We start from the raw sequence: 57671 nt of genomic DNA on the forward strand, positions 1-57671 counted from the left end.
ACCCACCCCGAAACCTCATCCCCCAAACAAACCACAAAAAACGGGAAAAAGGAGGTGTGGGGGGCGCCCCAAAAAAAAAAAGAGGGGGGCGCCCCCCCCCCCCCCCCCCCCCGATGCTCCCAGGCCCTTCCCGGCCGGTGTGGCAGAGATGACCCGTCACGACCTTCGGACCGACCGGAGGGAGACTGGCTGTCCCCGTCAGGCCGTTGTCTACTGGCCGTGCACGTCGTCCTGCCCTTACACCGGTAACCGCGGCCGGTTCGCGCCGCCCCGCCGACCCCCGCCCGCTGGACCTGGCCGCTGCGACATCGAAAACAGTCGCTCGGCCAGCGGACGAAGGGACGAAGCGAACAACAGCCGCTTCCCGTAGTAGGACTCAAAGACGGTACGTGGTGCACCCCCGGCCCTGTCAACCGCCAGCGGCCAAGTCGGCCCGATCAATTCGGCGTGTCGAACCCCGCGAGTCGCCGGTCACCGCGCCCCGAGCAGATGCCGGCGCAGCAGCGCGACCGCCGCCACCGGATGATCCGCGGCGAGCAACCCTGCGGCGGCCAGCACATACTGATCATCGACGACCGGTGTCGCCGCCCGGGGCAACGCCCACCCACCGCCGTGGTCGGCCAGCACCGCATCGAGCACCGCCACCGCCTCTCCGGCACCGGCGTGGCGAAGGACACCCCCCGACCCGATGATCAGACGGACGTCGCGCAGATCCCGGCCCCCGCCGTCACCGACCGCCGCCCCGCGCGCGTGCCGCCGCAACGCGACCGTCGCCGCCAACCCGGCGATCCGCCGATCCACCGCCCACGCCCCCGCGTCGACGGCCAGGAACCCCGGATCCGCGGCCCGGTCCGCCGCCGCCACCGCCAACGCCTCCCACTCACCCTCGGCCAGCATCCGCTCCGCCCGAGCCGCCGCCACCACCCCCGGAGCACTCCACCGCATACCGAGGTCACCCTCGACCGTCCGGGCCCGCCACAACATCCCCGCCGCCGCCCGCGCCGGCCCCGAACCCCGCTCGTCCGGTGTCAACACCGAATACACGTCCGTGGTCGCCCCACCCACGTCGACGACCACCAGATCACCGGGCAGCTGATCGGCGAGAACCTCCACCCCGGTCAGCACCGCCTCCGGGGTCGCCGCCCGCACCAACCGGGCGAACCGCGTACCCCGCGACAACCGCTTGCCGCCGATCACATGCCGCAGGAACACCTCCCGGATCGCCAACCGCGCCGACAACGGCGCCAACACCCCGATCCGGGGCAACACGTTCTCCGCCACCGTCACCGGCACCCCCCGACCGGCCAACACCCCCGCCACCTCCGACCGGACCTCCACGTTCCCGGCCACCACCACCGGCACCCGCCACCGGGCCGCCGCCAACCGGGCCGCGTTGTGCACCAGCACCTCGCCGTCACCGCCGTCGGTCCCGCCGACCAGCAGCACCACGTCCGGCCGCGCCGCCCGCAACCCGGCCAGCCCCGCCCGGTCCAGCCGACCCGCGCCGACATGCACCACCCGCGCCCCGGCCGACAACCCCACCTGATGCCCGGCCCGCGCCGTCACCAACTCCTCGTAACCGACCACCGCCAGGCGCAACCCGCCACCGGCCGACGAACACACGTACCACGGGGCGCCGGCCGCGTCCGGGACGTCCGCCGTCGCCCGCGCGACCGCCGCGTCGAGGCCGTGCAACACGTCGGAACCGACCGTCGTCGGCCCGGCCGCCGCCCCGACCAGGGCACCGGTGGCCAACTCCACCACCGCGACCTTCGTGAACGTCGACCCCACATCGGCGCAGACCGCGTACCCGCTCACAGCGGCCGGGGCACCGCGCCCGGCGCCCCACCCGGAGGCGGCGCCGGCACCACCACCGTCCCGGTCGCCGTCACCGCCACCACCGGGGGATCCAGCACCACCGCCGCCGACTCCCCCCACTCCGGCCGCCCCCGGCACACCACCCGGCACTCGAAGTCGATCGTCCGGCTCCGGGTACCGACCCGGGTCACCGTCGCCACCACCTCCAGCACGTCACCGGCGCGCACCGGCGCCCGGAACTGCACCGACGAGTACGACGCGAACAACCCCTCGTCGGAGTCGGTACGGATACACACCTCCGTCGCCACATCCCCGAACAACCCCAACGCGTACGCCCCGTCGACCAGCGCCCCGGCATAGTGCGCGTGCCCGTACGGCACATACCGCCGGTGGACCACCGTCAACCCGACCCGCTCGTCAGTCACCGACCCGACCCCTTCCCCGCACCGACCCGGACCGCCCGGTTGACCACCAGCTCGTGCACCAGGTAACTGGCCACCTCCCGCGGTGTCGTCCCCCGCCCGAAGATCCGATCCACCCCCAGCTCACCGGTCATCAACTCGTCGAACCGGGGCCCACCGACGATCAGCAACGGCCGCCGCCCCGCCGGCATCGCCTCCCGGAACGCCGCCGACATCTCCCGGGTGTTGTGCAGATGGGCGTCCCGCTGCGTCACCACCTGCGACACCAGCACCGCGTCCGCCCGCTCCACCCGCGCCGCCTCGACCAACTCCGGCACACTCACCTGCGCGCCCAGGTTCGTCACCTTCAACTCCCGGTAGTACTCCAGGCCCTTCTCACCCGCCACACCCTTGACGTTCAGGATCGCGTCGATCCCCACCGTGTGCGCGTCCGAGCCGATACACGCCCCCACCACCGACAACTTGCGCCGCAGCCGGGACTTCACCAACGCGTTGACCTCCTTCGCCGACAGCAACGGAAAGTCCCGCTCCACCACCCGTACGGCATCGGTGTCGACCAGATGGTTCACCCGCCCGTAGACGACGAAGAACGTGAACCCGTCACCCATCTGCTTCGCGTGCACCAGCATCGCCGGCTCCAGGCCCATCTTCCCGGCCAACTGCAACGCCGCACCCTCGGCCCGCTTGTCGTGCGCCAACGGCAACGTGAACGACACCTGCACCATGCCGTCACCGGTCGTGTCCCCGTACGGCCGCACCACCGGCCCGCTCACGCCGCCACCGCACCGGACTTGGCGGCAGCGGCGACCTGGTCGCGCTCCAGCAACTCCGTCGCCGGGTTGTAGTAACCCGCCGCGTGCGCCGCGACCCCGTCGAGGCCCTTACCCCGGTTCGCCGGACGCTTCATGATCCCGAACGTGCCCTCGGCGATCGCGTTCAACAACGTGTCGTCGGCGATCCGGGACAACAACCCCACCGCCTCGTCCAACACCCGCGCCGCCCGCTGCTGGATGAACCCACCCGGCGCCGGCACGAAATCCTCGTGCAACCCACCGGCGGCACCCAACACGTACCGCACGTTCTGCAACGCGATGTCCCGGTCGGACAACCACGGCGTCACCACCGCCTCGGTCATCATCCCGACCAGCAGGATCCCCTGCCCGGTCATCGCACCCACCAGGTTGAAGAACCCGTCCAACAGGTTGCCCCGGAACACGTCCCCGGTCATGTGCTTCGTCGGCGGCATCCACTTCAACGGCGCGTCCGGGAACAACTCCCGCGCCAGCAACGCGTGCGCCAACTCCAACCGGAACGACTCCGGCACATCCGGGTTGATCTCGAACGCGTGCCCCAACCCCAACTGCCAGTCGGCCAACCCCGCCTCGTGCGCGAAGAACTCGTTGAGCAACTGCGACACCGTCACCGTGTGCGCCTCGTCCACCGCATCCGCCGTGGTCAGGTAGTTGTCCTCACCGGTGTTGATGATGATCCCCGCCCGCGCGTGGACCTGCCGGGAGAACCGCTGGTCGACGAACGTACGGATCGGGTTGATGTCCCGGAACAGGATCCCGTACATCGAATCGTTCAACATCATGTCCAGCCGCTCCAGGCCGGCCAACGCCGCCATCTCCGGCATGCACAACCCAGACGCGTAATTCGTCAACCGCACATACCGGCCCAACTCCCGCGACGACTCGTCCAGCGCCGCCCGCATCAACCGGAAATTCTCCTGCGTCGCGTACGTACCCGCGAAACCCTCCCGGGTCGCCCCCTCCGGCACGTAGTCCAACAACGACTGCCCCGTCGACCGGATCACCGCGATCACGTCCGCACCCGCCCGCGCCGCCGCCTGCGCCTGCGGAATGTCCTCGTAGATGTCACCCGTCGCCACGATCAGATAGATCCACGGCCGCCGCACCGGATCCCCGTACCGCCGCACCAACCGCTCCCGCTCCACCCGCCGCCGGTCGACCAGGCGCAACCCCGCACCCGTCGCCCGCCGCGCCGCCGACCGGGCCGCCGTCGCCGCCCTCCCCGACGGCAACCCGAAACCCACCGACCCGGCCGCCGCCTTCTGCGCCAGCAACGTCAACCCCGCACCGACATCACCACCGGCCAGACCCTCCCGCGCCAACGCGTCGAACACCGGCAACGCCACCCCGTGCGCCAACCCGACCTCGGCGACCACCGCGTCGACCAACCGGTTCACCCACGGAATCCCATCCGGATCCGCACCCGTCACCCCGGCCAGCCGCAACACGGCCCGCTCCACCGACACCGTCGTGTGCCCACGGGCCAGATCCACCACCGGCTGCCCGGCCCGGCGCGCCAACTCCCGCGCCCGGGCCACCACCGCCGCGTCCAACGCGAGCTTGTCCGTCACGACGTTCCTTCCTCGAAACCCGCCGGGGCGGCTCAGTCGAGCGCCTCGTAGATCACCTGACCGCGCAGCACCGTACGCCGACACACCGGCAACGGCGTCGGATCATCCGGCCCCCGCAACTCCATCTCCGGGGCCACCAACACCGGCAAACCCCGGTCCACCCCGGCCGGCGCCGACCACACCGCGAACGTCGCCGGCGCACCCGGCGCCAACACCCCCTCGTCGTCGCGGAACACCGCCCGCCACCCGCCCCGGGTGTGCGCCGCGAACGCCGCCCGCGCACTCATCCGCTGCGCCGGGTTGAAATGCGCCACCGCCGCCCGCACCGAACCCCACGGATCCAACGGCGTCACCGGCGAATCCGACCCGAACGCCAACGTCACACCCACCCCGTGCATGGCACCCATCGGATTCGAATCCAACGACCGGGCCACCCCCAACCGCTGGGCGTACATCCGGTCCTCGCCACCCCACAACCGGTCGAACGCCGGCTGCATGCTCGCCACGATCCCGTACTCGACGAAACCGGCGATCAACCGCTTGCTCATGATCTCCGCGTGCTCCACCCGGTGCCGGGCCGCCCGCAACCGATCCACCCCCAACGTCCGCGCCGCCAACGCGAACCCGTCCAGCACCGTCGAGATCGCCGCGTCCCCGATCGCGTGGAACCCGCCCTGCATCCGGTGCACCGCACAGTCCAACAGGTGGTCGCGGACCTGCTCCGCCGACACGTACCCGTGCCCGCACGCGCCCTCACCACCATCGGCGTACGCCGACGACAGATGCGCCGTACGCGAACCCAACGCCCCGTCGGCGAACAGGTCCCCACCGGCACCGACCGCGCCCAGATCCCGCGCCCGCGCCGCCCCCGTCAACTCACCCCAGTAGCCGAACACCTCCGGGCAGGCGTCACCGGACAGCGCCAACACACCGGCGAAGTCCACCTCATCGGAGATGTCCGGACCGCCGCACTCGTGCACTGCGGCGATCCCCAACGACGCCGCCCGCGCCAACGCCGCCCGCTGCGCCGCCGCCCGCTGCTCCCGGGTCACCGACCCGAACGCCAACGCCCGCACCACATGGTGCGCGTCCCGCCGCAACCACCCCGACGCGTCGTATCCCGCCGCGGCCACCACCTCCGGCGCCGCCGCCAGCAAAGCCGACGAACACAACGCCGAATGGATCGACGCCTGCGACAGGTACACCCGCCGCCCGGACGCCGCCCGGTCCAACTCCACCGCCGACGGCGGCGACTGGTCGACCCAGTTCGACTCGTCCCAACCGTGCCCCAACACCACCGCGTCCGCCGGCAACCCCGCCGCGAACCCGGTCACCGCCGCCAGCAGCTGCGCCGCCGACCGGGCCGACGACAGATCCAACCCGGACAACGCCAACCCGGTATCCGTCGCGTGCACGTGCGCGTCGACGAACGCCGGTGTCACCAGCGCACCCGCCAGATCCATCACCACATCGGCGGACGGCGCGTCCGCGTCCGCACCGATCCAGACAATCCGGTCATCCCGGATCAACAACGCGGTCGCCCGAGGGTCACCGGGGCAGTAGAGGTGGCCGCCGCGGTACAGAGTCGAGGGGGAAGTCATGTGATCAGTCTGCCGCGATCCGGGCCTCGAACAACCCACGCACCCCGGCGTCGTCACGTACCAGATTCACCGCCAACTCCGCGTGCCCCGGCACGTACCCGTTCCCGACCAGCATCGTCACGTCGGCGGCCAACCCCTCCGCCCCCAACGCCGCCGCCGCGAAACTCGTCGCCATCGAGAAGAAGATCACCGTGCCACCGTCGGCCGTCGCCAGGATCGCCCCGTGCTCGCACCCCGGCACGTCCACGCAGACCACCGTGACGTCCGCCGGGCCACCCAGCGCCCCGGTCACCGCCGCCGCCAACGCCACCGGATCACGGGCGTCGGCCAACGCGACCTCCGTCGCCAGTCCGGCCGCGACCAGCCGGTCCCGCTCCGCCGCCACCGGCACCACCCCCACCGTACGACCGGCGCCCGCCCGCCGCGCCGCAGCCAACGCCAACGCCCCGCTCTTGCCCGCCCCGCCGAGCACCGCCACCGACGGCGACGCATACCCGGCCACCACCCGCGCGGTCAACGCCGGCGCCCCACACACGTCCAGTACGGCCAGCGCCAGCCGCGGATCGAGATCGTCCGGCAGCACCGCCACCACCGACCGGGCGAACAGCACCGCGAACCCGGCACACGGCACCTGCTCACCGCGCCCGTCCCAGTCGGCCAGCCCGTCGGTGACGACCAGTGGGGTCAGGGTCAGCGACACCAGGGTCGCCACCCGGTCTCCGGGGGACACCTTCAGCGGCGAGGACGGGCCGACCTCGTCCACCACACCGATCAGCATTCCACCCGAACCAGTGACCGGATTATGCATCTTGCCCCGATTGGCAATGATATCTAGCACCTCGGCCCGGACCGCCGCCCCGTCACCACCGTGCTTCTCCGACAACTGCCGGAAACTCGCCGCGTCCAGGTTCAACCGCTCCACCCGGATCCGCACCTCGTCCGCGCCCACCGGAGCACCCGGATCCAACCGCCACGCCGCCTGAGGCAACACCCCGACCGGTTCGAGCACACGGTGCAGCCCCACGGGTGAGGTCATCGGAACGCCCCCTTCAAGTCAGTCACGTTGCCAACAGAACGCGTTGCGGGAAAACTTACGGCAGAATAATTCCTCTACAGGATATTTTCCAGTAGCCTTCGGACCGTCACCGGTACCGCGCAGCCCGAGGAGGGTCCGTGACGCAGACACAACCAATAGAGGCCATCCCTGCGCCCCGACCGACCGACACCACGACACCCCACGCCACCCAGCCCTACGAATACCGCCGCCGACCCCTGGTCGAACCCGACTGGACCCGCTTCCCCGGCTGGCGCCACGTCACCCGCGAACAGTGGGAATCCGCCCAGTGGCAACGCGTCAACTGCGTCAAGAACGCCAAACAACTGCGCGCCCTGCTCGGCGACCTCGTCGATGACAGCTTCTACACCGACCTCGCCGCCGACCAGGCCACGCTCGCCACCATGTCGATGCTGGTCCCACCACAGATGATCAACACGATGGTGCCGGACGCCCCGATGACCACCGAGGCATTCCTCGCCGACCCGATCCGGCGCTACATGATCCCGGTCGCCTCCGACCGGCGCACCGACTGGCCGTCACACCCGTACGCGACCCGCGACTCACTCCACGAACACGACATGTGGGTCGCCGAAGGGCTCACCCACCGCTACCCCACCAAGGTCCTCGCCGAACTGCTCTCCACCTGCCCCCAGTACTGCGGGCACTGCACCCGGATGGACCTCGTCGGCAACTCCACCCCGACCGTCGACAAACTCAAACTCAGCCTCAAGCCGGTCGAGCGGTACGACGCGCACATCGACTACCTGCGCGCCCACCCCGGCGTACGCGACGTCGTGGTCTCCGGCGGCGACGTCGCCAACGTCCCCTGGCGCAACCTTGAGTCGTACCTGATGCGACTGCTCGAAATCGAGACGATCCGCGACATCCGGCTCGCCACCAAGGCGCTGATGGGACTACCCCAGCACTGGTTGCAGCCCGACGTCGTCGAGGGCCTGGAACGGGTCGCCCGCACCGCCGCCCGGCGCGGCGTCAACCTGGCCATCCACACCCACGTCAACCACGCCCAGTCGCTGACCCCACTGGTCGCCCGAGCCGCACAGACCGCACTGGAGGTCGGCGTACGCGACGTCCGCAACCAGGGCGTGCTGATGCGCGGGGTGAACGCCACCGCACCGGACCTGCTCGACCTCTGCTTCGCGCTCCAGGGCGAGGCCGGCATCCTGCCGTACTACTTCTACATGTGCGACATGATCCCCAACGCCGAGCACTGGCGGGTGCCGGTCTGGCAGGCCCAACAGCTCCAGCACGACATGATGGGCTACCTGCCGGGTTACGCCACCCCCCGGATCGTCTGCGACGTACCGTTCGTCGGCAAGCGCTGGGTGCACATGCTCACCGAGTACGACCGCGAGCGCGGCATCTCCTACTGGACCAAGAACTACCGGACCTCCATCGAGTCGGCCGACCTGACCGCTCTCGGCCGCCGGTACGCCTACTACGACCCGATCGACACGCTGCCCGAGTCGGGCCGGGCCTGGTGGTCCGCCCACGAGCCGAGCGACCTGGCCTGATCCGCCCGTACGCCCAGTGGGGCCACCGGTGTCACACCGGTGGCCCCACTGTCGTTCACGCGCTTACCTGTTGAACGATTCCTTCATGTTCTTGCCGGCGTCCTTGACGTTCTCGCCGGCCTGCTTGGTCTTGGAGCCGGCCTGCTGCCGCGAGCCCTCGGCCCGCATCTGCTCGTTGTCGGTCGCGTCGCCGAACTTCTCCTTGGCGGCGCCCGTCATCTGTTCGGCCTTCTGCTTGGCCTTATCGGTGAGGCTCATCTCGACTCCTCGTGACTAGTCCGGTGTTCGGCCTTCTGTTGAGTCCCCGGTCGGGCGTCGGTGAAAACCTTGGTGGTTCCGTTGGATCGGGCGCACATCCCGTACAGCATCCTAGGAAGCTAGACATGTTGGACGTGCTTAACTAGCCGGGTGACAGAGATCGTTCTCATCCGGCACGGCGAGACCGAATGGAGTGCCGCGCACCGGCACACCTCGTACACCGACCTGGCGCTGAGCCCCGACGGCGAGCGCGAGGCCCGCGCCGCCCGCGACCAACTCGCCGGCCGGACCTTCGCCGCCGTCATCTCCAGCCCCCGGACCCGGGCGCTGCGCACCGCCGAACTCGCCGGCCTGACCGTCACCTCCGTCGACGACGACCTCGCCGAGTGGAACTACGGCAGCTACGAGGGCCGCACCACCAAGGACATCCAGCGGGAACGCCCGGACTGGAACCTGTGGACCGACGGCTGCCCGGAAGGCGAATCCCCCGACCAGGTCGGCGCCCGCCTCGACCGGATCCTGGACCGGGCCGCCGCGCTGCTCACCGACGGCGACGTCGCCCTGGTCGCCCACGGACACAGCCTCCGGGTGGCCGGCGCCCGCTGGATCGGCCTACCCGCCAGCGGCGGCGGCCTGCTCCGGCTGGACACCGCCACCATCTCCGCCCTCGGTCACGAGCACGGACGCCGGGTGATCCAACGCTGGAACACCGGCGGCGCGGCCGGCGTGCCGGTCACTGCGGAGCGCGGCTGACCCTCGGCGGACGACTCTCGTAGGGGGTGGAGAGGACCACCGTCGTCCGGGTGGTCACGCTCGCCGAGGTGCGGATCTCCTGCAGCACCCGCTCCAGATCCGCCGGACCGGCCACCCGCACCAGCAGCAGGTAGTTGTCGTCCCCCGCCACCGAATAGCAGGACTCGATCTCCGGCAGGTGGGCCAACCGCTCCGGCGCGTCGTCCGGCTGCGAGGGGTCGAACGGGCGGACCGCCACGAAGGCCGTCAGCGGCAACTCCAGCGCGTCGAACGACACCCGCGCGGTGTAACCGGTGACGACACCGCGCTGCTCCAGCCGGCGTACCCGCTGGTGCACCGCGGACACCGACAGCCCCACCTTCTCGGCCAGGTCGGTGTACGACAAGCGGCCGTCGGCGGTCAGCGCGGCGATGATGGCACGGTCGACTTCCTCCACGGCGAAGAACCTACCGGCAAACACCCTCATCCGACGAAGCCGATCCCACGGACGCGCCGCCGGGCGACCCGCGTTCTCGCCGGGAGGGCCGCCGGTCACCGCGCGGGTTGACCATGCTCGGCGCCCGTCAGCCGCCAGGTCCCCCGCCGGACGGCCTGTTGCTCCGGGTCGGCGATCGGCGCCGCGGCCAGGAGCCGCCGGGTGTACGGATGGACCGGTGCGTGCAGTACGTCGGCCGTCGTCCCCTGTTCGACCACCCGGCCGCGATGCATCACGGCGACCCGGTGGGCCAGCTGCCGCACCACGGCAAGGTCGTGGCTGATGAACAGGCAGGCGAAGCCGAACCGGCTCTGCAACGATCGGAACAGTTCCAGGATCCGGGCCTGCACCGAGACGTCCAGGGCGCTGGTGGGTTCGTCGGCGATCAGCAGGGCCGGATCGAGGGCGATGGCGCGGGCGATCGCTACTCGCTGGCGCTGGCCGCCGGACATCTCGAAGGGGTAGCGGTCGCGCATCGCCGTTGCCAGTTGCACCGCTTCGAGCAGTTCGTCCACCCGTCGCCGCAGCTGGGCCGGGGTGAGGTCGCAGTGCAGCAGGAGCGGTTCGGCGATGCTGTCGGCGATGGTCCGCCTCGGGTTCAGCGAGGACGCCGGATCCTGGAACACGAACCCGGTGCCGGATCGGACAGCACGCAGCGACCGGGCGTTGCGCCACGGACGGCGGGCGATCCGGCCGAGGTCCGTACCACCGACCAGGACGGTGCCGGCGGCCACCGGGACCAGACCGGCCAGCACCCGACCGATGGTCGACTTGCCGGAGCCGGACTCACCGACCAGGCCCAGCACCTCCGCCCGGTCGACCCGCAGGGACACCCGGTCCACGGCACGCACCCGGCCGCCGCCGCGACGTCCCGGATACTCGACGACGACGTCACGCAACCGGACCACACCCGGCCGTGACGCGTCGTCGTCAGCGGGCGCACGTCGATCCGTCACAGCGGCACCGTCGGCCGGCGGCGATTCGGCCACCGTGGTCGCGGCGTCCGGCAGCCGCAGTTCGGCGAGGGCGGGCACCGCCCGCAGCAGCGACCGCGTGTACGCGTGCACCGGTGCGGTGAACAGCCGCGACACCGGGGCGTGCTCCACCAGCCGGCCCCGGCTCAGTACCGCCGCTTCGTCGGCGATGTCGGCGACCACCCCCATGTCGTGGGTGATCAGCAGGATCGACATCTCGATCCGGTCGCGCAGGTCACGGAGCAGTTCGAGAATGCCCGCCTGGACGGTCACGTCGAGTGCGGTGGTCGGCTCGTCGGCGATCAGCAGCATCGGGTCCGAACTGATCGCCATGGCGATCATCGCCCGCTGCAACTGCCCGCCGGACAGTTCGTGCGGGTACGACCCCGCCACCCGGACCGGGGCGTCCAGTCCGACGATGTCGAGCAGTTCCCGGATGCGTCGGGTGACCGCCACGCGGCCGAGCCGGCGGTGGGCGCGGATCGCCTCGCCGATCTGGTCGCCGATGGTGAAGACCGGGTTCAGCGCGGTCATCGGCTCCTGGAAGACGGTGCCGATCCGCCCACCGCGCAGTTCGCGCAGCCGGTCCGGTGCGGCACCCAACAGTTGCTCACCGTCGAGCCGGATGCTGCCACTGACCCTGGCGTTGTGGGGCAGCAGTCCCAGCGTGGACAGGGCGATGACGCTCTTTCCCGAACCGGACTCGCCGACGAGGGCCAGGACGTGCCCGCGGCGCAGCTCGAAAGCCACGCCACGGGTCGCCTCGTGCGACTCGCCATCCACGTCGAACGAGATGGAGAGGTCTTCCACCGCCAGCAGCGGCGAGATGGTGGAAGCGGTCATCCCTGCTTCAGCGATACCTTCAGGTAGTTCGGGTACGCCGGGAACGCCGCGACGAAGAAGTTCTGCACGTTCGAACCGTGCAGGAACGAGTTCTTCGTGTAGATCAGCGGTACGACCGGCGAGTCCTGCAGGATGCGCTTGTCCGCCTGCGCCCAGAGCGCCTGCGCCCTGGTCGGGTCGGTCTCGGTGGTGGCCTGCTCGATCAGCGCGTCCACCTCGGGCTGCGAGAACCGGGAGATGTTGTAGCCCCCGCCGCCGATCTCGCTGCTGCTGAAGAGCGGCTGGATGTTGCCGTTCGCGCTGGGGAAGTCCGGTTGCCAGCTACTGATCGTCAGGTCGAAATCGCCCCTGTCCCCGGTGACCTCGTCGATCACCGCGGTCGAGTCCGCCGGCTTGATGGTCACGGTGATCCCGGCCCGTTGCAGGCCCTGCTGGATGGCCTGCGCCTGGGCCAGGCTCACCTGATCGTTCCTGGACAGCAGGACGAGAGCCAGGGTGGCCTGGCCGGCCTCGGCCAGCAACTGCTTGGCCTTGGTGACGTCGCCCGACGGATCAGCCGGATAGAGGTCGTACGCCACGCGTCCGGCGATGCCCGGAGTGATCAGCGTGGTGGCCAGGTCCCCGCCGGTCGCACCGCCCGAGGCGATCTGGAACGCCTTCTTGTCCACGGCGTACCCGATGGCCTGCCGCACCTTGACGTCCTTCAGCGGGCCGCGCTGATTGTTGATCGCCAGGTAGGCGAGGGCGCCCGCGTCCGAGGTGACCAGACGCTGCTTCGCCGCCGCGTTCTGCTGGATCTGCACCAGTTGGGCCGGCGGGACGAACCCGGTGCCGAAGGCGTTGCGGTCATCGCCGGAGTCGGCGATCAGACGCTGGGCGGCAACCGTGGCCTCCTGGCCGAGTTGGAAGACGATCTGGTCGGGGCCGGCGGTGCGTACCTGGTCGGTCCTGGGGTCCCAGTTCGGGTTGCGCTTCAGCTTCACCGAGCTGCCCTGCTGGTAGGACTCGACCTGGTACGGACCGGAGGCGACCGGCTTCTGGCTGTACGTCTTCGGGTCGTCCTTCGCCTTCGGCACCGGGGTGAACGCCGGCATCGACGCGATCCACGGCCAGTCGCCGTACGCCGCCTTGAGCCGGAACACGACGGTCCTGGCGTCCGGGGTCTCGACGGAGGCGAGGCCGGCGCCGGCGTACGGGCCCTTGTAGTCGGCACCGCCGACCAGCAGGCCCTTGTGGTAGCCGAGGCCGCCGGAGAGTTCGGGCGCGAACGAACGCTCGACGCCGTACTTGACGTCGGCCGAGGTGATGGGGCTGCCGTCGGAGTAGACGAGTCCGTCCTTGAGCGTGTAGGTCCAGGTCTTGCCGCCGTCGCTGCTGCGCCCGGTGTCCGTGGCCAGATCCGGAACGACCACCGCCGGCTTGCCCGGTTGGACGTCCCAGGTGGTGAGCCGGCGCAGCACCAGGCCGAGCGTGGTGATGGCCAGGTTCTGACTCTTGGCCGGGTCGAAGTTGACGTCGGTGGAGGCGCTCAGGATGTTCAGCGTGCCGCCCCGTGTGGTGCCGGTCGACGAACCGCCGCCGGCCGGCTCCTCGTCCGGGTTCGCGTTGCAGCCCGCCAGGACGAGTAGCGTGGTCAGCGCCAGGGCGCCGAGAGCTCGGGGTCGTCTCATCAGGGATTCCTTTCCTTCTGGGGCACGCTGCCGGGCCCGTGTCGATCGGGGTAGCGCGGATGCGCCCCGACTGCCGTCGCGCCCACGTCGTCGGGCACCCGGCTCACTCGCGGGCGCTACCGCGACACCCTCGGGTCGAGAGCGCCGTAGGCCAGGTCCACGAGGAAGTTGGCGACGATCACCAGGAACGCGGAGAAGAGCGTCACGCCGACGATCAGGGGCAGGTCGACGGTGCCGACCGCGTCCAGCAGCAACGCGCCCAGGCCCGGCATGCTGAACACCCGTTCGCTGATCACGGCACCACCGAGCAGGGTGCCGAGGTCGAGACCGAAGACGGTGACGACCGGGATGAGGACGTTGCGCAGCCCGTGGCGACCGATCACCCGACGCTCCCGCAGCCCCTTGGCCCTGGCGGTGCGGATGTAGTCCTCGCCGAGCACCTCCAACATCTCTCCCCGGGTCAGCCGGGCGTAGACCGCGGCGGAGAGCAGGGCGAGCACGGACCACGGGAGGACCAGGTGCCAGGCCCATCCGACCGGGTCCTCGGTCAACGGCACGTACCCGCCGACCGGCACCATGTCGAGGGTGAAGCCGAAGAGCAGGATGCCCAGCAGCGCCACGAGGTAGCTCGGGGCGGAGACCCCGACGGTGGACAGCAGCATCGCCGTCCGGTCGACCATCGTGCCGCGTCGGATCGCGGCGAGCACCCCGGCGCCGACGCCGACGACCAGCCAGAGCAACGCCGCGCCGAGGGCGATGGAGAAGGTGACCGGCGCGCGTGCCACGATCAGCTGGGTGACCGGTTCGTTCAGCCGGAACGAGTAGCCGAAGCAGGGGGCGGCGCACTCGACCGCGGCCAGCCCCGAGCCGAAGTGCCGGCCGGCGACGATGCCACCGAGGAAGTCCGCGTACTGCTGGATCCAGGGCTTGTCGTATCCCATGAACGCGCTCGCCTCGGCGAGCCGTTGCGGAGTGCAGGGGCGGCCGCAGGACAGCAGCGCGGGGTCGGCCGGTAGCAGGTAGAAGACCGCGTACGTCAGCACGCTGATCACCAACAGCGTGCCGACCATGCCGAGCAGGCGCAGCGCGACGTACCGGAGTGTTCTCATCGGCGGGGCCCCCGGATGCGCGGGTCCAGTGCGTCGCGCAGGCCGTCGCCGAACAGGTTGAAGGCGAGCGTGGCGAGGAAGAGCGCCGCACCGGGAAAGACCAGGAACATCGGGTCGGTCTGCACCCAGGCGATGGCGTCGCCGATCGTCCGGCCCCAGGCCGGGGTCGGTGGCGGCACACCGACGCCGAGGAAGGACAGGGCCGCCTCCGCGCCGATCATGCCCGGGACCGTCATGGTGGCGTAGACGATGATGGTCGACCAGAGGTTCGGCAGGTACTGGTGCCGGAGCAGGTGGGCGGGGCCCGCGCCGAGCGCGGTGGCGGCGATGACGAACGTCCGACGCTTCAGGACGAGGGTCTGGCCCCGGATGACCCGGGCGATCGACGGCCAGCCGAACAGTCCGATGACCAGGATGACGAGGAGTTGCTTGGGGAACCGGGCGGGGGCGATCGCCCCGAGCGCGATGACGAAGACCAGCCAGGGAAAACCGAGGAGGACGTCGATGAGGCGGCTCGCCACCCGGTCGTACCAGCCACCGAAGTAGCCGGCGGTGATCCCGACGAGCACCCCGATCAGCACCGAGAGGGCGGTCGCGCCGAAGCCGACCAGGAACGACGTCCGGGCGCCGTGCACCACGATGGCGAAGAGGTCGCGCCCGGTCATCGGCTCCACACCGAACCAGTGCTCGGCGCTGATCCCTCCGCCGAAGCCGAGTGGCTCCCCCGCTTCGGAGACCGCGCCCAGGTCGTACGTGTAGGGGTCGTGGCCCGAGATCGCGGTGAGCAACGGCGCGGCGAGGGCAACCACCAGAAAGAGGAGGATGACGACCCCACCGGCTATCGCCCAGCGGTCGGTGGTCAGCCGACGCAGCGGGTGCCGCGCGGTCCGCGTCAGCGGAGAATCGGGCGGGGCTGGCGGGATGTCGACGGACACATTGCCCTCTTCGAGTGATGGAGCTGGATGCCGGCTAGCTGACGGTCCGCATGCCACAACACCGTTCGGGCACGCCCACTCCTTCGCGGTGGCGGGTCGGAGGCGTCGGGTCGTATGCCTCCCCGTCGATCCCGTCGTGCGATCGACGGCGCTGATCGTATGGCCTTTCCGACCCGATCGGGAGGGCCCGCCCGCCGCATTCCCATCGATGGATCGCGCGGTCGCCGCACCGGTCCGTCCATCGTGGATGATCGAAGTCCCGGACGTGTCCGCAGCTCAACCGCTACGGCGAGGGGCGCGTGACGGCAATGTGGGCGGTCACTCGCGCGACCGTGACAAACCCGAAGAGAGACCTATCACACATACCTGGTTAGTAGGAATTAACCAGCTGGCAGGTTTGCCGCAACAACTTCATTGCAAGCAGACCCGCCCCGCACGTCGGTTCGCACCCGTCAGCTGCCCGTGGCGGTCAGGCGCCGCCGACGAGGGCCCTTCCCCGGGCCGCGTCGTCGGCGGTGAGGGCGAGCTTCGCCAGCCGCTCGCAGTCGGCGAACGTGTGCTCGGCGAGCGCGGCCCGTACCCACGGCAGGGCGGGTCCGGACATGGAGAGGCTGGTGACGCCGAGGCCGACCAGAACGGGCGCGAGCAGCGGGTCGGCGGCGGCCTCCCCGCAGACACCGACCGGCTTGCCGGCCGACCGCCCGGCCGCCGCCGCGGTGGCGATCAGCGCCAGCAGCGCCGGTTGCCACGGGTCGAGCAGTTCGGCCAGGTCACCGCACTGCCGGTCGGCGGCGAACGTGTACTGACTCAGGTCGTTGGTGCCGATGCTGAGGAAGTCGACAACCTCGAGGAGTTGACCGGCGCGCAGCGCCGCCGCCGGCACCTCGATCATCACACCGGCCTTCGGCAGCCCGGCGTCGCGCACCGCCTCGGCGAAACCGGCCGCCTCGGCGCGGGTCGCCACCATCGGGGCCATCACCCACACGTCCGCGCCGGTGTCGGCCGCCGCGCGGGCGATCGCTTCGAGCTGCGTACGCAGCACCGCAGGCTGCCGCCGGGCCACCCGCAGTCCACGGATGCCCAGCGCGGGGTTCGGTTCCTCCGGCTGACGCAGGAACGGCACCGGCTTGTCCGCCCCGGCGTCGAGGGTACGGATCACCACCCGACGTCCGCCCATCCGGGCGAACACCTCCCGGTACGCCGCCGCCTGCTCGTCGACCCCCGGTTCGCGGCTCCGGTCGAGGAAGAGCAACTCGGTCCGGAACAGGCCGACCCCCTCCGCGTCGTCCTCGGCCGGCGCCTCCCGCGCGGAACCGACGTTGGCCAGCAGCGCGACCGGGTGTCCGTCCGAGGTGCGACCCGGTCCGGAGGCACTGGCACCGGTCGTCGTCAGGACGGATCGGCGGGCGGCCAGCGCGGCGGCGTCGAGACCGGTCTCGACCGTGCCGGTGCCGCCGTCGACGAGCACCGGGCTGCCGTCGGTCAGTGCCCGCAGGCCGGTGACGCCGACGACGGCCGGCAGCCCGAGCGCGCGGGCCAGGATCGCGGTGTGGCTGGTCGGGCCGCCGACCTCGGTCACCAGCGCGACGACCTGCTCCGGGTCCAGGTCGACCGTGTCGGCCGGGGCGAGGTCACGGGCGGCGAGCACGTACGGGTGACCGGGTGCCGGCACCCCGGGCATCGGCAGTCCCAGACAGACGGCGACCGCCCGGTCGCGCAGGTCGTCGAGGTCGGCGACCCGCTCGGCGAGGTACCCGCCGGCCGCCTCGAACGCCGCCCGGTAGCCGGCGAAGGCTCCGTCGATCGCATGCGGGGCGTCCAGGCCGACCGCGACCTGCTCGCGTACGGCGTCGGCCAGGACCGGGTCGTCGGCCATCATCGCCTGGGCCCGCAGCACCTCGGCGACGGTCCGCTCGCGGGCCCGGTCGGCGCGTCGGCCGAGTTCGGTGACCACCTCGGTGAGCGCGGCCACCGCCCGATCGGCCTCGGCCGACGGGTCGGCGACCGGTCCCGGCGCGGGCAGCGTGGGGACCGCGCCGACCCACAGCAGCGGGCCGCCGGCCACCCCGCGACTGACCCCGATGCCGTGCAGTGGTCGCCCGGTCGACGGCTCAGGCATCGGCCTGCTCCTCCGCGTCGAGGTCGCGGACCAGCAGGTCGGCGAGGAGGTCCAGGGCGGCCTCGGCCCCCTCCCCCTCGGCCTCGATGACCACCTCGGTACCGCGCCGGGCGCCGAGGGAGAGCACCGAGAGCATGCTGTTGGCCGGTACCGGCCGCTTGTCAGCGACCCGGATGGTGACCCGGACCGGCTGCGCCGCGGCGGCCGCGACGAACAGCGCCGCCGGGCGGGCGTGCAGGCCGCTGGCGGATCCAACGGCTACCGTACGCGTGGGCATGGTGCCTCCCCCTCCTGAACTCCGGCGGTCCGGGTCAGGGCTCGATGGTGACCTTGATGGCCTCGCCCCGGGCGACGATGCCGAACGCGTCGATCGCCCGGTCCAGCGGGAGCCGGTGCGTGATCAGGTCGGCGACCGGAACCGACCCGGTGGCGATCAGCCGCAGCGCCTCGGCGTTCTGCGCCGGGCTGGAGCCGTTGGCGCCGACGATGGTCAGCTCCCGGTAGTGCACGAGGTTGGAGTCGCAGGCGATGATCGGGTTGTCCTTCGGCAGGCCGCCGAAGAAGCTGATCCGGCCCTGCCGGGCGGCCATTCCGATCGCCTGTTCCTGGGCGGCGCCGGAGGCGGCGGCGGTGATGACGACGTCCGCGCCACGTCCGTCGGTGAGCTTGAGGATCTCGTCGACCGGGTCGACCTCGGCACCGCAGATCGCCGCGTCCGGGGCGACGAGGGCGGCGGCCAGGTCCAGCCGGGTCCGGTTGAGGTCGACCAGGAAGACGCGGGCGGCGCCACGGGCGCGGGCCAGCCGTACGTGTAGGCAGCCGATCGGGCCCGAGCCGATGACCACCACGTCGTCGCCGGTGCCGACGCGGGCGAGAACCTGTCCGTTGAGGACGCAGGCGAGCGGTTCGGCGACCGACGCCGAGGCGAAGTCGACCCCGTCCGGGATCCGGTTGAGCCCGTCGACCGCCAGCACCTTCGCCGGTACGACCAGGTACTGCGCGAACCCGCCCTCGTAGTGGTAGCCCATCGACTCCTGGTTCGGGCAGACGGTCATCCGGCCCCGCCGGCACTCGGCGCACCGCCCGCAGGGGATGGCGGCGATGACCTGGACCCGGTCACCGGGGGCCCAGCCGTCCACGTCCGCCCCGGTCTCGACCACCTCACCGGCGATCTCGTGTCCCATCACGCGGGGCGGGTGGATGTGGTGGTGCCCGAATTTCGAGATCTTGACGTCGGTGCCGCAGGTGGAGCAGGCGCGTACCCGGATCTTGACGTCGCCGGGACCCGGCGTGGGCTCGGGTACGTCCTCGATCCGTACGTCACCGGGGGCGTGGAAACGAACGACCTTCATCAGTTGCTGTCCTCCCGTGCCGCCGCGAACAGGCGCAGCACGTCGTCGGGGTTGGTGGCCTCGCGCAGTTCGCGGGCCTGGTCGGGGTCGAGCAGGATGTCGGCGAGGCGGGCCAGGATCTCGACGTGCCCGTCGCCTCGGGCGGCGATGGCGACGCAGACGCTGACCGGCTGGCCGTCCCAGTCCACCGGCTCGGAGAACCGGAGCACGGCCAGCGCGTCGCGGTGGACGAGGTCCTTGCCGGCGAGGGTGCCGTGCGGGATGGCCACCCCTTCACCGATGTAGGTGGGTACGGAGCGTTCGCGGGCGAGCATGGTCTCCACGTACGCGGGGTCGGCCGCGCCGATCTCGACCAGCACCCGGCCGCAGCGGCGGATGGCGTCGTCCCGGTCGGTCGCGCTCTCGTTCAGGCGCAGGGCCTCGGGGGTGAGCAGTTCGGCCAGGTTGTCAGCCACTGATCTCGTCGCCCTTCTCGATCGCCTTGACCACCCTGGTCACCGCCGGGTCGCCGAGGAACACCTGGAACGGCACGACGATCTTGTCCGGGGCGCTGGCCCGGGCCCGGGCGGCCAGTCCGGTGTGGGTGACCACCACGTCGGCGTCGGCCGGGATGGAGTTGACCGGCGTGTGCTCGACCGTGACCGAGAACTTCTTGAGCTGTCTGCGGAGCTGGCTGGCGAGCATCACGCTGCTGCCCATGCCGGCGTCGCAGGCCACCACGATCTTGCGGACGTCCTTGCCGTTGATGCTGCCCATGGCGGGCACCCCTCTCGTTCGTACGGTGGTGGGTCAGCCTTCCGCGTTCGCCGTACGGGCTCCGGCCGGGCTGTCGCCGTCGGCGGCCGGCTGGCGTGGTTCGGGCAACTGGCCCTCGGCGGCGGCCTCGTCGGTTTCCTCGGCCGCCTCCTGGTCGCTCTTGAGCCGGCCGAAGCCGAGCAGTGCCGAGGCGACCACGAAGGAGACGGCGGCGGCGAGCAGGATGCCGAGGAAGACGCCGAACCAGCCGCCCTTCGGGGTGACCGCCGCGTAGGCGAAGATGCTGCCCGGCGACGGGGTGGCGACCAGTCCCGCCCCGGTGACCATGAAGGTGCCGACGCCGGTCGCGCCACCGGCGATGGCGGCGAGGATCAGCCGGGGCTTCATCAGCACGTACGGGAAGTAGATCTCGTGGATGCCACCGAGGAACTGAATGATCATGGCGGCCGGCACGCTCGGCCGCAGGCTACGGGGGCCGAAGACGAGGAACGCCGCGAGCAGGCCGAGACCGGGACCGGGATTCGACTCGATCATGAACAGGATGGACCTGCCGGTCTCCTGCGCCTCGGCCACGGCCAGCGGGCCGAGCACGCCGTGGTTGATCGCGTTGTTGAGGAAGAGCACCTTGGCCGGCTCGACCAGGACCGAGGCCAGCGGCAGCAGGTTGTTGCCGACCAACCAGTCGACGGCGTCACCGGCCCAGGTGGTGAGCTGCTCGACCACCGGGCCGATCACCCAGACCCCGACCAGGGCGAGGCCACCGCCGACGATGCCGGCGGAGAAGTTGTCGACCAGCATCTCGAAACCCGGTCTGATCCGGTCCTGCACCAGCCCGTCGAAGAGCTTGAGCAGGTACGCGGCGAGCGGGCCGATGATCATCGCACCGAGGAACATCGGCACGTCACTACCGACGACGACACCCATCGTCGCGACCGCGCCGACCACCGCACCCCGCTGCCCGTGCACCAGCCGACCGCCGGTGTATCCGATCAGGACCGGCAGCAGCACCCCGATCATCGGATCGACGAGCTGGGCCAGGTGCTCGTTGGGCAACCAACCGGTGGGGATGAACAGCGCCGTGATCAAACCCCAGGCGATGAACGCACCGATGTTGGGCATGACCATGCCGGCCAGATGGCCACCGATCCGTTGGACCCGGGCCTTGAACCCGGCTCCCTGGACCTCGGGGGTGTATGAGACGGCCATGAGGGGGACTCCTTCTCAGCGGATGGCGCGCGCCGGGGCGCGGGTGTGTTCGTCTGTCATCCCGGAGGTTCCGGGTCTGTGGCCGTACCCCGTGGTCTGCGTGCCGGTGGGTGCGCGGGTGGCCATGGCCGCGTCATCCCCGGGCGATCAGCGGCCGCACCAGGTCCGGCCGGGGATGCAGCCGTACGGTGTGCCGGTGCAGGTCGTCCGGGCCGGGCATCCGGCTGCCGGGCAGGCTGACCGCCGCCGCACCCCAGGCCAGGCCCTCGGCCAGCGCCTCGGATCCGTGCGCCCCGGCGGCCAGGAAACCGGCCAGCAGCGCGTCTCCGGCGCCGACGGTGCTGCGCGGCAGCGCGACCGGTGACTCACCGGTGACCACTCCGTCGTCGTCGACCAGCACCGCGCCGTCGGCGCCGAGGCTGGCCAGGACCGTGCCGGCTCCCCAGCCGCGCAGCCGCTCGGCGGCCTCGACCACGTCGCCGAGCGACCGCAGCGGGGTGCCGACCGCTTCGGCGAGCTCGTCCCGGTTCGGCTTGACCAGGGCCGCGCCGGCCCGGGCGGCCGCCCGCAACGCCGGGCCGCTGGTGTCGACCGCGAGCCGGACCCCGGCGGCGACCAGCCGGGCGCAGAGCTCACCGAACGCCCGCGCCGGCAGGCCGGGCGGCACGCTGCCGCAGGCCACCACCCATCGGGCGGAGACGGCGGCGGCCAGCACCGCGTCGGTGACCGCCGCGAACTCGTCCGCCGCGAGCACCGGCCCGGACTCGTTGATCTTCGTCACGGTGCCGTCCGGCTCGGCGAGCGTGATGTTCGACCTGGTACGCCCGGCAATCGGCACCGTGACCAGGTCGACTCCCTCGGCCCGCAGCAGCGAGACGAGTTGCGCGCCCTCGTCGCCGCCGCACGGCACCACGGCCCGCGACGCCACCCCGTTGGCCAGCAGCGCCCGGGAGACGTTGACCCCCTTGCCACCGGGGTCGAGATGTGCGGACGCGGCCCGGATCACCTCGCCCCGGACCAGCGCGCCGATCTCCATCGCCCGGTCCAGGCTGGGGTTGAGGGTGACAGTGACGATCATGCCCGGACCACCCGTACGCCCACGGCCTCGACCTCGTCGGCCAACTCCTCGTCGAGCCGGCTGTCGGTGATCAGCAGGTCGAGGTCGGCGAGGGTACCGAACCGGGCCAGGTAGTCGTTGCCGATCTTCGTGTGGTCGGCGAGCAGCACCACCCGGCGGGCCGCAGCGATCATCGCCCGTTTCACCGCCGCCTCCGCCGGGTCCGGCGTGGTCATCCCCCGCTCGACCGAACAGCCGTTGGTACCCATGAAGGCCACGTCGACGTACATCTCGGCGAGCGGGCGCAACGCCCAGTCGTCGACCGTGGCCAGGGTCTTGCCCCGAACCCGGCCACCGAGCAGCAGCACGCTGATGTTCGGCCGTGGCCCGAGCGTCGCGGCGAGGACCGGCGAGTTCACCACCACGGTCAGTTCACGGTCGGTGGGCAGCAGTTGGGCCAGCCGGGCGGTGGTGGTCCCGGCGTCGAGGATGATCGCCCCCTCCTGCGGCACCTCGGCCAGGGCAGCCTTGGCGATCCGCTCCTTCTCGGCGATCAGTACGGCGTCCCGGGTGGCGAGCGCGGGCTCGAAACCGATCCGCTCCACCGGGATCGCCCCGCCGTGCACCCGGCGGAGCATGCCAGCCCGCTCCAGCACGGTCAGGTCCCGGCGGATCGTCTCGGCGGTCACGTTCATGCCCTCGGCCAGCGCCATCACGTCCACGCGCCCGTCCGCCCGGGCGGTGCGCAGGATCTCCTGCTGGCGTTCCTCGGCGTACATCTGTGTTCACCCGCTTGCTCGTGTTGGCTTTGCCTTTGTTTACGCCCGTATCTGTGGGCAGTCAACACGTGCCCGTAACTTTCTCGTCATTTCCAGGGCCCGATCCAGGTAATCCTGGACATATCACCCCACCGATGTGTTTGGTTGTGTGGGTTTCTAGCCGGGTCCGGAATGACAGAACGCGTCCACCGTCGACGGTGGACGACCCGGACGTACGCGGACGGCTACGGGCGGCGGGCCACCGCGAGCAGGTGACTGCTCGCTCCGAGCAGGCTCCGCTCCTGCTCGACCCGCCGCAGCATCTCCAACATCAGATCCGTCCGGTCCGGATCGGCGAGGATCTCGTCCAGCCGGGGGCCGGACTGCCAGAGCGGGCCCTCGACCGCGACCAGCCGATCGACCAGCAGACCGGACTCCGCCACCTCGCCGGCCACCTCGTCCGGATGGTGAAAGTACGCGCTGATGAAGAACGTCGACTCCGGGTCGACGTTGCCGTGCACCCCGTCCACCAGGACGCGCTCGACCAGGCCACGGAACCGCGGGTCGTCGTAGAAGCCGTGCACGAAACCGTCGAACATCGACGCCCAGCGCGAGATCATCGCCGCCACCACCACGCCACCGGGTCGGACCACCCGAGCCGCCTCACGCCACGCCGAGACCCGCTGGTCCCGGTCGAGCAGGTGGTACAGCGGCCCGAGGAGCAACACCGCGTCGGCGCTCCCGTCGGCGGCGGGCAACTCGCGCGCGTCACCGAGCACGGCCGTCACACCGGGACGGGACGCCGCCTCGGCGACGTGCTCCGGGACGGGGTCGACCACCAGCACCCGGTAACCCGCCTCGGCCAACGGCCCGGCGTACACGCCGGTCGCGCCGCCGACGTCCAGCACCTCGGCCGGTGCCCCGGGCAGCACCCTGGTCAGCACGTCCCAGGTACGCAGGTACTCCAGCCGGCCCCGCCCGTCAGCGAGGCGGTTCCGCTCGCCGCCGCGCCGGTAGTAATCCATGATCTCTGATCTGAGCATGGCACCGATCGTGGAACCGCTACCGGGGATCGGCAAGCCATTAACCCCCTGGCCACCGCGTCCCGTCCGGGGAAACCGGAGCCTCGCGGCCGGGCACGGACCGCCCGCCGGGATACGTGAAGGGCGCTTCCGTTCCCGCCGGAACCCGTCACCCGTACGAGTGGCCGAGGTTACGATCCGGAGTATGACCCGAGGGTTGCTGGTACTCGGAGTAACCAGTGCCGTACTGGCGCTGCCATCGGTGACAACAGTCGGAGCCCCTGCTGCGGGGCCGGCCGCGGCGGCGGGACGGAGCACAGCGGGGTCGCCGACCACGGCGGGAGCGGGTACAGCGGACCGCCCCTGCCCGGCACCGACGCCACCGGTGGCCCGGCCGGTCCGGCCCGCGCCGCCGCCGCTCGATCCGGCCCACGCAACGGTCGGTGGGGCCGGGCTGGCAACTCCGGGCCTGGTGACCCCGCCCGCCACGGCGGCGCCACCACGGGTCAGCGCGACCTCGTGGCTGGTGGCCGACCTGGACAGCGGCGCGGTGCTCGGCGGCTGCGGTCCGCACCAGTACGGCGTACCGGCCAGCGTGCAGAAACTGCTACTGGCGGCGGCGGTGATGCCGCAGCTCGATCCGGCCGGCATGATCGAGGTGACCGGGTCGGACCTCGACTTCGAACCGGGCAGCTCGGCGGTGGGGTTGGTCGAGCGCGGCCGGTACTCGGTCGAGACACTCTGGCTGGGGCTGTTGCTCAACTCGGGCAACGACGCCGCGAACGTACTGGCCCGACTCGGTGGCGGGCCGGGCGGGATGGCCGGCGGTGTCGCGGCGATGAACAGCGAGGCCAGGCAGCTCGGCGCGTACCAGACGCATGCCGCCACGCCGTCCGGCCTGGACGGACCCGGCCAGTACACCAGCGCGTACGACGTGGCGCTGATCGCCCGCGCCTGCTTCGCCCGCGACGACTTCCGGCGGTACGCGGCGACGAAGATCGCCCAGGTACCCGCCCAGGCGGCAGACAACACGAAGGGCTACCCGATCTGGAACGACAACCAGCTGCTGCACCGCTACCCCGGCGCGCTGGGCGGCAAGACCGGCTACACCGATCTGGCCCGGCACAGCTTCGTCGGCGCCGCCGAACGGAACGGCCGTACGCTACTGGTCACCCTGCTCGGCGCGGAGACGGCGCCGCTCGCCGGCTGGCAGCAGGGCGCCGCACTGCTCGACTGGGGATTCGCTCTGCCCGCGAGCGCGAGCGTCGGTCAACTCGTCACCCGAGGACAGCTCAACGCGCAGGCGCAGCAGGCACCGGTCCCGGCGCAGGCCGCCGGAACCGCCGGCGCCCGGCGCGACGACCAGCGATCCCGGTCCGGAGGGCTGCTGATGGCCGGGTCCCCGGTCGTCGTACTCGGCGCGTTGGTGCTGGCCCTGCTCCTGTCGCGACGGGTCCGCCGTCGACGGGCCGGGGTCGACCAACCGGAGGTCGGCGGCGACCCGCATTCGGGCGGATCAGTGCCCGGCTGAGCGCGGGGCCGGGATTCGCGGCCCGGCGCCGCCGCGTCGGCGGGATCATCGGATCACCGGGCCGGCAGAAGCCCGCTCGCTCCGCCCACGGTCGCGACCGACGGGGACGCACCCCGGACGTACGTCACCGCGCCCACGGGGCGTGAAAATCGAACGGCCCCGATCCGCGTCCACGCGGACCGGGGCCGTTCCTCGATCGGATCCACCCAACGGGGTCCGCCCATTCGTGGCCGGTCGTGGTTACGACCGGCGCACCGATCAGCTGCGCCCCGCGCCGGTGTGCCCGACATGGGATCACCTTCAGGGACGTCCGCGACGCGATCCAGCATCACCTGCGCCCGGGGGCGACGGTGTCGCGGTTGTCGGATTGGGCAGGGACAATGATCGATACCAGCAGCCCGGTTCGGCCGGCACGGCGGAGGGTAGACGTGGCCCGACACACCGACCCGGACCAGCGTAGAGAGGACCACGATGACCCTTACCCGACGCGGTTTCCTGGAGGCGTCAGCCGTCACGGCGCTCGGCCCGCTCTGGACGACGACGACCACGGACCGCTCGGCACCACCCGGCTTCCCCGCCGGCATCGCGGTGTACCGGGAGACCTACCGGAACTGGGCGGGCGAGATCCGGACCGCCGGCCTGTGGACCTGTGTCCCCCACTCGGCGGCCGACGTGGTCGCCGTCGTGAACTGGGCACACGCCCAGGGGTTCACCGTCCGCCCACGCGGCTACCGGCACACCTGGTCACCGCTGACCGTACCCGACGGGACCGCCACGGACCGGGTCATCCTGGTCGACACGACCCGGGAACTGACCGCGATGGCGATCGTCTCGACCGCACCGGCGGCGGTCCGGGTACAGACCGGCGCGTCGATGGAGGACCTGCTCGGCTTCCTGGAGCAGCACGGCCTGGGCGTGACGAACACCCCGGCACCCGGTGAGCTGACCGTCGGCGGGGTCCTCGCCATCAACGGCCACGGCACGTCGGTACCGGCCGACGGTGAGACCCTCGCGCCGGGACACACCTACGGCTCACTGAGCAACCTGATCCTCTCGGTCACCGCCGTCGTGTGGGACACCGCCAGCGGCGCGTACGTCCTACGGACCTTCGACCGCGCCGATCCGGCCTGCACCGCCCTGCTCACCCACGTCGGCCGCGCGTTCCTCACCGAGGTGACGTTGCGGGTCGGGGCCAACCAGAACCTCCGCTGCGTCAGCACCGTCGACATTCCCGCCACGGAACTTTTCGCCCCGCCCGGCAGCGGCGCCCAACGTACGCTGGCCAGCTTCGTCGCCGCCGCCGGACGGGTCGAGGCGATCTGGTTCGCCTTCACCACCCACCCCTGGCTCAAGGTCTGGAGCGTCAGCCCGCACCGCCCACTGCTGTCCCGCCCCGTGGTCACGCCCTACAACTACGTCTTCTCGGACAACGTCCCGGAGCCGGTCGCCCTGCTCGCCGAACAACTACTGGGCGGCGCCTGGGCACTCGCGCCGACGTTCGGGCAGGTGCAGTTCACGACCGCCGCCACCGGCCTGACCGCCACCCTCGCCACCGACCTGTGGGGACCGTCGAAGAACCTGCTGCTCTACGTCAAACCCACGACGTTGCGGGAACACGCGAACGGCTACGCGGTGCACACCAGCCGCGGCTCGATCCAGCGGGTGGTCAGCGAGTTCGCCGCCTTCTACGAGCGGCAGCTCGCCGCCTACCGGGCACGCGGCGAGTTCCCGGTGACCGGCCAGGTGGAGATCCGGGTCGCCGGACTGGACCGGGCCGGGGACGTCGGCGTACCCGGGGCGCAACCACCGGCGCTCTCCGCCGCACGGCCCCGGGCCGACCACCCCGAGTGGGACGTGGTCGTCTGGTTCGACGTACTCACCTTCCCGAGCGCGCCCGGTGCCCACCGGTTCTACCGGGAGATGGAGCAGTTCTTCTTCGCCACCTACACCGGTGCGTACGCCGGTTGCCGGGTCGAGTGGTCGAAGGGCTGGGGGTACACCGACACCGCCGCCTGGGCCGAGCCGTCGATGCTGGCCGGGACGGTGCCCGACACCTACCGGCAGGGACCCGACCCGACCTGGGACCGGGCGATCACGGACCTCGACGCGTACGACCCGCACCGGTTGTTCAGCAACCCGTTCCTCGACCAGTTGCTACCGCGCCCGTCCTGATCGCCGATCGGCGGCCGGCCCGCGTCCGGAGTGCACTCCGGGGGTCTCAGACCAGCAGGGCCGGCCGCATCTCCGCGCCCAGATTGATCACGCCGACCACCCGGTTGTCGGCGGGGTGGTACACCTCGACGCTGTTGTTGCGCCGCATCAGTTCACGAACCGGGGGCGGCAGCGGCGGCGGCTTCTCCATCACCGCGCGAATCTGTTGAGCGGTCACGATCAGCCGATTGGCCAGCGCCGCGCCGTCGCTGTCCACCCGGACCCGGCCGTACTCCCAGCCGGCCGTAGTGAGGTCGAGCACCTCGAACACGTGGGCCAGCAGCGGCTCCGGATCGGTCACCCGCGCGAACCGGGACGCCCCGGCACCGAGGACCGTGGCGGCTGCCGCCACCTGCGCGTACGGGTGGAAGCCGCACGGCAGCGCGAACAGCGGCCAGCGCAACTCCGCCCCGGCCTCCCGCCACAGTGGCCGATAGTTGCGGCGGTCGACCACGACCCGATAGCCGGTACGACGATGCAGGTCGTAGGCCTGGGCGAGAAGCTCCGCATTGGCCTCGTCGGCAACCTCGCGCATGATCCTGGCCGCCACGAACAGGCCGTCGTCACCGTCGAGCAACTGGATGACCGCACCGACCTGGTCGGCGAACCGGACCTGCGCGGAAGCGCCGAAGCGGTGCCGGACGTCCGCCAGCAGTGCCTGCTGCTGGGCGGGATCATGCTGCACCTGCCGCCTACCCAGCAAGGACCGGAACCACCGCATGTATCGCCCCGTCTCAGCAGCCGCCACAGCAGCGGCAATGCTAGCCGAGGCCCTCCCCGGGCCTGCGGCGACCTCCGGTCGTTGCGGCGCTCGCGTGGTCCTGCCACGGTTGTCGACCGGCGGCTGTGGTCTCAGCGGTGGTGCGCACACCCGCTATGCATCCTAGGACCCTGGTCCGGTACGGCGGGCCAGGGTCCTAGGGATCGGAGTCCCGAGTGGTCAGAGTTGCGCACCGAGGTCTCCTGCGCCGGAATCTCGCCGTCGGCAACGAACGGGAAGCCGCCCTCGGTGACCGGGTGGACGCGGCGGACAACTTCTGGGACCAGGACGGTTGGAGCGACGCCCTGCTGCGTACCACCGATCCGGCGACCGCCCTGGCGCCGAGGTCACCGGCGGGCCGCCGCCACCGACCACCTTCCTGACCAACACCCTGGACCGGCGCCTCGGCGCTCCCATGACCCCCGGTGGATAGGCAGCCCGGCACGCTGCCGGGCCGCCTGTCGTCCACTCGACCGGGATGCCGTCGGGTCGTCCGCGCCGCCCCGGCTGTCAGCCGGCGGGGTCGGCGGCCGGCGGCGGCGCGTCGGCGATCGACTCGACCCGCACCCGGACGCCCGGATCCGGCCGCAGCGTGATCATGGGGTACGGCGTCACCTCGGTGTCCAGCAGGGTGTACCGCAGCCGCTGGGCGATGGTGGCCGCGATCAGCACGATCTCCATCAACGCGAAACCGGTCCCGATGCAGACCCGGGGGCCGCCGCCGAACGGCCAGTAGGCGTACTTCGGCAGTTTGGCCGTGCGCCCGTCGAGCCACCGGTCCGGGTCGAACTCGGTCGGCCGGTCGAACCAGCGCGGGTCGCGGTGGGTCACCCACTGGCTCATGGCGACCATGGTGCCGGCCTTCACCCGGAAGCCGCGGAACTCCACGTCCTCGTCCGGCACCCGGAACACCCGCCAGGCCGGCGGGTACAGCCGCAGCACCTCGTCGACCACGGCCCGCAGCAGTTTCAGCTGCGGCAACTTCTCCGGGGTCGGGCTGGTGCCCTCGAACACCGCGTCGACCTCGTCGTAGACGCGTCGGGCGAGGTCGGGCCGCCGGCCGAGGAAGTACCAGATCCAGGCCAGGGTGCTGGTGGTGGTCTCCTGCGCGGCGACGTACATGGTGACCAGTTCGTCGCGCAGCTGCTGGTCGGTCATCTGGGTGCCGTCGTCGTCGCGCGCCTCGACCAGCATGGCCAGCAGGTCCGAGTGCGTGCCCTCGGGCGCCTCGCGCCGGTTGCGGACGAACTCCGCCACCACGGCGTCGAAGTCGGCGATGGCCGAGTCGACCCGCCGCCGGTTCGGTGTCGGTACGAAGGCGGGCAACCGTTCCAGCACCATGCTGGCCAGTTCCGCGTTGAAACCCAGCATGATCTTGTCGAGGGCCTTGCTGGCCCGCGACGACTCGGCCTCGGTGTCCGTGCCGAAGAACGACATGGCGGCGACCCGCTGGGTCAGCCCACCCATCAGGATGCGCATGTCGAAGTCCTGGCCGGGCTCCCACTTGTCGATCATCTGTTGGGTGTAGGAGACCATCACGTCGGCGTAACCACGGATCCGCCGGCCGTGGAAGGCCGGCTGCGCCAGCCGACGCTGCGTACGCCAGAAGCTGCCCTCGCTGGTCACCAGTCCGTTGCCGAGGGTGTGCCGGAAGACGTAACCGATCTTCTTGTACTCCTGGTAGCCCTTGCGGAATCCCCGGGTCGTCTCCAGGTGCACGCGTTCGATGTCCTCGGGATGGCTCAGCAGCACCCACCGGTCGCCGGCCATGAAGAACTCGACCACGTCGCCGTGCGAGGCGTGCATGCCGTCGAAGAGCGCCAGCGGGTCGCGGATGAAGGCCCGCAGATGGCTGACCGCCGGAATCCGCTCCCGCAGCCGTGGCGCCGCGGTGCTGGTCATCGGCCTCGGATCGGTGGTGGTCATGGCATCGGATCCCCTTCGTTCGCCGGCCGGGCGTCGGCCGCGACGCCCGGTGTCACGTTGCTGTCGTGCCGGGCGCCCATGTCGTCAGCCGTGGACACGGGTGGCGAGCACCCGGAGCGTCTCGGTGGCGAGGATGGCGTGCCCGCGTCCGGTCGGGTGCTTGAAGTCGGCGCTGTAGACGTCACGGTCGGCGCACATCGGGTGGGCGAAGGCGTCCAGCACCAGCGCGCCGTGCCGCAGTGCCACGGCCCGGATGCGGTCGTTGAGGACCGGCAGCCGCTCCATCGCCCCACCGGCCAACTGCGGCACCGCCCGGACGATGTCCATCAGGGTCACCAGCACCACCGTGGCGCCGATGCCGGTCAGCCCGGCGACGATTGTGTCGAGCTCGGCTTCGACGGCATCGGCGTCGAAGGCCCGGCCGAACAGGTCGTTGCCACCGGCGACGACAACCGCGAGGTCCGGTGCGAAGGCGAGCCCGGCCGGCAACTGTTCGGCGACGACGGCGGCCGCCCGCAGGTCGCGGCGGGCCAGGTTGAGCAGTTCGAGTTCCGGTTGGGCGACGCCGAGCACCCGCCGGACCCGTTCGAACCAGGTCAGGTCGGCGTAGCCGGGCGACGGCTCCCCCAGACCCTCGGCGATGCTGTCACCGAGCACCAGGAACCGCCGCCAGGGCGCGGCCGCGAGCAGTCGGCGGGCCTCGTCGTCGGTGATGAGGTACGGGTCGTTCCGCTCGTCCATCGTGTCGTTCCTCGTCGTCGGTCGGCGCTCGGGAGCAGAACCGGCGTGGTTGTCCTCAGGCCCGGATCTCGACGCCGTGTTCACGGTCGTCGGTGAGGATCTCGAACAGCGCCCGGTGGGAGGCGCGCAGCGTGTCGACGGTGCCGGTGCCCCGGTCGGTGACGGTCAGCTCGCACGACCCGATCTTCGTGTTCAGGCAGTGCTTGATGCCGCCGGGCGGGTTGTAGTAGTTCAGCCCGACGAACGCCTGCCTCGGCGCGCTGATCCGGCCCTCGATCCGTACGTCGTCGTTGCCGGTGGCGAAGTCCCAGTCGAAGTAGCCGAACCGGCCCTTGGCCTTCCGGGCGGTGTTCGGCGAGTTCAGCGTGTACTCGCGGCCGTTGTGGCGCAGCACCAGCAGGGTCATGAACGGGGTCCTGATCGGACCGACCCTCGTCTGCGCGGTGATCACCTCCAGGAAGGTGTCCGGGGCGTCGTCGAAGCCGGCGACCTGGCCGAACGCGTAGTAGTCGGTGTGCTGGCTGCCCCAGTTGTGGTTCTGGCTGCCGACCCAGTCGTCGATCCCGATCTGCGTGCCGTTGACGGTCAGGGTGCCGCTGTAGCTGCTCAGCGGGGCGCCGACCAGGCTCTTGGCCTTGGGAAAGCCGCCCGAGTACATCGACCTGGGCAGCAGGTAGACCGGTTCCTGCCCGCCGGTGTACTTCAGGTCCCAGCCGATGGTGTTGCCGGAACTGCTCGCCTCGCCCCGCAGCCGGCCGGGTGAGAGCACCCGGTCGCCGATCCGCACCTGGAAGGCGTCCCGCGCCCAGGCGGTGTCGGCGAACGGGTGCTCCTCCTTGGTCGCCACGTGCTCGCCGGTCTCACCGTCGAAGAAGATCGACCACAGCTCGCCGATGGCCGCCTCGGGCCGGCCCTTCGGGCTGAAGATGGTGTACCGGATCCAGAACGCCAGCGGTCGGGTGGGATGGTTGCCGCGCTGGTAGAAGCTCTCGTAGTGGCCCTCCCGCTGGCCGGGGGTGTACTGGGTGAAGGACAGCCGCTCGTCGGTCATCGTGTTCGTTCCTGCCTATCTGGCGACGGTCGGACGCCGGCGGGGGTGCATCGTCATCTCCATGCCGTACCGGGGTCGTAGCGTGATCGTGGCGTGCTGCACCACCCGGTGCGAGGGCAGGTGACGCAGTTCGTAGCGGGCGACGGTCGCGGCGAGCAGCAGTTGCGCCTCCATCAGCGCGAAGTGCCTGCCGATGCACAGGTGCGGACCGGCACCGAACGGCAGGTACGCGTACCGGTGCCAGCCCTTGCGGGCCGCCGGTTCGAACCGGTCGGGGTCGAAGCGCTCCGGGTCCGCCCAGTGGTCGGGGTGGCGCTGGATGTTGACGAGGTTGACCAGCACCCGCGCTCCGGCGGGCAGATGGTGCCCGCCCAGCGTGGTGTCGTGGTTGGCCAGTCGCGGCACGATCGGCGCCGACGGGTACAGCCGCATCGCCTCCTCGAAGACCCGAAGCGTGTACGGCAGCGCCGGCAGGTCCTCCAGCGTGGGGATACGCCCGTGCAGGACGCCGTCCACCTCCTCCTGCAACCGGCGCAGCACCCGCGGATGTTGGGAGAGCAGGTAGAACGTCCAGGTGAGGGTGATGGCGGTGGTCTCGTGGCCGGCGGCGAAGGTGGTGATGATCTCGTCGCGCAGCTCCCGGTCGGTCATCGCCTCGCCGGTGTCGGCGTCCCGGCAGGTCAGCAGCGCGTCCAGCAGGTCGGCGTCGCCGACACCGGCGGCGCGACGTTCACTGATCAGGCGGTACATCAGGTCGTCGATCGACGCCATCACCCGCCGGAACCGACGGTTGCCGGGTGTCGGCCAGGAGACCGGCGGGCTGAACGGGTTCTGTAGGCGCTGGAAGGCGTAGTTGACCGCGATGTCGACCGCGTGCGGGCCGATGGTGTCCAGGTCGTCGAGGACGTTGGTGCTGAACATGGCACGGCTGACGATGTCCAGGGTGACCCGCATCAGCTCCCTGTGCAGATCGAGCTGGTCGCCGGGGCGGTACTCGCGGGCCAGGTGGGCCAGCCACTCGTCGGTGCTGGCGCGCATGGTGTCGTACATTTCGGCGATCTTCGCCCGGGTGTAGAGCGGCTGCATCATCCGGCGGTTGCGCATCCAGCTGTCGTGGTCGGAGCTGGTGAGCAGGCCGGTGCCGAGCACCAGGCGCAACGGGTTGTCGGCGCCGAGCTTGCCGAAGCGGGCCGCGTCGGTCAGCGCCTCGCCGGCCAGTTCCGGGCTGGACACCCCGTAGACGGTGACCGGCCCGAGCCGGTACGCGACCAGGTCACCGTGCGCGTCGAAACCGGCCCGCATCGCGGCGAGGATGTCGGTCCGGAAGTCGTTGACGCTGCCGAGCAGCGGCAGCCCGCGTACGCCGGGCACCGGTAGCCCGCCGGTGCGGTGGGCGGCGTCGGCCCGTCTCCTGGCCGGGGCGGGCCCCGGTGGAGCCGCCGCCGTCATTTGCGGGCCGTCGCGCAGACCCAGCCCAACGATCGGGTGGGTTCGGCGATGAAGACGGCGTCGCGGAAGCCGGCCTCGGTGAGCATCCCGGTCAGGTCCGCGCCGGAGACGATGCGCAACCCCTCGCGCGCCGACCGTTCGGTGAACCGCCGGCCGAAGTAGCGCTGCACCAGGGACGGGGTGCCGGACGCCTCGCGGCTCATCTCCAGGGTCACCACCACCTGCCCGCCCGGTCGCAGTACCCGGTGGGCCTGGGCCAGCCCGTTGCGCGCGTCGGGCCAGAAGTAGAAGGTCTCGATGGCGCTCACCTGGTCGAAGGAGGCGTCGGGGAACGGCAGCGCCATCGCGTCACCGCGCAGGACCCGGACCCGCCCGGCGCGGACGGCCGCCCGGTTGCGTCTGGTCGCCAGCGTCACCATCTCGGGCGAGTAGTCCAGGCCGGTCACGGTGCCGCGTCGGGCCCTGGCCGCCATCAGTCCGACCGCCATGCCGCTGCCGCAGCCGATGTCGAGGACGTCGTCGGTGTCACCGATCGCCATCCGCTCGATGGTCCATTCGGTGAGCGTGCGGTGCTGGACGGTCATCAGGTGACCGATCAGCCGTCCGGCGAGCCCGGTGGGTTTCCTGAAGTTCTCCTCCACCAGTTCCAGCGGTTTGTGGATCATGCCCATCACAGCTTTCGTCACCCGTGGAATCCCCTCTCCGTCTGCTGTTACGCGCCCGCGCCGGCCGACCCTCGCGGCCGTCCGGTCATCGATCCGTGCGGTTGGCCGGTACGAGCCCCGGCCGGACCTCCGCCCGCGCCGCCAGCACCGCCAGGTACGCCTTGAGCAGGGGCCGGGCCGGGCCGTGCACCGGCAGCCAGGGCGCCCGCGAGCGGTGCCAGGGCAGGCCGGTGGCGCCGTCCGCCGCGTCGCCGAGCCGATCGGCCAGGTACGCGCCGGTGGCGACGCCCATCGCCAGTCCGTGGCCGCAGCAGCCACCGGCGAACCAGATCCCGTCGGCGATCCGGCCGACCACCGGCAGCCCGTCGGAGGTCAGCGAGATCCGCCCCGACCAGCGGTGCTCGACCGGTGTCTCGCGCAGCCGGGGATGCAGGGCACGCAGCCAGCCGGTCAGGAACGCCCAGGCCCGGTCCCGCGCCCGGGTGTCGACCCCGGCGCCCGGGGTCAGCACCGCCCGCCCGCCACCGACGACCAGCCGCCGGTCGGCCGTCATCCGGAAGTACGGCGCCATCTCGCCGGCCTCGACGACCGCCCAGTCGTCGAGCACCGGTTCGGCCAGCGGCGCGGTCGCCACCGCGTGCACCTGCATCGGCAGCAGCGTGCCGGGACTCGCCGCCGCCGGCAGTTCCAGCAGGTCCGCGTAGCCGTTGACGGCCAGCAGGACGCGTTCGGCGCGGATGACGGCGCCGGGAAGCTCCAGCCGGACCCGGTGCCGGTCCGGCACCACCCGCGACACCCGGCTGTCGCCGTGCAGCCGGGCGCCGGCCCTGGTCACGGCGGCGGCCAACCCTCCGGTCAGCGCCGCCGGGTCCAGTGTCGCCGCCGGCCGGTACGCGAGCCCGGCCCGCCAGCGCAGCGCCGATCCTGCGTCCGCCCCGCGACGGTAGGCGGGTCGCACGATCCCGTCCAGCTCAGCCGGGGACAGCGCCGGCACGTCGAGGCCGAGTTCCCGATAGGACCGGCCACGGCGCAGCAGGGTCCGGGCCGTCGCCGGGTCGCGGGCCACCACCGCCTGGGTACCGGTGCGCAACCCGCACTCGATGTCGAGCTCGGAGACCAGTTCCAGCGTACGGGTGACGGCGCGGGTGCTGACCTCGTGCATCAGCCGGGCGGTGGCGTCGCCGTACCGGCGGCGGGCCTTCTCGACCGGTGGTCCGACGCGGGGGCCGAGCAGGCCCGTGCCGTGACCGCTGGCGCCGGCGGCCGGGTGCGCCGCGTCGACCACGAGCACGTCGCACCCCGGTACGCGGGTGAGCAGGTGCAGGGCGGCGGAGAGGCCGACCAGGCCCGCGCCCACGATCACCACGTCGGCGGTGAGCTGCCCGACGAGCCGCTCGGCTCCCCGGTCGGTGGGGCCCGCGCGCCACGGTGTCGACGCCGTTCGGGAACCGGTCACGACGGCCACCCGGCCGCACTCCGCGGCAGCCGCCGCTCAGTCACGGCTGACCACGACGAGCGTGCCCGCCCCGTCCGGCTCCCCCGGCTGCGCGGCGGTCGGCACCGTCGGCTGTTCCTCCTCGTCGACCAGGTCGTAGTCGGCGAGCAGGCCGCGCAGGATGACGAGGATGTTGTCGCGCAGCGTCGACGCCGCGACCGGGTCGAGGATCGCCGCGAGGGAGGGCATCCCCAGGTCGAACTCGGCGTCGAAGACGATCCGGGAACCGTCGGGAGTCCGGGTGACCAGCCAGCGCCCACGGAACACCTCGAAGTCGCCGGTCAGCTGGACGAAGTCGATGGTGCGGGCCGCGTCGTCGAAGGTGTCGCGCTCGCTCCAGCAGAGCAGCCCGTTGCGGAAGTGCACCGTCCAGTCCGACACGACACTGCCGTCGGGCTCCGGTGGGTGCACGACAACCTGACGTACGGTGCTGGTCAGCTGCTCGTACCGGCCGAAGTCGCTGATCCGCTCGTAGGCGAACCGGGCCGGCAGCCCGGCCGCGTACACCGCGAGGGTGACCTGCCTCATCACGCGTACCTTTCTGTCGTGGTCTGGTCCATGCCTGCCGATCGGGAGTTGTCGGCGACCGCGTGCAGTGCCTCCCCGAACACCCGCACGAACAGCGCCAGCTCGTCGTCGTGCAGAACGGCGGGTGGGGTCAGGCGCAGCACCCGGGAGGCGTTGAGCGAGTGGTTGACCAGCACCCCGCGCTCCACCAGCGCCAGCACCAACTCGCCCAGGTGCTCCTGCCGGGCCAGCTCGACGCCGATCAGCAGGCCCCGGCCGCGTACCTGCGCCACGATGCCGCCGCCGTGGGTCGCGCACAGCTCCCGGACGTCGGCGAGCAGGCGCCGGCCCAGCCGGGCGGCGCGGGCCGGGATGTCCTCGTCCCGCAGCACCCGTACGGTGGCCAGCGCCGCCGCGCCGGCAAGCGGTGAGCCGCCGAAGGTCGAGGAGTGCAGGAACGGGTCACGGCCGAACGGCGCGTAGGTGCGCTCGCCGGCCAGCATCGCGGCGACCGGCACCACTCCCCCGCTGAGCCCCTTGCCGACCAGCAGCACGTCGGGAACGACGGCGGCGCCGTCGGGCCCCTGGGCGTCCACTCCCCACCAGGATCCGAGCCGGCCGAGCCCGGTCTGCACCTCGTCGACGATGAGGAACGCGCCGTGGGCGGCGCAGGTCCGGGCGAGGGAGTGCAGGTATCCCGGCGGTGGGACGACCACCCCGCCCTCGCCCTGCACCGGTTCGACGATCACGCAGGCCCGCTCGCCGCGTTCCGCGACCGCCTGCTCGATCGCGGCCAGGTCGCCGTAGGGCACGGCGACGACGTCGGGCAGCAGCGGCCGGAACGGGTCCTGGTAGAGCGGGTTCGCGGTGACGCTCAGCGCTCCCAGCGTCTTGCCGTGGAACCCGGACACCGTCGTGACCAGTGCCGTGTGCCCGTGCGCGCGGGCGAGTTTCAGCGCCGCCTCGGTGGCCTCCGTGCCGGAGTTCACGAAGTGCACCCGGTCCAGGCCCGGCGGCGCGATCCCGGCCAGTGCCTCGGCGGCCAGCGCGGTGACCGGCTCCAGGAAGGTACGCGTCGCCAGCGGATGGGTCCGCAGCTGGTTGCCCACCGCCTCGATCACGGTGGGGTGGCAGTGCCCCAGGATGAACACCCCGTAGCCGCCGAAGTCCAGGTAGCGGCGGCCGTCGGCGGCGTACACCCAGCAGCCCTCGGAGCGGACCTCCACCACGGCGCCCATCAGCCGGCCCAGCGCGGCCCGGCCGGTGCTCAGGTGCCGGCGGGTCCGGCCGATGACGTCGTCGGCGGCCCGCAGCCCGGCCGTCACCCGGCCGCCACCGGTGCGGCCAGGTCGGCGCGGACCACCGGCGACGGTACGGACGCCACGGCCCGGCCCAGCAGCCCGCTCCGCCGCGCCCAGTAGGTGATCGACGCCTCGAACGAGGCCAGCAGGGCCTCCTTGCCGATCGACCGGGCCTCGCCGAGCGCGGGCAGGTCGGTCGGTAACGGCTCCGGCGCCTGGAACAGCAGCATCAGGGTGATCAGGTCCTCGAACCTGCGGCGCATCGCCGGTGGCACCACGTCCGACAGCAGCGGCAGCAACAGCCGGTCGACGGCCTCGCTGGGGATCAGCCTGGGCGAGGCGTGCCGCAGCCCGCACCGCCGGGCCAGGTCGAGGCAGAGCCGGACCATCTCCGCGACCGTCAACGCCTGGGCGCCGGCGGTGAGCATGTACTGCCCGCCGGTCTGCCCACGGCGGACCAACCCGCCGACCGCCCGCGCCACCACGTCCTGCGGGATGGCGTCGATCAGCGAGGCCGCCTCGGCCGGGATCATCGGCGCGGTCCCGCGCACCACGGCCCGGATCGCCTTGTGGATGCCCTGGAAGGCCGACATCCGCCCGTCGCGGGAGTCGCCGATCACGATCGACGGCCGGACGATCGCCGCCGGATGGCCGCTCTCCCGGATCAGCCGCTCGGCGGTGATCTTCGACTCGACGTAGACCCGGGGGCCGGCGAACCGGCCGGTGTCGTCGGCCGGCATCGGCCGCTGCACGAAGGCCGTACTCACGTAGTACAGCGGCGCGTCGGCCCGCCGGGCGAACTCCAGCATCCGGGCCGTACCGTCCACGTTGGTCGCCAGCACCTCCTGCGCCGGCATCGTCCAGCTGGTCGCCGCGCCCGCGTGCAGGATCACGTCCACGCCGTCGGCCAACGCGGCCGATTGGTGCGGGGTCAGCCCGAGCCCCTCGGCACCGAGATCCCCGGTCACAGGCTGGATCCGGGGATCGTCGACGGATGCCCGGCGCAGCAGGCACACGATCCGGAAGTCGTCGGCGAACTCGTCGATGAATGCCCTGCCGAGCACTCCCGCGCCGCCGGTCAGCAGCATTGTCGGCCTGCCATCGGCCATCCTGGCCTCCCCTGTGGTTGTCGTACGCGTCGAGCGGTCAGGCGATGGTGAGCGGGCCGCCGGAGAGCTGGGCCGCCAGCGGGCCGGCCATCCGGGTACGGGACGGCGGGTGCAGGGTGAGGCCGTTGCCGGCGGCCGACAGGTAGGCCACCTCGTCGGAGCCGATGAACCGCATGCCGCCGAGCAGTTCGACAGCGTGCGGCGCGACCCGTGCGATGGTGTCCTGCGCGGCGTAGCGGACGTACAGCGACTCGGCCAGCGTGACGGAGTCGCGGCAGCCCTCGCCGAGCCGGCCGGCCACCGTCTCCACCGCCGCCATCGCCGCCTCGGTGTCGCCGACCAACCGGATCTTCTCCAGGTCCGGTACGCCGACCCGGTCGACCACCCGTTCGACCAGCGCGCTGACCGCGCCGAGATAGCTCGCGGTCATCAGCAGCTCGAACCAGAGGAAGCCGGCGATCTGCACCGCGTCGAGCGCCTGTCCGGGCGCGGTGTCGGTGCGTACGAGCAGTTCGTCGGGGACGAACACGTCGACGAGGTCGACCTGGTCGCTCTCCGCGCCGGCCAGGGCGAAGGTGTTCCAAAACGGGGTGACGCTCAGTCCGGGCGAGTCGGCGGGAATCATCGCCACCGCCAGCTGCTCGCCGGGGCCGTCCAGCCGGGGCACCAGCACACTGGCCGTGAGCAGGTCCATCGACCGGGAGAGGCTGCACGGTTTCTTGACGCCGCTGACGCGTACGCCGCCGTCGGCGGGAACCACCGTCATCGTCGGCGCCAGGATGCTCCGGTCCGGGTTGCCCTCGGCGAAGCCGGAGGCGATCAGTTTCGCCTCCCGGGCGATGCCCTCCATCAGCATCCACTCGAAACCGTTGCTGATCTCGCTGATCACCACCAGGCTGGCCATCGAGAAGTGGTGCATGGTGGTCGCCACGGCCAGCGACGGCGAACGGGAGCCGATGGCGCGCTGCACCCGTACGGCCTCGACCGGGGTCGCGCCGACACCGCCGTACTCGGTCGACACGAGCAGCCCGGGCCCGCCGGCGCGGCGGAAGGCCGGCAGGGCGGTGCCGCCCGGCTGTTCCAGCGCCCGCAGTGGCTGGCCGGCCAGGTATTCGTCGAGGCCGGGCAGGAGCTTGCCCAGCACCGCCCGCTCACGTTCCAGATAGCGCATGCCCGTCGAGCCCTCCGCTCATTCAGATCGAGTTGGTGACGCGCAGCAGCCGCCACACCGCCGCCGGCCGGGGTCGGCCGTGGAATGCCACGTACTCCGGCAGGACGGTGGCGACGCCCCATTTCTGCTTGTAGGCCAGCTGGGTGCGGGCCGGGTAGACCCGCTCGCCGTGGGTGGCCAGGAACCGGACGATCCGGTCGACCAGCGGGCTGGCGGAGTCGACCGCGTGCGCGGGGTCCAGTCCGGTGAACGGGGTGAAGCCCAGGTGCAGCCACCGGCAGCCGTCGGCGCGGAACGCCTCGATGGCGGCGGCGTTGAGGGCCTCCATCACCCCCGGCGGCGCGTCGGGGCGGCGGCGGGTGAGGTCGTGCAGCCAACCGGGCCGGTTGCCGTAGACGGGCGAGTAGCTGATGTAGCCGATCACCTGCCCGTCGATCCGGCCGACGAACAGCCGCTGGTCGGCCGCGTACGGGCCGAGGCGTTCGCCGATCAGGAAAGTGAGTTCCTTGCGGTGCGAACCCTTGCCGCGCAGCCAGGCCCGGTCGACCTCGGCCAGGGTGTCGGCGTGGTCGGCGGGTTGGACCTCGCAGACCTCCAGACCGCAGCGCCTGGCTCGGGAGATCTTGTTGCGCAGCTGCATGAACTTGCGGCCGCGCAGCGAGAAGCCGTCCACGGCGATGGCGTACGAGGCGCCGATCTGGTTGACGGTGAAGCCGTGCCGGGCGTACACCTCGGCGTCGGCGCGTTGCAGCTGGATGGCGACGATGCGGCGGCGCTGCCGGCCGGCGAAGTCGACGAACCCGCCCAGCAGCCGTTCGTAGTCCGGTGCCGTGGTGAACGCGCCACCGAACTGCACCAGGTGCCGGCCGGATCGCCGGTAGGCGATGACTCCGTCGGCGCCGTCGGCCCGGTAGTAGTCGTTGCCGCTGTTGAGGGCGAGGAAGCCGCTCGGGTTGTCGCTGTGCGCCTGGATGTCCTCACGCGTTGACGGCACGCACAGGCCCTTCCGCCGGGGTGGGCGCCGGTGTAACCGCCGGTGCGGCCGGTTCGACGCCGGCGAAGCGTCGTTCGAACTCGGCGAAGTGCGGGTCGGGGTGCGGCTCGAACGGGACCCCGAAGGGCTTCAGCGAGTTGCCGAACAACGCCCGGTCGCCCATCAGGTGGATCGGTACGGCCAGCAGCGCCCACTCCGGCCCCACCAGCAGGCACCATGCTCCGACCAGGAGGGCGTTGAAGGCCAGGCTGTGCATGGTGTTGTAGGCGACGTAGTAGCCGCGCGGGATACGGCCGTCGGCACTGCGTCGGAAGGCGATGGCACCGGGAATGTATCCGATGATGTCGATTACCAGGAAGAAACCGACAAAGACCGCCCACCTGATCTCCGTGATATGGATGACCGCAAACACGACCGCGATCACGAGCGCGACCAGCCATTCCAGCCTGGCCAGCTCGAATGTCGCTTTCGTCTCGAACCGATTGCGTGCGTCCACCGGCCCCACCCCCTGCCGCTAGCCATACGTTGTGCATGGTGTTACGCGGTCCGGCATTCACAACCCTCAGAAAATATCGGGTCGATTTCACCAGGCCCATTCAAAGGGCGAAACAGACATTAATCCTCGAATTCGCGCATAGGCCATTTCCCTGGGCAGCCCGAGTGATCTCTCACCAGTCCCTTGCCTGCTTTCCTCCGCTCTGGCATCGTGGGGCCTCAACGGTCGATAGACCGAGATCATTAATTCCGCATTTTCGCTGCACAAGGGGCCAACAGCCCTCGATAGCGGCACAAACTTGGACCCTCCCTCCTCAGGAGATGGTTTGCCATGTTGAAGCACAGCAGCGCAACAATCGCCTGGCATGAAGATTTCGCCACCAACCCCGTGAATGCGGATTTGAATGCCGTCCACCTGCGCTCTCCGGCCCACGATCAAAAAGAACTGGTGGTCCGGGTACCGGCCGAACCGGACAGCCGCCGGTGGGCCATCGTCCTGGGCTATCGCGATCACATCACCAGGTTGGTACGCAGCAGGTTGTGGAATCCGCAGGACGTCGACGACTGCGTACAGGAGGTGATCCTGCGGGCGGTGATGTTCCAACGCCTCGACGAGGAGCGGGCCGGTGCGTTCCTGACCACGGCGGCCCTGCGCCTGTGCGTCGACTACTACCGCGACCGCGACCGGCAGCGCCGGCTCCGGCTGCGGGTCGCCTACGCCGAGCGCTCCGCCGGACCGGAGGAGATCATCTGCGAGACCGACCTCGGGCACTGGATGTTGGCGCTGGTCCAGCAGCTCCAGGGGCGCGAACGCCAGGTCATGCTGGCCCGCGCCCAGGGCATGACCAACCGGCAGATCGCCGACCGCTACGGGCTGTCGGCCAAGTCCGTCGAGAGTGCCTTCACCCGTGGCCGGGCCCGCCTGCGCTCGCTCTACGAACGGTCGATGACCGACCCGATCCGGGACCAGCCCGACAGCTGTGCCTGACAGGAGTGGTTGATGTTCGCCGACGACATCCTGGCGGGCCTGTTCTCCGCCGACGGACGGGCCAACCCCTACCCGTACTACCGGCGCCTGCACGCCCTCGGCCCCGCCGCCCGGGTCACCCCGGGCCGGGTCGGACCGTTCGGCGCGGTGGTGCACGGGTACGACGCGGTCGAACGGCTGCTGCGCGACCACGCCACGTTCCTGGTCTCCGACAGCCACCATCTCGATCGCGGCGGGCAGGGCTGGCGGGAGCATCCCACGCTGACCACCCTGATGACCACGATCATGTTCACCAACGCACCCGACCACGGCCGGATGCGCAAGCTGTTCCACCAGGTGCTCACGGCGCGGCGGGTCACCCTGCTGGAACCGTCGATCGCCCGGATCATCGACAACCTGATGGACCGGATGGCAAAGAAGGCCGCCGACGACGTCGAGGTCGACTTCATCGCCGACTTCGCCTACCTGATGCCGACCAGCGTGGTCGGGGCACTGCTGGGCATCCCCGACAGCGACCTGGACTGGTTCCGGCCCAGGGTGCAGCAGATCGTCGACTACCTGGACCAGACCGCCAAATCGGCGGAGGTACTGGCCGCCACCGACGCGGTGACCCGCGAGATCCTGGCCTACTACGAGGAGATGATCGCGTCCCGGCGCGCGCACCCGCGCGACGACCTGGTCAGCACCCTCGTCCAGGTGCTCGACGCCGAGGACCACCGACTCAGCCTGCCCGAGGTGATCGCCAACCTGGTGCTGATGTTCAACGCGGGCTTCGTGACGACCATCAACATGCTCGGCAACGGGCTGCCGCTGCTGCTGGACCGCCCGGAACTGGCCCGGGGGATCCTGACCGATGCGGACCTGCTGGCGAACTGCGTCGACGAGATCATCCGGTACGACGCCTCGTTGCAGTACATCAGCCGGTGGGTGGTGCGCGACGCCGAGATCGAGGGGGTGCCCGTACCGGCGGGGTCGATGGTGTTGGTGCTGCTGGGCGCGGCCAACCGCGACCCGCTGCGCTATCCCGATCCGGACGCGTTCGACGTCCACCGGCCCGACGTGCAGTCGATCAGCTTCGGCGCCGGACCGCACTACTGCCTGGGCGCGGCGCTGGCCCGTACCGAGGGCCGGCTGGCCTTCCCCCGGCTGCTGCGCCGGTTCCCGCGACTGGCGATCGGTGCCGCCGAGCGCAACGACCAGTTGCTGCTGCGCGGGTACCGGGTGCTGCCGGTGACGCTGGGCTGACCACCGCGACGGCGTGGGAAAGACGCATCGGCTGTACGGGTGGCAGGGGGCGACGGACGGGCGCCGGACAGCGACCGCCCGGCGACGCGGGTCGGTGCGGGCGCGGCCGTAAAGGTTGCGTACCCGCACGATCCCGTCACCGAGAGGACCGACACCCATGCGCCCCATGTCGCATCGTCGACGAACCGTCAGCGTCCTGACCGTAGTGCCGCTGCTGGTCGCGGCACTGCTGACCGGACCGGCTTCGCCCGCGCAGGCCGCCACGACGCACTGCACGCAGCACTCGCTCAACGTGCGCACCAGCGACCCCGGCCCGGTGAACGCCGTCCTCTGGGGCGAACTGTGCTACCGGGGCGTCCGTCAGCCCCGTACGGTGCAGTTGCTGGTGCACGGCGCGGGCTACAACCACCACTACTTCGACATCGACCACGGCGGCGGCTTCTACTCGTACGTGAAGGCGGCGACCGTGGCCGGCTACGCCACCTTCAACGTCGACCGGATCGGCGCCGGCAACAGCAGCCACCCGGCGAGTCCACTGGTCAACATCGCCAACGGCGCGGTCGCCCTGCACGACACGATCACCGCCCTGCGCTCGGGCGCGGTGTCCGGAACCGGCTTCTCGAAGGTGATCTGGGTCGGCCACTCGTACGGCTCCGTCTACGGCTGGTCGGAGATCGCCCGCTACCACGACGTCGACGGGTTCATCAACACGGCCGCGCTGCACCTGTTCAACCAGCCGCACCTGGACACCAACGTCTTCCCGAACTTCTACGCCGCGTCCAGCGACCCGGCACTGGCCGGACTCGGCCTGGACCCCGGATACCTGACCTCGCGGCCGAACACCCGCGGGCTGCTGTACTACCACCCGAGCACGGCCACGACGGGAGCGCTCGCCGCCGACGAGGCGCACAAGGACGCGGTCACCTACACGCAGTTGCTGGACCTGTCGGCGATCGTGGCCCTGCCGCCGGAGCAGGCACTCACCCAGCAGATCACGGTGCCGACGCTGATCCTCAACGGTCAACAGGACCCGATGCACTGTGGTCCGGCGGCGATGGACTGCAGCAGCACCGAGGCCGTGCACGAGTTCGAGTCGCGGTACTACCCGCCGCAGGCCCGGATCAGGACCGTCCTCGTTCCCGGCACCGGCCACAACACCGTACTGAGCACCACCGCGCCGCTGTCCGCCGCGATCATGCTCGCCTGGTCGTACACCGTCGCGGCGCCCTGATCCGGAACGTTCCAGGCTCTCGCACCGCCGGGGCCGCGAACGGGGAGAACCCGTTCGCGGCCCGTACGGGCGGCGGTTCCGGTACGGCCCGCCGTTCTACCTGGGGCTGGTGGTCGCGGGTTGGGGTGGGGCCGGCGTCGGGGTCTCCGGCTCCGGTGGGGCGGGTGCGTCCGGGTCCTTCGCCGGGGCGGCGATGCCCCGCCAGCCCTCCCGGAACAACAGCGGGACCAGGCTGATCGCCAGGAAGATGACCGAGCCGGTCAGGATCGCGGGGTTGAGCCCGAGACCGTCGACCGACCAGCCGCCGAGCAGCCCACCGAGCGGGATGCCGACGAACGACAACGCCGCCGCCAGGCCGAACACCCGGGTCTGCAACGCCGTCGGCACCCGCTCGTACATCAACGCGCCGATGATCGGGTTGACCGCCGACATGGCCAGGCCGGCCAGGAAGGTCACCACCAGGACCAGGGTCAGGTTGTGGCTGACCCCCATCACGATGAACCGGGGCGCGCTCCCGATGATCAGCCCGATCACGAAGGTGGCGTAGCGCGGCACCTTCGTGGCCACCAGGACGAAGCCGATGCTGCCCAGGGTCGCACCGGCCGCGAACGCGCCTGCCACCAGGCCGAGCGCCGCCGGGGACCTCAGCACCTCGTTGACCCAGAGCGGGATCCAGACCCCGGCCGCCGCCTGGGTGAACAGGTTCGTGACGGTGGTCATCAGCACCAGCGCGAACAGCAGCCGGTCGGTGACCAGGTGCGCGAACCCGCCCCGGAGCGCGACGAAGTACGGCTCCTTGGCCGGCGGGGTGGCCGGTGTGCCGTCGGCGTTCGGCGCGGGCGGCTCCGGGGGCGGCGGCTTCACCCAGATGATCATCAACAGGGCGCAGATCCCGAACGTGGCGGCGTCGATCCAGATCGCCCCGGCCGCACCGAGCCAGTAGATCAGCAGGCCGCCGAGCGGCGCCCCGACCAGGCCCGCCGCCCGGGTGAAGCCCTCGTACAGCGCGGTCATCCGGACGATCGGGATGCCGGCGGCCTTGGCGATCGGCCGGTTGATGACGTTCTTCGAGCGGTCGCCGATCCCGCGCAGCCCGCCGGCGATCGCGACCAGCACGAGCAGTACGACGTAGTTCAGCTCGCTCCACGCCGCGATCGCCGCCATCGCGAACGTACTGCCGACGTTGGCGATGATGATGGTGCGGCGCAGCCCGATCCGGTCGGCCAGCGGCGCGGCCAGCACCCCGGTCACGACGTAGGGCAGCATCTCCGCGGCGGCGGCGATGCCCATCTTGGTGGGGCTGCCGGTGGTGACGAAGACCAGCCACGGGATGGCCAGCAGCGAGATCCGGCTGCCCAGCGACGACAGGGTGTCGGCGACCAGCAGCGCGATGTACGGGACCTTCGCCCTCATCCGCGGTCCCGGCCCACCGCCACGGCGACCTGATCAGTAAGAATCCCCTCGGGCAGGCTGTGCTCGGCCAGGTACGCGCTGCGCAGCGCCTTCTTGTCCACCTTGCCCGACCGGGTCAGCGGCAACGCGTCGACGAACTCCACCGTCTCGGGTGCGGCGGCCCTGATCAGGTTCTCGGCGACCAGCTCGCTGATCTCCGCGGCGGTGACCGCGGCCCGGTCGGCGGCGATGACGTACGCGCGCACCACCTGCCCGAGCCTGTCGTCCGGCACGCCGATGACCGCCGCCGAACGGACCTGCGGGTGGGTGGCGATGACGTCCTCCACCAGCCTGGAGTGGATCTTACGGGCGCCGAGGCCGGTGATGATCACGTCCTGGATCCGGTCGACCAGGTAGAGGTAGCCGTCGGCGTCGGCGTAGCCGAGGTCGCGGGTCCGGACCCAGCCGTCGACCATGGTCTGCGCGGTGAGCTCCGGCTGGTTCCAGTAACCGGCCATGTTGAGGTTGCTGTGGATCCAGATCTCGCCGATCTCGCCGGCCGGCAGCACGGTCTTCGCGTCCTCGGCGCGCACCTGGATCCGTACGTCGCCGTAGGCGGTGCCGACCGAGCCGACCCGCTCGGGGTGCTCGGGGTCGACCCGCAGACCCGGCTGGGTGGTGATCATCGTGGACTCGCTGAGCCCGTAGATGATCCGCAACACCGGCCCGAACCGCTCGATGCCCTCGCGCAGCCGGGTCGGGGTGGCCCCCGCGCCGCCGATGTTGAACATGAACAGGCTGGACGTGTCCGCCGTCGCCGTCGCCGGGTGGTCGAGCAGTTGGTAGAACATGGCCGGCGAGACGAACGTACCGTTGATCTTCTCGCGCTCGATGGTGTCCAGGAACTGCTCGGGGTCCCAGGTCTCGCCGAGCACCACCAACCCACCCCCGAAGATCACCAGGAACGCGGTCATCTGACCGCTGACCGCCCAGAACGGCGAGATCGAGTACTGCCGCAGCGTCGGCAGCCCCGAGTCGCGGTAGGCCACAGCCAGCGCCTGGGCCTGGGCGAAGAAGCTGTTGCGATGGTGTACGAGCTTCGGCGTACCCGTGGTGCCGCTGGTCTGGAAGACCGACTCCGGCTCGGTGACCACGTCGCCGCGCTCCAGCGGCGCGGCGTCGGCCGGCAGCGGCGCGAGCAGGTCCGGCCCGACCCCGCCGGCTCCGAAGCAGAGCGTCGGCACCAGCGGGTTGATGGCGCTCAGGTCACGGCCGTTGTCGGCGTGGCTGCGGTGGTCGTAGATCAGCACGTCCGACTCGGCGAGCAGCCGCACGTACTCCTCGAACAGGCGCCGGGGATTGCCCGGCATGATCCAGATGGTGCGGCAGCCGAGCAGGTGCAGGGCCAGCTGCGCGATCGGCGCCTCGGGCGGGTTGCCGAGCATCATCAGCACGGCGCTGCCCGGACGCACCCCGTGGTGGCGAAGCTTGGTGGCGAGCTCCACGACAGCGGCTCCGAGCTCGGCATAGGTGAACCGGCGCTCCCCGCCGACCAGCGCCTCGCGGTCGCCGTACCCGGTGAACAGTTCCAGACCCCGCGCGACGTAGTTTTCCGGGATAGGCGAGCCTTTGTCCATATTCACTCCTCGGTCGGCCGTGACAGTCGAAAACGTCCGCAAAGGCGTCGTGCCGTGGCGGTCGCAATATCTATACGGCCGACGGCCCCGCTCACCCTCACCACAGTTTTTCGACAAAAATCATCGCTTCCCAGTGGACCGAGAAATGCTTTATATTGCCCGCAACGGATGGAGGTGAATATGCCCAAGATCGTGGTCAGCGACGCGCAGTTCGTGGTCAGCGACGCCCAGTTCGTCGTCGCGGAGTAATCGCGACGGTCGCCCGCGTTGACGGGGCGACCGGGACAGTATCGAGACCTCCGGCGGAATGATGCTCCGAACACCATTCCGCCGGAGGCGGTACATGCTGCGCGAACCGGCCGGTCGGCCCGCGCGCGGCGGCGCCCAGTCGCCGGGACGGGCGGTCAGACGGCTCGGGTCAACCGGCGCGGCCGGGGCACCTGCTCGCCGGTACAGTTGGGACAGATCCCCCCGAGCTCCGCACTGCACGCCGGACAGAATGTGCACTCGAAACTGCAAATCATCGCCGGCCCGTCAGCGGGCAGCGGAGCGTCGCACCGCTCGCACACCGTACGCATCTCAAGTGCCATGGATCGATGTTATCGGTTGTGACAGGTATGACAATCGGCAGCGCGGACACCACGACGCGGTGGTGCGGCGCTACCCGGCGATGTGGTCCGTGGCGACGACGACCAGTGCCACCCCGACCACCAGGTCGACCACCCCGCAGAACTCCGACCAGTGCCGGTCCACCACCCGGTCCACCACGAAGTGGTACGCGTCCCAGGCCCCGTGCGCCAGGAAACCGACCCCGGCCAGCAGGCCACCCAGGCCCGGCCGCGCCGCCGCACACAGCAGCGTGACCGCACCGAAGCCGACCATGCCGGCGGTCTGCACCGAGAACGTACCGACCTCGGTGAACCGGCGCCGCGCCACCGCCCACAGCCACAGCGGCAGCAGCACGACGGTCATCCCGACGCCCGGATCGAGCTGCGGCACCGCCGTCCGGTGCAGCACGTGCAGCACCGACACCAGGGCACTCAACACCACGAAGGCCAGCCACGCCGTCCGCGGCCGACCGATCGCGTACGCGACCAGGTAGATCCCCGCCATCGTGGCGACCGCCGGGCCGAACACTCCCGCCTCGCCCACCGGCAGCGCGATCACCGCGACGGCACCCACGGCGACCACGAGCGCCAACCCGGTCGGCCAACGATCGGTAACCCTCGCCCGCCTCGGCAACGCCGCACCAGTCATGGCGCCGATCCTCGCCGACAACCCCGGCCACCGACCCGGCACGGCCACGGGCATGTCCGGATTCCTGGGCGGTGGTTCCGGAAACCTGGCCCCGGCCGCCGCTGACGACGAACGCGGGCGCCGGGCCGCTACCGGACCGGCGTGTGCTCGATCCGGTAGCGCGACGGTGGCACACCGTACCGGTCGAGGAACGCCTGCCGAAGGGTCTCCGTCGAGCCCAGGCCGCACCGTCGCGCCACCGCGCCCAGCGGCAACCCGGTCGACACCAGCAACTGCGCGGCGGCCTCCGTCCGTACCCGACGCACGTGCCGGGCCGGTGTCTGCCCGACGTGGGTCCGGAACAGCCGGGACAGGTGCCGCTCGCTCACCCCGGCCAGCCGGGCCAGCGTCCCGGTGCCGAGATCGTCGGCGAGATGGCTCACGATGTACTCGCCGGTCCGGCGGACCAGGAGATCGTCGGTGGGGCGGCGGGCGACGAACATGCTCAGCTGCGACTGGTCACCGGGTCGTTGCAGGTAGGCGACGGTACCCAGCGCGACACCGTGCGCCAGCGCCACCCCGTGATCCTCCTCGATGAAGGCCAGGGTCAGGTCCAGTGCGCTGGTGACGCCGCCGGAGGTGGCGATGGTGCCGTCGCGGACGTAGATCGGCTCGGGATCGACCAGCACGTCGGGATAACGCTCCGCCAGTCGCTCGGCGTACATCCAGTGGGTGGTGGCGCGGCGGCCGCTGAGCAGACCGGCCGCCGCCAGCACGGTGGACCCGGTGCAGACCGAGGCGACGCGACGGGCCAGCGTGGCCAGTCGTCGGACGTGGCCGACCAGGCGCGGGTCGGCGGCGGCCCGTTCGTGGCCGAGCCCGCCGGAGACCAGCAGGGTGTCCAGCGGTCCGGTGAACCGCTCCAGCGCCGTCTCCGCCTCCAGCCGCAACCCGGAGTCACAGGCGATGCCGCGTCTGCCGGGCGAGGCGAGGACCACCCGGTACGGCGGGTTCGCGCCGATGCGGTTGGCGATGTCCAGACTGGAGGTGACGCAGGCGATGTCGATCAGCTCCGCCCCGTCGTAGCCCACGACCAGGATCGTCCGTTCCGGCATGGCTCCCACGCTAGTCGCGACCCGACACCGGTACGGTGACCGGCCCGGTTGCGACGTTGGACGGATCATGTCCGCCGAACTTCCGTCAGCTGTCCGGTGTCGCCGATCGAGGCCGACGGATAGCGTCGGTCGACCTTGGATCGATGTCGGGGAATCGCAGCGGAGGTCGGTGCGTCGGGCCACGGCGTGGTTCGGTCGGCTGCCCAGCACCCTTCCCGGGTCGCAACACCCAGGTTCCGCGCGAGGCGTGGTCGAGTGCCGGACGTCGTACCGGCACCTGAGAGGTGAGGTGAAGCTTGTGAGACGGTGGAGAACAACTCTCGCGGTGGTGAGTCTGGCAGCCGGTCTGCTGGTCGCCGGGCCCGTCCCGGCGGCGCTGGGCCAGGAGGCGGCCCCGCTGCCGGCACCGAAGGTCCATCCGATCCAGGTCACCGGCCCGACCACCGAACGACTCAACCTGATCATCCTGGGTGACGGCTACCAGGCGGACCAGCAGAGCCTCTTCTTCGGCGACGTCGACCGCAACCTCGCGGTCATGTGGGCCACCGAGCCGTTCCGGACCTACCGCGACTACATCAACGTCTACGCCGTCGAACTCGCCTCGATCGACCACGGCGTCCGCTGCGACCCGGACGGGCGGGTCCGCAGCCCCGACGGCACGATCCGGGACACCGGCGAGCGCGAGGGACCGATCGACACGAAGAACACCGCCCTGCGGATGATCTACCAGGACGGTTGTCGGGACCCGCTGGCGCGGGGCACCGTGTACGGCGGCGCGCCGGTCAACTGCCAGAGCTACGCCGCCTACTACCCGCCGGGGGTGAACCCGTGCGAGACCGGCAACCAGGCGTACAACCGCATCATGGACACGTACGTGGCCCCGGTGCTCGGCATCCCGCGTACGTCGCAGAACGTGCAGTCGCTGGCGATCTTCAACACGTTCACCTACGGCGGCATCGGCGGCACGAACGCCACCACCTCCGGCGGCTCGCCGCAGGGCCCGCTGATCTCCCTGCACGAACTGGGCCACTCGCTCGGCACCCTGGCCGACGAGTACCCGTACAGCTCCCGTGACGTGGTCCGCGACTGCTACACCGGCAACGAGCCGGGCAGCTTCCACCACACCGTCTACACCGACGAGCAGAAGATGACCGCCGACCAGCACAAGTGGTTCCGCTGGCTCGGCGAGGAGAGCCTCTCCGGCGGCACGATCGGGCTGCACGAGGGCGGCGGGTCGTACCCGTGCGGCCAGCGCCGCCCGAGCGAGCACTCGATGATGCGCTGGATCGGGTTCGACCTGGACCAGATCGGCCGGGAGAACATGGTCGCCCGGATCACCGGCATGCGCAACGCCGGCCAGATGAACCTGCGGCAGACGCCGCTCGGGACCGTACCCCGCGACGGGGTGCTCTGGGTCGAGACCGGCCAGCCGCGCTACCACGAGCTGAAGGTCACCTGGCGGGTCGGCGGGCCGGACGGCACCGTGCTCGACACGCACAACAGCCGCAGCCTCGACCTGGGCTCGCTGAACCTGCCCGCGGGCACGGTCGTGCACGTCGAGGTACGCGACCCGGTGGGACCCGACGGCACCGACTGGGTACGCAACCCGTCGACCAACAACACCGCCTCGGACTCCGGCTACAACGGTCCCCGGTTCGTCCAGACCCGGCAGTGGGTGGTCGGCGACACGACCGTGACCCCGTCGGCGCCCGCCGCCGAGATCACCTCCGCGACGATCGCCACCCAACCGGTCGCCGGTGACGAGATCGTGTTCGTGGAGACGAACCACCCGACCGACCGGATCCTCGACGTGGCCTGGTCGCTCGACGGGAAGGCGGTGCCGAACCCGCACAACGGCCGGACCCTGGACCTCGGCGCGCTGAACCTGTCGGCCGGCACCCACAGGCTGGTCGCCACGGTCACCGACCCGGCCGCACCGGGGGTGTCTGACCGGGCGGAGTGGACGGTCGACCACGCTCTGCCGACCGCGCCGCGCACCCTGTCGGCACCGTTGACCACGCTGCCCGGCAACCTGGAACACCCGGTCTACTTCGACGGCTGGGACATGTGGCTGGACCCGCGCGACGACCAGACCGGATACGCCGAGCAGCGGTACGTCGTCGGCCAGCTCCGCCTGGACAACGACGGCTGGTTCAACTACTTCGGCTTCCCCGAGCAGCCGATGCCCGCCTCCCCGTTCCAGTTCCGGCACTCCGGGACGAACGTGAAGGCGCTGACGTACGGCAACCTCGGCACGGGCGGGCTGTCCCGGGCCACGTTCGAGCAGACGTTGCCGGACGACCACCCCAGCGGCGGGTTCGTCCCGGGCTTCGGCACGCACCTGGTCGAGCACCGGGCGATCGACCCGGCCGGCAACGTCGGCGCGGCCGAGAGCTACCGGGCCACCGTGCTGCCGGGCTCCTCGCCGACCTGCACCGCGACGCTGACCGGCCGCCAGTCGCGGGTGGTCGTCGAGCAGGGCGTGACCTGCCTGACCAACGCGCAGGTGAACGGGTCGGTGACCGTACGTGCCGGCGCCTCGCTGGTGGTGCGGGACAGCTCGATCAACGGGAACCTGGTGTCCGCCGGGGCGGCGGCGGTGCAGATGTTCGGTTCGAGCCTGAACGGCGCGGCCCAGATCACCGGCACCACCCGTGACCTGACCGTCGCCGGCAGCACGTTCAACGGGGCGCTCGCGCTTTCCGGCAACACCCAGGTCTCGGCGAACGAACGGTACAGCCGGCTCGCCGGTGCGTACGGTCCGGTGCTGGTGGGCAACCGGTTCAACGGTGCGCTGAGCTGCTCGGGCAACAGCGCGCCGGTGAAGGACTTCGGCGCGCCGAACAAGGTGAACGGCTCGAAGAGCGGCGACTGCGCGAAGCTCTGAGCAGCGCCGTCCGGTGACGGGTGGTGGGTCGGCTCCGGGCCGACCCACCACCCGCTCCGTTTCCGGTACGAGTACGCCGGGGCCCCTCGACCGGTCCGTCCGGAGCCGGCCGTCCCGGAACCCGGGCCGGGGTGGGTCAGGCATCCGGTGCGAGTCGGACGAGCTCGTCGACGGTGCCCGACATGATCACTCGCAGGTGTGCGGTGATGTGCTCGGCGGGCCAGTCCCACCAGGCAACTTCGAGGAGGCGGGCGATGTCGTCGCTGTCGTAGCGGCGGCGCAGCAGTCTGGCCGGGTTGCCGCCGACGATGCCGTAGTCGGGGACGTCGTCGACGACAACGGCGCCGGAGGCGACGACCGCGCCGTGCCCGATGCGTACGCCGGGCATCACCATCGCGTGGTATCCCAACCAGACATCGTTTCCGACGATCGTGTCACCGCGTGCGGGCAGGCCGGTGAGCAGGTCGAAGTGCGCGGCCCAGGATCCGCCCATGATGGGAAACGGAAAGGTGGAGGGGCCGTCCATGCGATGGTTGGCGCCGTTCATGACGAACCGCACCCCGGTCCCCAGCGCGCAGAACTTACCGATGACCAGCCGCTCCGGACCGTAGTGGTACAGCACGTTGCGGGTCGCGAAAGCGGTCGGCTCGTCGGGGTCGTCGTAGTAGGTGTACTCCCCCACCTCGATCAGTTCGGAGGACACCAGCGGCTTCAGCAACACCACGCGCGGCTGCTCGGGAATCGGATGGAGAACTGTCGGGTCAGCGGGGACCTGGTTCACGGAAGCGGCTCTCAGCTCGGGAACGGCCGACGATCCATCCTATTCCGGGACGGTCCGGTCGCGGGCCGACCGGGTGGCGACATGTCGTCGGCGCCTTCCTCCGACCGGCCGTCCGGCCGGCCGGACGTGGTGCCCGCGAGCAGGAGGTGCCCGTGCGACGTCCACGCGACCGTGGTGGGCGTAGCGCACGAGCGGTCGGTCCAGCGCGACCGAGCCGGCCCATCACACCTGAGGAGACACGATGGCATTCGCCAGCGCCCCACCGGCCCCGCGTCCGAGCGGCCGGCACATGGAGGAAGCGTACGGCCACCCGACCAGGCGCAGCGTGTTGGCGGGCGCCGGAGCGGTCGGAGCGGGCGCCCTGTTCGGCAATCGCGGCTCCGACGGATCGCCGGCCCCCGGATCCCGTACCGTCGACCGTCCGCTCGGCGGGGGCGGCGTGATCACCCGTACCGTCGGACGCAGCGGTCAACGGCTCCCCGCGATCGGTCTGGGCACCTTCATGACGTTCGACAAGTTGCCCGGCGCCCGGCGCGGTCACCTCCGGGAGGTGATGAAGCGGTACTGGGAGCAGGGCGGACGGGTGGTCGACACCTCGCCGCTGTACGGCGGCTCCGAACTGTCGGTCGGTGACTTCGCCACCGAACTCGGTATCACCAACGAGATGTTCCTGACCAACAAGAGCTGGTCCACCGGCGAGTACCTCAGCGACCGCAGCCACATGGTGAGCCAGTTCGAGACGTCGAAGACCCGGTTGTGGCGCGAGAAGATCGACCTGTTGCAGGTGCACAACCTGGTCAACGCCGAGGCCGCCGTGCCCGTCCTGCGGCAGTGGCGGGACGAGGGGAAGATCCGGTACGTCGGCGTCAGCCACCACGCGACCCAGTACTACCCGGCGATCGAAGTCCTGATGCGCACCTTCGACATCGACTTCGTCCAGGTCCGATACTCCATCGCCACCCGGCACGCGGCGGAGCGGATCCTGCCCCTCGCCGCCGAGCGTGGCATCGGCGTCATCGTCAACATGTCGATGGAGAAGGGGCGCCTGCACAAGCTCGTCGAGGGTCACCGGGTGCCGGGTTGGGCCGGCGAGTTCGGTGCCACCACCTGGGCCCAGTTCTTCCTGAAGTACGTCCTGGCCGACCCGAACGTCACGGTCGTGCTCCAGTGCACCGGGGACCCCCGGCACCTCGACGAGAACATGGGGGTCCTGCGCGGTCCGCTGCCGACCGAGACGCAACGCAGGGCGATGGTGTCCCACCTGGAGACCGTGTTCGGGGACCGGTTCGCGCAGTTGGACGGCACACCGTGGTACCCCGGCAAGACCTTCGACGGGTACGTCAGGCTCTAGCCGATCCCGACCGGGTCGGCCTCCGGCATGGGCTCGGCGCCGGAGTCGGCGCGGCGCCGAGCCGTACGGGTTCAGCCGGGTTCGATCCCGGACCGGACCGCCAGCACCGCCAGACGGACCCGGTTCGAGGTGCCGGTCTTGGCCATCAGACTGGCGATGTGGGTCTTGACCGTGGTCACTCCGAGGCGCAGGCGCACGGCGATCTCACCGTTGGACAGGCCTGCGCCCACGAGCGCGAGGACCTCCCGTTCCCGGGTCGTGAAGGTGAACCCGGGCGCGGGCTCCGGCGGAGGTCCGGCGGTGTGCGTGGCGACGGCGGCGGCGACCAGACGCCGCAACACGCCCGTGCTGAACGGATTCTCACCGGCGGCGGCCTGGCGAATGCCGTCGAGCAACTCCGCCGGAGCCGCGTCCTTGACCAGGAAGCCGCAGGCGCCCGCCCGCAGCGCGGGGTAGAGGTGATCGTCGTCGTCGAACGTCGTCAGCACCACGATCCGGGCCGACGGCCGATCCGACAGGATGCGCTCGGTGGCCGAGATGCCGTTCACGCCGGGCATGCTGAGGTCCATCAACACCACGTCGGGCAGCACCTGGTGCGCGATCCGCACCGCCGCGGCCCCGTTCTCGGCTTCGCCGACCACCTCCACGTCGGGTGCCGCCTCACACAACATCCGCAGCCCCGCCCGCACCAGGTGTTGGTCGTCGACGAGCACGACCCGGATCACGACGGCACGTCCGCGAGTTCGGCCCGCGCGGGCAGTACGGCGGCCAGCCGCCAGCCGCCGTCCACGGGACCGGCGTCGAGGCGACCGCCGAGAAGGTGCACCCGCTCACGCAGACCGATCAGCCCCTGACCGAGTCCGTACGAAGCGGCCTCACGCCGACCGTCGCCGCCATCGTCACGGATCTCCATCGACAACTCCCCCGCATCGCTCAGACGTACGGTCATCGACACCCGCGCGGCTGCGCCGGCGTGCTTGGCAACGTTGGTGAGCCCTTCCTGGGCCAGCCGCAGGACCGCCAGGCCGCGTACCGCGTCCAGGTCACCGACCTGTGGAGCGACGCAACTGTCCACCCTCAACCCGATCCCTCGGCCCCGCTCGACCGCCTCGGCCAGAGCCGCCGGCAGGTTGGCCGGGTCCGCCAGGTGCTGTTCGGGATCGAGCCCGACGGACCGGTCACGCAGCAACGCCACCAGCCGGCGCAGGTCGGCCAGCGTGGCGACCCCTCCGGCGTGGATGTCGTCGAGCAACTCACCCACCCTCGGGTCGGTCGCCGGCAGAACATGTCGGGCCACCCCCACCCGCAACACCATCGACGCGACGTGCTGGGCGACCATGTCGTGCAGTTCGCGGGCGATGGCACCGCGTTCGGTGGCCCGGACCAGGGCCAGTTCCGACAGCCGACGCCGCTGCTCCTCCGCGACCCGCCGCTGCGCCTGACGGGCCTCCTGACGCACCGACCGCAGGTACGCGCCGAGCAGCAGCGGAAGACCGATCAGCACGGTGACCCGGTACAGCACCGGTACCAGATCCGCCGGCATGCTGTTCAGCACCCGGGTGGCGTAGACGGCGGCCAACGCTCCCCAGCCGACGAGCAACGCCCACCCGGTGCGGTACAACGCCAGTTCGAAGACCGCGAGACTCGCCGCGAGCTTGATCGGGACCAGCATGGTGGCGCCGACCAGGCCGGCCGTCCCCAGCAACGCCGACTGGACCAGCACCGTGGCCAGGGGCCACCGGCTTCCCCCGGCGCTGACGACCACCGCCGTACTCGCCAGGACCCAGTCGGCCGGGCGCAACGGTACGGACGGGTCGCGCACCTGTGCCAGGTATCCCAGTACGCACGCGAGGACGATGAGCACCCGGACCGGCAACATCCTCCGGTCGAACAGTTGGCCGATCCATCCCACCAGCACAATCGAACTGTAAGCCCGGCCCGGGACGAGGTGCTCCTTCTCCGGTAGGAGGCGGGTCCTACCGGAGGCCGGCCTGATTGGCCGACGCGGACCACGACGACCGGCGCTCGCCGGGCCCGTGCCGACTGCGGCAGCGGTGACCCGGCGAGTCCGATCGTGGTCGCGCCGGCGGCCGGGCCGCGTCCGGTCAGTACTGGTAGGAGACACCGACGCTGTGTGTGTAGGCGTACACCGGTGGGTTGATCACACGCGAGCCGGTGCCGAACACCAGGACGAATTCGTAACGCCAACTGTTGACGGCCGGGTCGCCATTGAAATAGGTCGACGTGCCGGAGTTCCCGCCGAAGGTCCAGAGGGTTTCGCACCGCTGGTTGTTGCACAGCC

53 protein-coding genes (1 of these 53 only partly in view) are annotated in these 57671 nt (G+C 71.1%); 10 read left to right on the plus strand and 43 right to left on the minus strand.

Annotation, left to right across the window (positions count from 1 at the left end; all coding sequences use genetic code 11):
* Window positions 1–471: 471 nt before the first annotated feature.
* Genes ACZ6QQ_RS22495 through kdd form a run of 6 tightly spaced genes read right to left on the minus strand, consistent with a single transcriptional unit; the run spans window position 472 to window position 7260 of the window.
* The gene (locus ACZ6QQ_RS22495; RefSeq protein ID WP_465878747.1) at window positions 472–1818 is read right to left on the minus strand and encodes a glutamate mutase L; all 1347 of its coding nucleotides are present in this window, start codon (window positions 1816–1818) and stop codon (window positions 472–474) included.
* The gene (gene kal, locus ACZ6QQ_RS22500) at window positions 1815–2243 is read right to left on the minus strand and encodes a 3-aminobutyryl-CoA ammonia lyase (protein ID WP_465878748.1); all 429 of its coding nucleotides are present in this window, start codon (window positions 2241–2243) and stop codon (window positions 1815–1817) included. The genes ACZ6QQ_RS22495 and kal overlap by 4 nt, the downstream gene beginning before the upstream one ends.
* Complete coding sequence (kamE, locus tag ACZ6QQ_RS22505; RefSeq protein ID WP_465878749.1) at window positions 2240–3013, minus strand: lysine 5,6-aminomutase subunit beta; 774 nt, start codon at window positions 3011–3013, stop codon at window positions 2240–2242. Before kamE ends, kal begins: the two co-directional genes overlap by 4 nt.
* Window positions 3010–4623: a lysine 5,6-aminomutase subunit alpha gene (gene kamD / locus ACZ6QQ_RS22510; protein ID WP_465878751.1), complete on the minus strand. Its 1614-nt coding sequence runs from the start codon at window positions 4621–4623 to the stop codon at window positions 3010–3012. The genes kamE and kamD overlap by 4 nt, the downstream gene beginning before the upstream one ends.
* Before the next feature lie 32 nt (window positions 4624–4655).
* A complete protein-coding gene (locus tag ACZ6QQ_RS22515; RefSeq protein ID WP_465878754.1) occupies window positions 4656–6224 on the minus strand; it encodes an amidohydrolase in 1569 nt (522 codons plus the stop codon).
* 4 nt (window positions 6225–6228) lie between these two features.
* On the minus strand, window positions 6229–7260 hold the full coding sequence (gene kdd / locus ACZ6QQ_RS22520; protein WP_465878755.1) for an L-erythro-3,5-diaminohexanoate dehydrogenase: 1032 nt from the start codon (window positions 7258–7260) through the stop codon (window positions 6229–6231).
* Between the two features lie 137 nt (window positions 7261–7397).
* Between kdd and ACZ6QQ_RS22525 the strand changes: the two genes are divergently transcribed.
* Window positions 7398–8813 carry a KamA family radical SAM protein gene (locus ACZ6QQ_RS22525; RefSeq protein WP_465878757.1) on the plus strand — a complete coding sequence of 472 codons (1416 nt, stop codon included), beginning with the start codon at window positions 7398–7400 and terminating at the stop codon, window positions 8811–8813.
* Between the two features lie 63 nt (window positions 8814–8876).
* Here ACZ6QQ_RS22525 and ACZ6QQ_RS22530 read toward each other — a convergent pair whose 3' ends face one another.
* On the minus strand, window positions 8877–9071 hold the full coding sequence (locus ACZ6QQ_RS22530; protein ID WP_465878758.1) for a CsbD family protein: 195 nt from the start codon (window positions 9069–9071) through the stop codon (window positions 8877–8879).
* Between the two features lie 150 nt (window positions 9072–9221).
* Here ACZ6QQ_RS22530 and ACZ6QQ_RS22535 point away from each other — a divergent pair, with 150 nt between their 5' ends.
* Window positions 9222–9824 (plus strand): histidine phosphatase family protein, encoded by a 603-nt coding sequence (locus ACZ6QQ_RS22535; protein WP_465878760.1) that lies wholly within the window; start codon window positions 9222–9224, stop codon window positions 9822–9824.
* Here the strand turns inward: ACZ6QQ_RS22535 and ACZ6QQ_RS22540 are convergent.
* The 14 genes from ACZ6QQ_RS22540 to ACZ6QQ_RS22605 all read right to left on the minus strand — a co-directional run bounded on the left by ACZ6QQ_RS22540 (window position 9805) and on the right by ACZ6QQ_RS22605 (window position 24121).
* On the minus strand, window positions 9805–10260 hold the full coding sequence (locus ACZ6QQ_RS22540; protein WP_465878762.1) for an Lrp/AsnC family transcriptional regulator: 456 nt from the start codon (window positions 10258–10260) through the stop codon (window positions 9805–9807). The genes ACZ6QQ_RS22535 and ACZ6QQ_RS22540 overlap by 20 nt on opposite strands.
* A 95-nt stretch (window positions 10261–10355) precedes the next feature.
* Entirely contained in the window at window positions 10356–12116 is a 1761-nt protein-coding gene (locus tag ACZ6QQ_RS22545; RefSeq protein WP_465878763.1) for a dipeptide ABC transporter ATP-binding protein, read from the minus strand.
* The gene (locus ACZ6QQ_RS22550) at window positions 12113–13786 is read right to left on the minus strand and encodes an ABC transporter substrate-binding protein (protein WP_465878764.1); all 1674 of its coding nucleotides are present in this window, start codon (window positions 13784–13786) and stop codon (window positions 12113–12115) included. The genes ACZ6QQ_RS22545 and ACZ6QQ_RS22550 overlap by 4 nt, the downstream gene beginning before the upstream one ends.
* A 116-nt stretch (window positions 13787–13902) precedes the next feature.
* Window positions 13903–14895 (minus strand): ABC transporter permease, encoded by a 993-nt coding sequence (locus tag ACZ6QQ_RS22555; protein ID WP_465878765.1) that lies wholly within the window; start codon window positions 14893–14895, stop codon window positions 13903–13905.
* Window positions 14892–15830 carry an ABC transporter permease gene (locus ACZ6QQ_RS22560; protein WP_465878766.1) on the minus strand — a complete coding sequence of 313 codons (939 nt, stop codon included), beginning with the start codon at window positions 15828–15830 and terminating at the stop codon, window positions 14892–14894. The genes ACZ6QQ_RS22555 and ACZ6QQ_RS22560 overlap by 4 nt, the downstream gene beginning before the upstream one ends.
* 469 nt (window positions 15831–16299) lie before the next feature.
* Window positions 16300–17949: a phosphoenolpyruvate--protein phosphotransferase gene (gene ptsP, locus ACZ6QQ_RS22565; protein WP_465878768.1), complete on the minus strand. Its 1650-nt coding sequence runs from the start codon at window positions 17947–17949 to the stop codon at window positions 16300–16302.
* Window positions 17942–18226 (minus strand): HPr family phosphocarrier protein, encoded by a 285-nt coding sequence (locus ACZ6QQ_RS22570; protein ID WP_465878769.1) that lies wholly within the window; start codon window positions 18224–18226, stop codon window positions 17942–17944. Before ACZ6QQ_RS22570 ends, ptsP begins: the two co-directional genes overlap by 8 nt.
* Window positions 18227–18260: 34 nt before the next feature.
* Entirely contained in the window at window positions 18261–19301 is a 1041-nt protein-coding gene (locus ACZ6QQ_RS22575) for a zinc-dependent dehydrogenase (RefSeq protein WP_465878771.1), read from the minus strand.
* Window positions 19301–19756, minus strand: coding sequence for a PTS mannitol transporter subunit IIA (locus ACZ6QQ_RS22580; RefSeq protein ID WP_465878772.1), 456 nt, complete (start codon window positions 19754–19756; stop codon window positions 19301–19303). Before ACZ6QQ_RS22580 ends, ACZ6QQ_RS22575 begins: the two co-directional genes overlap by 1 nt.
* Window positions 19749–20057: a PTS lactose transporter subunit IIB gene (locus ACZ6QQ_RS22585; RefSeq protein WP_465878774.1), complete on the minus strand. Its 309-nt coding sequence runs from the start codon at window positions 20055–20057 to the stop codon at window positions 19749–19751. Before ACZ6QQ_RS22585 ends, ACZ6QQ_RS22580 begins: the two co-directional genes overlap by 8 nt.
* Before the next feature lie 33 nt (window positions 20058–20090).
* Entirely contained in the window at window positions 20091–21263 is a 1173-nt protein-coding gene (gene mtlA / locus ACZ6QQ_RS22590; RefSeq protein ID WP_465878777.1) for a mannitol-specific PTS transporter subunit IIC, read from the minus strand.
* 133 nt (window positions 21264–21396) lie between these two features.
* A complete protein-coding gene (pfkB, locus tag ACZ6QQ_RS22595) occupies window positions 21397–22341 on the minus strand; it encodes a 1-phosphofructokinase (RefSeq protein WP_465878778.1) in 945 nt (314 codons plus the stop codon).
* Window positions 22338–23099, minus strand: coding sequence for a DeoR/GlpR family DNA-binding transcription regulator (locus ACZ6QQ_RS22600; protein WP_465878779.1), 762 nt, complete (start codon window positions 23097–23099; stop codon window positions 22338–22340). The genes pfkB and ACZ6QQ_RS22600 overlap by 4 nt, the downstream gene beginning before the upstream one ends.
* Window positions 23100–23323: 224 nt before the next feature.
* Entirely contained in the window at window positions 23324–24121 is a 798-nt protein-coding gene (locus ACZ6QQ_RS22605; protein WP_465878780.1) for a class I SAM-dependent methyltransferase, read from the minus strand.
* Between the two features lie 184 nt (window positions 24122–24305).
* Between ACZ6QQ_RS22605 and ACZ6QQ_RS22610 the strand changes: the two genes are divergently transcribed.
* Both ACZ6QQ_RS22610 and ACZ6QQ_RS22615 read left to right on the plus strand, forming a co-directional pair.
* Window positions 24306–25631, plus strand: coding sequence for a D-alanyl-D-alanine carboxypeptidase family protein (locus ACZ6QQ_RS22610; protein WP_465878781.1), 1326 nt, complete (start codon window positions 24306–24308; stop codon window positions 25629–25631).
* Between the two features lie 471 nt (window positions 25632–26102).
* On the plus strand, window positions 26103–27803 hold the full coding sequence (locus ACZ6QQ_RS22615) for a cholesterol oxidase substrate-binding domain-containing protein (RefSeq protein ID WP_465878782.1): 1701 nt from the start codon (window positions 26103–26105) through the stop codon (window positions 27801–27803).
* A gap of 46 nt (window positions 27804–27849) precedes the next feature.
* On the opposite strand, the gene ACZ6QQ_RS22620 is transcribed toward ACZ6QQ_RS22615, so the two are convergent.
* Entirely contained in the window at window positions 27850–28527 is a 678-nt protein-coding gene (locus tag ACZ6QQ_RS22620; protein ID WP_465878783.1) for a hypothetical protein, read from the minus strand.
* 251 nt (window positions 28528–28778) lie between these two features.
* Between ACZ6QQ_RS22620 and ACZ6QQ_RS22625 the strand changes: the two genes are divergently transcribed.
* Complete coding sequence (locus ACZ6QQ_RS22625) at window positions 28779–28985, plus strand: hypothetical protein (protein ID WP_465878784.1); 207 nt, start codon at window positions 28779–28781, stop codon at window positions 28983–28985.
* 127 nt (window positions 28986–29112) lie between these two features.
* Here the strand turns inward: ACZ6QQ_RS22625 and ACZ6QQ_RS22630 are convergent, their stop codons facing one another.
* The 12 genes from ACZ6QQ_RS22630 to ACZ6QQ_RS22685 form a co-directional block, all read right to left on the minus strand.
* A complete protein-coding gene (locus tag ACZ6QQ_RS22630; protein ID WP_465878785.1) occupies window positions 29113–30528 on the minus strand; it encodes a cytochrome P450 in 1416 nt (471 codons plus the stop codon).
* Window positions 30529–30612: 84 nt separating this feature from the next.
* Window positions 30613–31269, minus strand: a complete 657-nt coding sequence (locus tag ACZ6QQ_RS22635; RefSeq protein WP_465878786.1) for an SGNH/GDSL hydrolase family protein — start codon at window positions 31267–31269, stop codon at window positions 30613–30615.
* 55 nt (window positions 31270–31324) lie between these two features.
* Complete coding sequence (locus ACZ6QQ_RS22640) at window positions 31325–32320, minus strand: hypothetical protein (RefSeq protein WP_465878787.1); 996 nt, start codon at window positions 32318–32320, stop codon at window positions 31325–31327.
* Window positions 32321–32335: 15 nt separating this feature from the next.
* Window positions 32336–33769 carry a cytochrome P450 gene (locus tag ACZ6QQ_RS22645; protein WP_465878789.1) on the minus strand — a complete coding sequence of 478 codons (1434 nt, stop codon included), beginning with the start codon at window positions 33767–33769 and terminating at the stop codon, window positions 32336–32338.
* Window positions 33766–34455, minus strand: coding sequence for a class I SAM-dependent methyltransferase (locus ACZ6QQ_RS22650; protein WP_465878791.1), 690 nt, complete (start codon window positions 34453–34455; stop codon window positions 33766–33768). The genes ACZ6QQ_RS22645 and ACZ6QQ_RS22650 overlap by 4 nt, the downstream gene beginning before the upstream one ends.
* Before the next feature lie 64 nt (window positions 34456–34519).
* Window positions 34520–35890, minus strand: a complete 1371-nt coding sequence (locus tag ACZ6QQ_RS22655) for an NAD(P)/FAD-dependent oxidoreductase (RefSeq protein WP_465878793.1) — start codon at window positions 35888–35890, stop codon at window positions 34520–34522.
* Between the two features lie 36 nt (window positions 35891–35926).
* Complete coding sequence (locus ACZ6QQ_RS22660) at window positions 35927–36457, minus strand: SRPBCC family protein (RefSeq protein ID WP_465878794.1); 531 nt, start codon at window positions 36455–36457, stop codon at window positions 35927–35929.
* Window positions 36457–37761: an aspartate aminotransferase family protein gene (locus ACZ6QQ_RS22665; RefSeq protein WP_465878796.1), complete on the minus strand. Its 1305-nt coding sequence runs from the start codon at window positions 37759–37761 to the stop codon at window positions 36457–36459. Before ACZ6QQ_RS22665 ends, ACZ6QQ_RS22660 begins: the two co-directional genes overlap by 1 nt.
* Window positions 37758–38846, minus strand: coding sequence for an SDR family oxidoreductase (locus ACZ6QQ_RS22670; protein ID WP_465878797.1), 1089 nt, complete (start codon window positions 38844–38846; stop codon window positions 37758–37760). The genes ACZ6QQ_RS22665 and ACZ6QQ_RS22670 overlap by 4 nt, the downstream gene beginning before the upstream one ends.
* Before the next feature lie 37 nt (window positions 38847–38883).
* Window positions 38884–40017 carry an acyl-CoA dehydrogenase family protein gene (locus ACZ6QQ_RS22675; RefSeq protein ID WP_465878798.1) on the minus strand — a complete coding sequence of 378 codons (1134 nt, stop codon included), beginning with the start codon at window positions 40015–40017 and terminating at the stop codon, window positions 38884–38886.
* Window positions 40018–40039: 22 nt separating this feature from the next.
* Window positions 40040–41011: a bifunctional lysylphosphatidylglycerol flippase/synthetase MprF gene (locus tag ACZ6QQ_RS22680; protein WP_465878800.1), complete on the minus strand. Its 972-nt coding sequence runs from the start codon at window positions 41009–41011 to the stop codon at window positions 40040–40042.
* A complete protein-coding gene (locus ACZ6QQ_RS22685; RefSeq protein ID WP_465878801.1) occupies window positions 40995–41516 on the minus strand; it encodes a hypothetical protein in 522 nt (173 codons plus the stop codon). Before ACZ6QQ_RS22685 ends, ACZ6QQ_RS22680 begins: the two co-directional genes overlap by 17 nt.
* A 438-nt stretch (window positions 41517–41954) precedes the next feature.
* On the opposite strand from ACZ6QQ_RS22685, the gene ACZ6QQ_RS22690 reads away from it, so the two are divergent.
* The 3 genes from ACZ6QQ_RS22690 to ACZ6QQ_RS22700 all read left to right on the plus strand — a co-directional run bounded on the left by ACZ6QQ_RS22690 (window position 41955) and on the right by ACZ6QQ_RS22700 (window position 44970).
* The gene (locus tag ACZ6QQ_RS22690; protein WP_465878802.1) at window positions 41955–42494 is read left to right on the plus strand and encodes an RNA polymerase sigma factor; all 540 of its coding nucleotides are present in this window, start codon (window positions 41955–41957) and stop codon (window positions 42492–42494) included.
* Window positions 42495–42506: 12 nt separating this feature from the next.
* Entirely contained in the window at window positions 42507–43739 is a 1233-nt protein-coding gene (locus ACZ6QQ_RS22695) for a cytochrome P450 (protein WP_465878803.1), read from the plus strand.
* A 166-nt stretch (window positions 43740–43905) separates the two neighbouring features.
* Complete coding sequence (locus tag ACZ6QQ_RS22700) at window positions 43906–44970, plus strand: alpha/beta hydrolase (RefSeq protein WP_465878805.1); 1065 nt, start codon at window positions 43906–43908, stop codon at window positions 44968–44970.
* A gap of 96 nt (window positions 44971–45066) precedes the next feature.
* On the opposite strand, the gene ACZ6QQ_RS22705 is transcribed toward ACZ6QQ_RS22700, so the two are convergent.
* The 5 genes from ACZ6QQ_RS22705 to ACZ6QQ_RS22725 form a co-directional block, all read right to left on the minus strand.
* Complete coding sequence (locus ACZ6QQ_RS22705; RefSeq protein WP_465878807.1) at window positions 45067–46383, minus strand: MFS transporter; 1317 nt, start codon at window positions 46381–46383, stop codon at window positions 45067–45069.
* Window positions 46380–47999: a class I adenylate-forming enzyme family protein gene (locus ACZ6QQ_RS22710; RefSeq protein ID WP_465878808.1), complete on the minus strand. Its 1620-nt coding sequence runs from the start codon at window positions 47997–47999 to the stop codon at window positions 46380–46382. Before ACZ6QQ_RS22710 ends, ACZ6QQ_RS22705 begins: the two co-directional genes overlap by 4 nt.
* Before the next feature lie 404 nt (window positions 48000–48403).
* Window positions 48404–48589, minus strand: coding sequence for a DUF1272 domain-containing protein (locus ACZ6QQ_RS22715; RefSeq protein WP_465878809.1), 186 nt, complete (start codon window positions 48587–48589; stop codon window positions 48404–48406).
* 70 nt (window positions 48590–48659) lie between these two features.
* A complete protein-coding gene (locus ACZ6QQ_RS22720; protein ID WP_465878810.1) occupies window positions 48660–49256 on the minus strand; it encodes a hypothetical protein in 597 nt (198 codons plus the stop codon).
* Between the two features lie 128 nt (window positions 49257–49384).
* Complete coding sequence (locus tag ACZ6QQ_RS22725) at window positions 49385–50350, minus strand: GlxA family transcriptional regulator (protein ID WP_465878812.1); 966 nt, start codon at window positions 50348–50350, stop codon at window positions 49385–49387.
* Between the two features lie 328 nt (window positions 50351–50678).
* Between ACZ6QQ_RS22725 and ACZ6QQ_RS22730 the strand changes: the two genes are divergently transcribed.
* Entirely contained in the window at window positions 50679–53237 is a 2559-nt protein-coding gene (locus ACZ6QQ_RS22730) for a M64 family metallopeptidase (RefSeq protein WP_465878814.1), read from the plus strand.
* A 136-nt stretch (window positions 53238–53373) separates the two neighbouring features.
* On the opposite strand, the gene ACZ6QQ_RS22735 is transcribed toward ACZ6QQ_RS22730, so the two are convergent.
* Window positions 53374–54018, minus strand: a complete 645-nt coding sequence (locus ACZ6QQ_RS22735) for a CatB-related O-acetyltransferase (RefSeq protein ID WP_465878816.1) — start codon at window positions 54016–54018, stop codon at window positions 53374–53376.
* A gap of 241 nt (window positions 54019–54259) precedes the next feature.
* Between ACZ6QQ_RS22735 and ACZ6QQ_RS22740 the strand changes: the two genes are divergently transcribed.
* Window positions 54260–55369 (plus strand): aldo/keto reductase, encoded by a 1110-nt coding sequence (locus tag ACZ6QQ_RS22740; protein WP_465878818.1) that lies wholly within the window; start codon window positions 54260–54262, stop codon window positions 55367–55369.
* Between the two features lie 71 nt (window positions 55370–55440).
* On the opposite strand, the gene ACZ6QQ_RS22745 is transcribed toward ACZ6QQ_RS22740, so the two are convergent.
* The 3 genes from ACZ6QQ_RS22745 to ACZ6QQ_RS22755 form a co-directional block, all read right to left on the minus strand.
* Complete coding sequence (locus ACZ6QQ_RS22745) at window positions 55441–56094, minus strand: response regulator (RefSeq protein WP_465878820.1); 654 nt, start codon at window positions 56092–56094, stop codon at window positions 55441–55443.
* Window positions 56091–57287, minus strand: coding sequence for a sensor histidine kinase (locus ACZ6QQ_RS22750; protein WP_465878821.1), 1197 nt, complete (start codon window positions 57285–57287; stop codon window positions 56091–56093). The genes ACZ6QQ_RS22745 and ACZ6QQ_RS22750 overlap by 4 nt, the downstream gene beginning before the upstream one ends.
* A 187-nt stretch (window positions 57288–57474) precedes the next feature.
* A protein-coding gene (locus ACZ6QQ_RS22755; RefSeq protein ID WP_465878824.1) for a flagellar protein FlhE crosses the window boundary here: on the minus strand, window positions 57475–57671 show its 3' portion. It continues 247 nt past the right edge of the window; the window shows 197 of its 444 coding nt (coding positions 248–444); its start codon lies beyond the right edge, outside the window — the gene reads right to left on this strand; it ends in the stop codon at window positions 57475–57477.

The sequence above is a fragment of the Micromonospora sp. NPDC049529 genome (assembly GCF_055586685.1).

Excerpts from the sequence above, each read along its gene's own strand:
- ACZ6QQ_RS22675 (WP_465878798.1), bottom strand. The coding sequence starts at position 40,017 with ATGCGCTATCTGGAACGTGAGCGGGCGGTGCTGGGCAAGCTCCTGCCC.
- ACZ6QQ_RS22555 (WP_465878765.1), bottom strand. The coding sequence starts at position 14,895 with ATGAGAACACTCCGGTACGTCGCGCTGCGCCTGCTCGGCATGGTCGGC.
- ACZ6QQ_RS22720 (WP_465878810.1), bottom strand. The coding sequence starts at position 49,256 with ATGACTGGTGCGGCGTTGCCGAGGCGGGCGAGGGTTACCGATCGTTGG.
- ACZ6QQ_RS22710 (WP_465878808.1), bottom strand. The coding sequence starts at position 47,999 with ATGGACAAAGGCTCGCCTATCCCGGAAAACTACGTCGCGCGGGGTCTG.
- ACZ6QQ_RS22570 (WP_465878769.1), bottom strand. The coding sequence starts at position 18,226 with ATGCCCACGCGTACGGTAGCCGTTGGATCCGCCAGCGGCCTGCACGCC.
- ACZ6QQ_RS22700 (WP_465878805.1), top strand. The coding sequence starts at position 43,906 with ATGTCGCATCGTCGACGAACCGTCAGCGTCCTGACCGTAGTGCCGCTG.
- pfkB (WP_465878778.1), bottom strand. The coding sequence starts at position 22,341 with ATGATCGTCACTGTCACCCTCAACCCCAGCCTGGACCGGGCGATGGAG.
- ACZ6QQ_RS22550 (WP_465878764.1), bottom strand. The coding sequence starts at position 13,786 with ATGAGACGACCCCGAGCTCTCGGCGCCCTGGCGCTGACCACGCTACTC.
- kdd (WP_465878755.1), bottom strand. The coding sequence starts at position 7,260 with ATGACCTCACCCGTGGGGCTGCACCGTGTGCTCGAACCGGTCGGGGTG.
- ACZ6QQ_RS22635 (WP_465878786.1), bottom strand. The coding sequence starts at position 31,269 with ATGGACGAGCGGAACGACCCGTACCTCATCACCGACGACGAGGCCCGC.
- ptsP (WP_465878768.1), bottom strand. The coding sequence starts at position 17,949 with ATGCCTGAGCCGTCGACCGGGCGACCACTGCACGGCATCGGGGTCAGT.
- ACZ6QQ_RS22630 (WP_465878785.1), bottom strand. The coding sequence starts at position 30,528 with ATGACCACCACCGATCCGAGGCCGATGACCAGCACCGCGGCGCCACGG.
- ACZ6QQ_RS22645 (WP_465878789.1), bottom strand. The coding sequence starts at position 33,769 with ATGACGGCGGCGGCTCCACCGGGGCCCGCCCCGGCCAGGAGACGGGCC.
- ACZ6QQ_RS22695 (WP_465878803.1), top strand. The coding sequence starts at position 42,507 with ATGTTCGCCGACGACATCCTGGCGGGCCTGTTCTCCGCCGACGGACGG.
- ACZ6QQ_RS22670 (WP_465878797.1), bottom strand. The coding sequence starts at position 38,846 with ATGGCCGATGGCAGGCCGACAATGCTGCTGACCGGCGGCGCGGGAGTG.
- ACZ6QQ_RS22615 (WP_465878782.1), top strand. The coding sequence starts at position 26,103 with ATGACCCTTACCCGACGCGGTTTCCTGGAGGCGTCAGCCGTCACGGCG.
- ACZ6QQ_RS22605 (WP_465878780.1), bottom strand. The coding sequence starts at position 24,121 with ATGCTCAGATCAGAGATCATGGATTACTACCGGCGCGGCGGCGAGCGG.
- ACZ6QQ_RS22640 (WP_465878787.1), bottom strand. The coding sequence starts at position 32,320 with ATGACCGACGAGCGGCTGTCCTTCACCCAGTACACCCCCGGCCAGCGG.
- ACZ6QQ_RS22600 (WP_465878779.1), bottom strand. The coding sequence starts at position 23,099 with ATGTACGCCGAGGAACGCCAGCAGGAGATCCTGCGCACCGCCCGGGCG.
- ACZ6QQ_RS22610 (WP_465878781.1), top strand. The coding sequence starts at position 24,306 with ATGACCCGAGGGTTGCTGGTACTCGGAGTAACCAGTGCCGTACTGGCG.
- ACZ6QQ_RS22705 (WP_465878807.1), bottom strand. The coding sequence starts at position 46,383 with ATGAGGGCGAAGGTCCCGTACATCGCGCTGCTGGTCGCCGACACCCTG.
- ACZ6QQ_RS22660 (WP_465878794.1), bottom strand. The coding sequence starts at position 36,457 with ATGAGGCAGGTCACCCTCGCGGTGTACGCGGCCGGGCTGCCGGCCCGG.
- ACZ6QQ_RS22585 (WP_465878774.1), bottom strand. The coding sequence starts at position 20,057 with ATGGGCAGCATCAACGGCAAGGACGTCCGCAAGATCGTGGTGGCCTGC.
- ACZ6QQ_RS22515 (WP_465878754.1), bottom strand. The coding sequence starts at position 6,224 with ATGACTTCCCCCTCGACTCTGTACCGCGGCGGCCACCTCTACTGCCCC.
- ACZ6QQ_RS22740 (WP_465878818.1), top strand. The coding sequence starts at position 54,260 with ATGGCATTCGCCAGCGCCCCACCGGCCCCGCGTCCGAGCGGCCGGCAC.
- ACZ6QQ_RS22530 (WP_465878758.1), bottom strand. The coding sequence starts at position 9,071 with ATGAGCCTCACCGATAAGGCCAAGCAGAAGGCCGAACAGATGACGGGC.
- ACZ6QQ_RS22715 (WP_465878809.1), bottom strand. The coding sequence starts at position 48,589 with ATGGCACTTGAGATGCGTACGGTGTGCGAGCGGTGCGACGCTCCGCTG.
- ACZ6QQ_RS22725 (WP_465878812.1), bottom strand. The coding sequence starts at position 50,350 with ATGCCGGAACGGACGATCCTGGTCGTGGGCTACGACGGGGCGGAGCTG.
- ACZ6QQ_RS22545 (WP_465878763.1), bottom strand. The coding sequence starts at position 12,116 with ATGACCGCTTCCACCATCTCGCCGCTGCTGGCGGTGGAAGACCTCTCC.
- mtlA (WP_465878777.1), bottom strand. The coding sequence starts at position 21,263 with ATGGCCGTCTCATACACCCCCGAGGTCCAGGGAGCCGGGTTCAAGGCC.
- ACZ6QQ_RS22575 (WP_465878771.1), bottom strand. The coding sequence starts at position 19,301 with ATGAAGGTCGTTCGTTTCCACGCCCCCGGTGACGTACGGATCGAGGAC.